Source organism: Flavisolibacter tropicus (assembly GCF_001644645.1).
Classification (GTDB): domain Bacteria; phylum Bacteroidota; class Bacteroidia; order Chitinophagales; family Chitinophagaceae; genus Flavisolibacter; species Flavisolibacter tropicus.
Genome location: NZ_CP011390.1, coordinates 5762746 through 5820416 on the forward strand (window position 1 = coordinate 5762746; position 57671 = coordinate 5820416).

Sequence of the window (57671 nt, forward strand, 5' to 3'; positions counted from 1 at the left end):
TCATACCCGGCATTCCAAATGCGTCCCTTAGCTCATATACAGCATCGTCTATATCACCCAGGTCTTCGGCTATAAAAGGTAGATTATCCAAGGCTTTGTCCATGGCATGAAAGAAATCATGACTGGGGCCAGGTTTCCATTCTCCGTTTCTGGCAGTGGTTTCTCCAGCAGGTACTTCCCAATAAGCTGAAAAGGCACGGAAATGATCCAGGCGTATCAGGTCAAACAGCTCTATGTTTTTCTGCAAACGTTCTATCCACCAGGCGTATCCGCTTTCGCTTAGTGCATCCCAGTTAAATACTGGCATGCCCCATAGTTGGCCATCATCGCTAAAAGCATCAGGTGGTACGCCGGCCATACCTTTAAGGCGACCTTCTTCATCCAACGCAAAGAATTGGCGATTGGCCCATACATCTGCGGAATCGTAACTAACATAAAAAGGCAGGTCGCCTACCATGTGAATATTACGATGGTTGCAATATTCCTTTAACTCATGCCATTGTTTGGAAAAAATAAATTGCAGCCATTTAGCTTTTGTGATCTCTTGTGCTTTGGCTTTAGCCCATTTATCCAAGACAGTTTTATTATATAGTTTATATTCTTCCGGCCATTCATACCAAGGCATGCCGCCATGTTCTTCTTTTAAAATTACATAGAGGGCAAAGTCATTCAACCAACTGTCTTCTTCCTGGCAAAATGTTTTAAAAGCCTCCTGTAGGGAAGTTGTTTTCGTCTGTTGAAAGTTGATGAACGCTTTATCAAACAACTCCTTTTTTATTTCTTCTGCCTTAGCAAAATCTACTGTGGACTGAACAGGTTGATGATATTGCGTTACTTCCTCAGGGTTTAGTAGTCCCACATTAGCGAGCCAATCGGGACTTATTAATAGTGGGTTGCCTGCTTTGCTGGAGATGGCACTATAAGGTGAATATCCTTGGCCTGCTTCTGTAGGATTAAGCGGTAATAGTTGCCAATATTTCTGTTGGCTACGGTGCAGGAAGTTGGCAAATGATTTCGCTTCGGGTCCCATATCGCCAATACCGTATGGGGAAGGAAGGGAAGTTATGTGCATGAGTATACCTGCCCCTCTGACACTGATTTCCTCACGCACACGAATAATTGCAAATGGGATTGATTGGAAAAGCTTTTTAACCCGGAATTCTTTTACATCTGTTAGCCTAGTACCAGTTAAGAGCGACTGACCTTCCTGGCCAAATGGAAAAGGAATAGCCACACGCGTATCCTTCCAATCGATTTCTGTTAAGGTTACTTGCTGTTGTTTACAAAGGAGGGCTGTATGTAATGGAACGACAATAACTAAAGCATTGTGTTCATCTTTGCGTGCAAAAGCCAGGATGTGATCTTTATACATACCATTTACTTCCAATGGAATATATTCTCCGTTGCTGAATAAGTCGACATATTGCTTTCGCAATTGTAGAAGCTGATATGTCAACCAAAGCTTAATTCGTCCACTATACCGATCATCCCAGAGCTCTTGCCATGAGCTTGTTTCTTCATCAACTTTTGTAAACTGTTCCAGCCATTCCTGCCGCTTATTAAAATCAACCGGGCGACGGTTGTCTGGATCTACAAAGCTTAGCTCCCAAAGCTCACTGCCCTGATAAACGTCTGGTACACCAGGGCAGCTAAACTTCAATACCAACTGGGCTAATGAATTGATAATACCATGGTCGGCTACTTTTGTAAGGAAAGGCTGGAAGCTAGTCCAAAATGGTTGATCCTTAGCCAGGAGTTGTATGGCAAATGCTTTTGTTGCTCTTTCATAGGCTTCGTTGGGCGTAGTCCAATTAGAATGAAGCTTTGCCTCACGTATGGCCTTCTCTAAATGTTGTTGAATGCGGTTGGGGAAATCATCTTCATCTTGCTCTGGCATTGGGAAGCTGCCTAGCAGCGATTGATAGATAAAGTATTCATCATTAGCATCAGGGATTTTGTCTGTTTTTAAGATTGAATTCAGGCCTTGCCAGTCTTTGACAAGTGTCAGCCATTCTTCATGAAGATCCGTCAGCACATTCAATCGTGCGCGTGCATCTTCACCACGCTTGGTGTCGTGGGTGGAAGTAGCATTTAAAGATAAAGGCCATTTAGCTTGCCGTTCTATCATCATTTGGTGAAAGGTAGCTGGTGTATGACCAAAAGCCTCTGGTGTGTCGCCCACTTCATTATGACCAATAAATCGGTGATAGGTATACATCAATGTATCCTCAACACCCTTTGCCATTAAGGGCCCGGTGAATTGCATACAACGTTTGTAAAAGTGTGCAGCGCGTTGGTTGTACTCTTCGTTACCTTCATGCGGTTTATGTAGCCAGACTCTTTCTAAGATGTCAATGGAGGTTCTGTGTACGGCTCCGCTTTTGCGCATCTGATTCAAAATATCTTGAATAGCTGTTGCTTCTTCATCATGGAGTGGTAGCTTATTGGCGTAATAGCGGTATACGGGGCATTGAATTAAGAATTCTGCAATGGCCGTTTTCATATCATCGGGATGCACATTTGATAGGTAACGGTTATCGGCAATCTTTAATTGCAGGAATAGGCGATATAGGTTATCTAATTCACCAGCCATATGGTTATAAAGGATATAAGACTTCTTCTCATGCACTTCCTGTTGAATGGACTTCCAATTGCGAATTATATGTTGGTAAAAGCTCGTTAAGGGTTTCTCTGCCTCTTTGTTTGTAAAGAGGTTGTTGACCATGGCAAGAAAGTCATAACCGGTATTACCCTGAATTGACCAATGGAGAGGCAGTTCTTCCTTTGGCCCCAGTATTTTTTCTACAACGATGTACGAGTCTTCAACCGCCAGATGTTGTAAGCGCTCGAGGTATTGAGTAGGGTCATATAAGCCATCTATGTGGTCAATTCGGAGGCCCTGGAATACACCAGCTTTTAAAAGCGTCCGCACCACTTGGTGGTATTGACCAAACACCTGTTGGTTTTGTATGTTCAGGCAGATCAATCCATTTATTGTAAAGAAGCGCCGGTAGTTGATCTGGTAGTCAGCCTCCTGCCAATGACACAATGCATAGGCTTGCTCATTAACTATTTTTAATAACAATTTTTTGTCGCTATTGATCTTTTTTAAGGCCTGTTCAATGTCACTTCTTACAATGGGATCTCTATGTAGCGTGGCCCACTGGTTTTTAGTATCTAACCACCGATCAGAGAACAGCGTTGTATCAACTGCTTCCAGTAAGGCATTAAGTTGTAGTTGCCAGCGGCTAAGACGAGCATTGCTCTCAACTGTTTGTGTTACGGCATTATAGGAGCGTGGGTGTACTGGGTAAAGGCTATCATAGTATTGAAGGAAAAGGCCCGTGTCTTTTGATATCAGTTGCAGATCTCCCTTTTGAATTACATCTTCTAACTCGCTTCCAAGAAAAGGGGCCATTACGCGTCCGTCATGCAGTTTACTATTCCAGTCAATATCAAAGAAAGAGGCAAAATGTGAAAGCTGTCCTTTTTCCAATACGTCCATCAGCCACTCATTATTGGAATGGTAGGCCATGTGGTTAGGTACTATATCCTGAAGCCACCCCATGCCTTCCTGTTTAAGATTGTTGCTTATGGTGCGAAGTTGTTTTTCTGTTCCGATCTCTGGGTTGATCTGTATTGGGTTCGTTCCATCATAGCCATGCACACTATCTGGTACTGCTTTAAAAATAGGAGACGCGTAAACCGTTGTAACGCCCAGTTCTTTCAAATAAGGGATAACCTTCTCCAAATCGGTGAAGGAAAAGTCCTTATGAAATTGAATGCGATAGGTAGCAACAGGATTATACATATTCAAAGTCAGAAGTCAATAGTTAAGAGTTAAACGTCAATTTCAGTTTCATTTAGGCACCTCATCAAACCAGTGGATTTTTCATTTCAGATTTCTTATTTCGTCTTTCACGATTCACACTATTGCTGGTGGTTATCATTATTGGTATAGATCAGTATTGCTTCCGGTTGTACAGAGACTGTGGCATTCGCTTCCAAAATATTTGGTGCTGCTCTTAAACCTTTCCATTTTGGCTCTGCCGAATCAAAAACCTTTTGCCAACGTTCTTCACTGTTGGGTAGTGTAATGGTTTGCACTTCTTTAGAGAAGTTCATCAGGCATGAAGCCTGATTGTTTTCATGCCATCGATGCAGGAAAAGCGTTTGCATTTTACTGTTAGGTATGGCTTTTACATGTTTGCGGTTGAGTTCATAAAGTGCTGGTAATTGTTTTCGCAGTTCTATTAGTTCTTTGTAATACATCCAAAGCGTAAAATGCGGCTCTGTATTCATTAACTCCCATTGCAACTTTGAGTGCAAAAATGTTTCCTCCGCCATAGGGTCGGGTGCTTCGCCCTGGGCATGAAAAGCGGCAAATTCTTCTTTTCTTCCTTTACGTACAGCGTCTATCAATTCTTGGTCTGAGTGGCTTACAAAGTAGAGAAAGGGATGCGTTTCTGCCCATTCTTCTCCCATGAATAGCATAGGTAAGTATGGGCTCACCAGCACAGCTCCAGCTAATAGCTTTTGCATTTCAAAGCTTACCAGGTGACTGATGCGTTCTCCCAACATACGATTTCCAACTTGATCATGGTTTTGAGCAAATACAACAAATTGCTGTCCTCTATTGCTTTCGACCTTCATACCAAAGTCCTTTTTTCGATGCAGAGAGTACTGGCCATCGTATACATAGGCATCTTGGTAGGCCTTAGCCAGATGCTCAATACCTGTAAAGTCGCTATAATAACCCGTTTTTTCTTGAGTAGCTGTTACGCGTAAAGCATGATGAAACTCGTCTATCCATTGCGCATCCATACCATAACCTTGTTCTTCCTGCGATTTGATATAGCGTGTATCGTTTAGGTCTAACTCCACAATCAGGTAATGCGTACGGCCCGTTTCTTTCATCAATCTGTCTACATGCATTTTGATCTCCTGTAAGATGTGAGTTGGGCTAGCATCTTTAATGGCATGTACTGCATCCAGCCGCAAGGCATCTACGTGAAAGTCGCGAAACCACATTAGCGCATTTTCAATAAAATAGCGGCGTACGCCCTCGCACGAGGCATCATCAAAATTGATGGCATTGCCCCAAGGGGTATGATACTTATTGGTAAAATAAGGGCCATAGGCTCCTAAATAATTGCCTTCTGGCCCAAGATGATTATACACTACATCCAAAACAACGGCTATACCTTTTTGGTGGCAAGTATTGATCAAATGCTGCAGGCCTTTAGCACCTCCATACGAATTCTGGACAGCAAAAGTAAAAACACCATCATAGCCCCAATTATGGTTTCCAGGGAATTGGGCCACAGGCATAACCTCAATTGCATTGACGCCTAATTCTTTTAAGTAATCCAGTTTTTGTTCAATGGCTGCGAATGTTCCCTCAGGCGTAAAGGTTCCGGTGTGTAGTTCATATAGAATGTAATCTCGTAAGGATAGATTTTTCCATGAATGATCGGTCCAAGCAAACTGAGTAATAGCTATTGTTTGTGAAGGACCGTGTACACCCTCTGGTTGAAATAAAGAAGCCGGGTCGGGCAGTTCTGTTTTGCCATCCAATACAAACTTATAGTTTGTGCCAGGATTAAGTTCCGTTGTTTGCAGTTGCCAATAACCCGACTTCTGTTTCTGAAGCTCCAGTTTCTTTCCTTCAAAAGTTATTTCAACTTGGTTAGCGGCTGGCGCCCATACCGTAGTGGTAGCATCTCCCGATTGGTTAAAGTTGACACCAATGGTTCTGTGGTGGATAGGAATATCTTGAATCATAAGTTGTTTACTATAATGGTTCTCTTAGTAAAACAATGGAATGTCCATTTACCTGTACATTTTCACCGGGTGCGTATGTTTTGTTGTCTGCAATAAATCCTTCGCTGGTATCTAGTATTATTTGCCAGCTGAGCCCAAAGCGTTCCGAAGGAAGGGTGTAGGACAGTGCTAAATGTGATGCATTAAAGATGATATAAAAGCTGTCATCAACAATATGTTCTCCTTTGGGCCCTACCGTGCGTAACGCGCGGCCATTTAGAAATACTGCCAATGATTTAGCAAAGTCTTGCTGCCAGTTCTCCTCCGACATTTCAGAGCCATCTGGTAAGAACCAGGCTATATCTTCCAGTCCCACGCCTTTTATAGGCTGGCCTTTGAACCAGCGGCGGCGACAAAACACCGGGTGGTTTTTACGTAATTCAATCAGCTTTTGTGTAAATGCCAATTGGTCCTTGTCTGCTTCCTTCCAATTAAACCAGGAAATTTCATTATCCTGGCAATAAGCATTGTTATTACCTTGTTGGGTACGGCTGATCTCATCTCCGGCTAATAGCATAGGAACACCTTGTGATATAAACAAGGTGGTTAGCAGATTGCGTTTTTGCCGCGCGCGCAGCGTCAATACCTCTTGATCCTTGGTTGGTCCCTCAGCGCCACAATTCCACGAGCGGTTGTGATTCTCCCCGTCATTATTGTTTTCCCCGTTCGCCATGTTGTGCTTCTCGTTGTACGATACCAGGTCATTGAGGGTAAACCCGTCATGGGCCGTAATAAAATTGATGCTGGCTGTAGGGCGACGGTAATCATCTTTATAGAGGTCCGGACTACCGGTAAAACGTTCAGCAAATTCACCCAACATGCTTTCAGCCCCACGCCAGTAATCACGTATACAATCTCGATACTTGCCGTTCCATTCTGCCCATCCCGGAGGAAAGTTGCCTACCTGGTAACCACCTTCGCCCACATCCCAGGGTTCTGCAATGAGCTTTACTTGTGAAATGACAGGGTCTTGATGAATGATATCAAAAAAGGCGCTCAACCGATCCACATCATGAAGCTCACGGGCAAGGGCAGGTGCTAAATCAAAGCGGAAACCATCTACATGCATTTCCAGAATCCAATAGCGCAAGCTATCCATGATCAGTCGCAGGGTATTGGGAGTTCGCACATTCAATGTATTGCCAGTACCTGTGTAATCCATATAATACCGCTTATCGTCTGTAAGGCGATAGTAATTAGGATTGTCTACGCCTCTAAAAGATAGGGTTGGCCCTAGTTGGCTGCCTTCGCCGGTGTGGTTATAAACTACGTCAATGATGACTTCAATTCCAGCTTTATGTAGCGCCTTCACCATTTCTTTAAACTCTCGAACTTGTTCACCCAGTACACCACTGCTGGAATAACGTACATCGGGTGCAAAGAAGCCAATGGTATTATAGCCCCAGTAGTTAGAAAGGCCTTTATCCTGCAGGATGCGGTCGTTCACAAAATGGTGAACAGGCATTAGTTCGATAGCTGTTACGCCTAATGATTTCAAATAATCAATTGTAACCGGATGCTCGATAGCTGCATAACTGCCCCGGATATTTTTGGGAATGTCGGGGTGTAATTGGGTAAAACCTTTTACATGTGTTTCATAAATAATGCTTTGGTGATAGGGGACGTCGGGGTGCTTGTCGTCTTCCCAGTCAAAACTAGGGTCAATAACTACAGCCTTTGGAATAAAAGGAGCGCTATCGGTATCGCTAAAGCTCAGGTCTCCTTCAGGGTCGCCCACTTCATAGCCAAACAATGCATCGCTCCATTTAATAGTACCCGAGATAGCCTTGGCATAAGGATCAATCAATAGTTTATTAGGATTGAAGCGGTGGCCATTTGCAGGATCGTAGGGTCCGTAGACTCTGTATCCATACAATTGACCGGGTTTAACATCCGGTAAGTACACATGCCATACATGATTATCCATTTCCCTTACCCGTACACGACTTTCAATAGTTTTTGGATCATTGTCGTCAAACAAGCAGAGGTCTACAGCAGCAGCATATTCCGAGAATAGGGCAAAGTTCACACCTTCACCATCCCAAGTGGCACCAAGAGGGAAGGAGTGGCCTGGATAGGTTTTAAAACTCATCTATTGATTCTGTTACGTTTTAGGTTCTTTACTTCTTGTGGTAGTAGTTATTCAATATTCCTGCCATGGAGGACCGCGGATTGATCGGATTTAGAATGGATTAGTAGGATTGGGGAGAATGGCTGATGAGGGTTGACTGGTTTACAAGTTGAAAAGTTGACAAGGAAGGGAATAATGAACAAGGAACAAGGAATGATGAAGGAAGAAGGAATGTTCAATGCTCAACGCTCAATGTTCAATGATTAGTAATGAATAGTTATTGATTATTGAAGAAAACTCGTACTGGCGGATTCCCCTTTCACGTTTGACGTTTGACGTTTCACGAAAAGAACCCCAACAGTGGTCTTTTTTTGAATGAGGCTAGTGAGGAAACTTTTAATAGTGTATTTTCAAAGAGAAGGATAGTAACGTTGAGCCCTGTGTTAAACTAATCACGATAATACATAATCATGAACTGGTACAACACAGATGTAGATACTGTTTTTCAGCAGCTCTCTGCTTCTAGACAAGGGCTAACCACAGAGCAGGTAGACCATCGACTGGCTGAATATGGCAAGAATGTGCTGGCTGAAAAAAAGAAAAAGCCTGCCTGGGTACTGTTCCTTTTGCAGTTCAAGGATTTTATGATCGTTATCTTGATCGCAGCCGCTATCATTTCAGGTTTTCTTGGCGATACTACTGATACGATCGTTATCCTACTCATTGTATTTCTGAATGCCATTGTTGGTTTTGTACAAGAATACCGTGCAGAAAAAGCAATGGAGGCATTAAAGAAAATGGCTACTCCACATGCTTCTGTTTTGCGTAACAAAACTGTTACGGTAGTCCCATCTGAAGAGTTAGTTCCTGGAGACCTGGTATTGTTGGAAGCGGGTAACTTAGTACCGGCTGACATCCGGTTGGTAGAAACACATTCCTTACGAATAGTGGAATCATCATTAACAGGTGAATCGGTGCCGGTTGATAAATCCCAAGACGCACTTACTGAGACCGACCTGCCTTTAGGTGATCGATTTAACATGGCCTATAAGGGTACCCATATTACCAATGGTAGAGCTACTGGAATTGTAACAGATACCGGGATGAAAACCGAACTGGGTAAAATAGCGGCCATGCTCCAGCAAGAAGAATCCGTAACTCCCTTACAGAACCGGTTAACCGATTTTGGTAAAAAGCTTACTTACCTGATTATCGGTATTTGTATTGTTTTGTTTTTTGTAGGTTATCTGCGTGGGCAGGATCCCTTAACCATGTTACTCTTATCCATCTCCTTAGCGGTAGCTGCCATACCTGAAGCGTTGCCCGCACTTATCACCATTGCATTGGCGCAAGGAGCCAAACGATTGGTGCGGAAAAATGTACTGATACGAAAGTTGCCTGCTGTCGAAACTCTAGGATCGGTAACCTACATCTGCTCCGATAAAACAGGAACACTCACGCAAAATAAAATGACAGTAGTGGAAGTGTTTCCCTTATCTACAAGCAGGCAATTGGGGGAGTCTGATTCATTCCTGAACAATGCTATGGTTTTAAATCAGGATGTGAAGAGAGATAAAGAGGGGAACTGGATGGGCGACCCTACAGAAATAGCTATGGTAGCTTATGTTAATGATCAAAATGGCCAGTCGGTAGGCACTATTCAAGGTCAATATCCACGAGTGGGAGAGCTGCCTTTTGATTCTGACCGTAAGCGTATGACCACGATCCATGCATATGGTGATCAGTTTATAGCGATATCCAAAGGTGCCTTGGAATCAATCATTGCCATTATAAATGATCACAGTGATGAACAAATGTTGGTTGAAAAGGCAAGTGAAATGGCAAGTAATGGCATACGTGTATTAGCTTTTTGTTATCGCCTGTTTGATAAGAAGCCGGCTGTTCTTTCTGTAGAAGATATAGAAAAGGAAATGACATTGGCGGGCTTGGTCGGAATGATTGATCCGCCACGCGAAGAAATACCTGCCTCCATTCGAGAATGTAAAACGGCCGGTATTCAGCCTGTAATGATCACGGGCGATCACAAAGAAACTGCAGCTGCCATTGCCCGTCAGATCGGTATATTGGATGAAGATGGTTTAGTAGTGACAGGTGCTGAACTGCAAAAACTTTCCAATGAAGATTTTCATAGAAGAGTAGAACGGATAAGGGTATACGCACGCGTATCGCCACAACAGAAGTTGGATATTGTAAGAGCGCTACAAGATAAAAAGCATTTTGTGGCCATGACAGGTGATGGTGTTAATGACGCACCATCATTAAAGATGGCCAACATCGGTATAGCCATGGGTATTACGGGTACAGATGTTAGTAAGGAAGCCTCGCATATGATTTTGCTAGACGACAATTTTGCTACTATCGTACGGGCCATTCGGGAAGGGCGGCGTATCTATGATAACATCCGCAAGTTTGTTAAGTATATCATGACCTGCAACAGTGCGGAGATCTGGACCATATTTATGGCGCCGCTAGTAGGCCTACCTATTCCACTTTTGCCCATTCATATTCTTTGGATCAATCTGGTAACAGATGGCTTGCCGGGATTAACGCTGTCTGCAGAAAAGGCTGAAGCGAATATCATGCGGCGCCCGCCGCGCCGCACTACTGAGAGTTTGTTTTCCGAGGGCATAAGCTACCATATTGTTTGGGTAGGTATTTTAATGGCAGCTGTTACATTAGGTGTGCAAGCGTGGGCCTTGCATACCGGTAATGCTCATTGGCAAACAGAAGTATTTACAGTATTATCGCTATCTCAGCTGGGGCATGTTATGGCTATTAGAAGTGATTATGAATATATCTATCGAAAAGGATTCTTAACTAATATGCCTTTATTAGGTGCCATAGTGCTTACATTCCTGTTGCAAATGAGTATTATCTATTTGCCAATAGCCAATGAAATATTCAAAACGCAGCCATTAACATTTGAAGAACTCCTTTTTTGTTTAGGAGCGTCTTCTATTGTATTCTTTGCCGTAGAGATTGAAAAGTGGGTGAAGCGACATTTTTAAATCAATAGTTTCTTACTTAAATAATTGAAAAATGAAAGTAGCGGTCTTTAGCACCCATTTATTTGAAAAGACAATCCTGCAACAAGCTTCAAACGGTAAGCACGAGCTAGTGCTTATTCCTGCGCCACTTTCTGTAGCATCGGTTATGTTAGCGCAAGGTTGTGAGGCTGTAAGCATATTTGTAAATGACGATGCTTCAGAAGCCGTTTTACAAAAACTTAATGAGCTGGGTATTCGATATATTGTATTGCGCTCTGCTGGTTATAATAACGTGGATATAGCAACTGCAGACAAGTTGGGTATAAAAGTAGCACGGGTGCCTGAGTATTCTCCTTATGCAGTAGCCGAGCATACTGTGGCATTAATGCTTGCACTAAATAGGAAATTGATCAAAGCGCATAACCGGGTTCATGATTCCAACTTTACCCTTGATGGTCTTACAGGTTTTGATATGCACGGTAAAACTGCTGGTATTATTGGGCTAGGAAAGATTGGAAGGGTAGTAGCAAAAATCCTTACTGGATTTGGCTGCCATTTGCTGGCAACAGATCCATATCCCAATCCTAACCTTGAAAAGGAGTTGAATCTTTCCTTTGTTGACATTGATACACTTTGTCTGCGGTCAGATATCATTACACTGCATACGCCGCTAACAGAAGAAACAAAGTATATCATCAATAAGAAAAGGATCGATCAAATGAAGAAAGGTGTCATGCTGATCAATACCAGCAGGGGTGCCTTGATCAACACCCGCGATGTAATTGAGGGTTTGAAGTCTTGTAAGATTGGCTACTTAGGACTGGATGTGTACGAAGAGGAAAAAGGATTATTCTTTGAGGACCACTCAACTGAAATTCTGCAAGATGATGTAATTGCCCGTTTGATGACATTCCCAAATGTATTAATCACCAGCCATCAGGCCTTTTTAACTGATACAGCACTTCAAAACATTGCCGATACTACGATTGATAATCTAAGCGTATTTGCAGCGGGAAAGTCTTCGCCCAATGAAGTAAAGATCCACTGATCTTAAGTCGCCACCATTTATAAAGTGTAACAGAAACGGACAGAAAACTGTTCGGAAACGAACATCTTCGTATGCTGGTCGTTCCTTAAGTTGTTGAAAGTCAATGAATTGCTTTCTGGCATATAGTTAGGTTTGTAAAGTACGATATTTTACGTACCGTGTACTTAATTACCGCTTGTATGATCAAAACCTACATAAGGCTGGCCATGAGAGGACTGATGAAGAACCGGATTTTTTCCTTCATCAACATTTTTGGGTTAGCTATCGGCTTAACCTGTTGTTTACTAATAACACTTTATATCTACCACGAGTTAAGTTATGACACCCATCAGAAGCAACGTAATCGTCTTTACCAAGTAGGAACGTTGGCCGTAATAGATGGAAAAGCAGAACGGTATGGTACCACGCCGGCTCCTTTGGCAAAAGCTATGCAGCAGGAGTACCCTGAGGTAGAAAAAGTAGCTCGATTAATGCCAGCCTTAGAGGATGATAAAACACTCTTTCAATATACAGAAGGCGGCACAATTAAATCTTTTTATGAGGATAAAGGCTACTTAGCTGATTCTAGTTTTTTTGAACTGTTTACTTACCAATTTAAAGAGGGTAATCCGACTATTGCGTTAAAGGATCCAAATTCAATAGTTATTTCTGATGATATCGCTTATAAGCTCTTTGGCAATACGCTTGCGTTAAATAAGATCATTCATATCAATAGTGCTACAAATGGTTCCTATGATTTTAAAGTAACTGGTGTGTTTGTGCCTGCTACAACGCCTTCACATATTGATGCCCGCTTTTTCATGTCTATGGAAGGAGGCGATGTGGCGCCGTGGGTTAGTTCTCTTAACGATATGGTAAACAACAACTTGTTCTACACTTATCTATTGCTGAAGCCGGGTACTGATGCCAATAAACTGCAAAGTAAGTTCGATGCATTTATCAATAAATATGCGCGAGCAGATTTAAAAGCATCCGGCCGCGACCGCAAGCAATACCTAACGGCTGTGCAAGACATTCATTTATTTGCCAATGATAAGCGTAATGTATCCGAAAGTGGTAACCTTACTTCTTTATACATATTGGCTTCAATTGCTCTTGTAACGTTGTTGATTGCCTGCGTCAACTTTATGAATCTATCCACTGCCCGTTCATCCAAAAGAGCCGTCGAAATCGGCGTGCGTAAAGTATTAGGAGCCGAAAAGACGGTATTGATAAAACAGTTTTTGTGGGAAGCTATTTTGTTGGCAGTGATCTCTTTTATTTTTTCTCTCGCCTTAACAGGAGCGTTATTGCCCTTATTTGAAAGAGTATCAGGTAAACAATTTGCCTTTTCTTCTTCTCAATACAGCTTGTTGGTGTTAGGTTTCTTAGTCGTTACTATTTTAACTGGTTTTATTGCAGGTGTATATCCGGCTTTTTACTTGTCAGCTTTTAAGCCTGTGAAAGTATTAAAGGGTAAGCTTTCCAACTCCCTGGCAGCTATTTCTTTGCGGAAAGCGCTTGTTGTATTTCAATTTGTTATTTCTGTTGCCCTGATCGTTGCATCTGTAACCATATCTAACCAAATGCATTACCTGCGTAATAAGGACCTGGGATTTGAAAAAGACCAACAGGTGGTAATTCCTTTACGCACTACAACTGCTAAAAGCGCTTATGCAGCGTTAAAAAATGAGGTTGTAGCTAGCCCTGCTATAGCAGGTGCAGGCGCTTCATTATATTATCCGGGTATTGCTAATGTAATGGACTGGTTGTTGTATAAACAAGGCACGCCACCAGATCAAACAAAAGATATCTATATCAATTATGTGGATGATAGTTACCTGCACAACTTGGCTATAAAACCAGTGGCTGGTCGCTTGTTCTCTAAAGACTTTCCGGCCGACACCAGCAACCGTATGATCATTAATGAGCAAGCCGTAAAATTGTTTGGCTTTGCATCAGCAGAAGATGCTATTGGTAAAAGCCTGGTGATGATGTGGAACGGTACTGAGAGCCTGTTTCCGATTGTTGGTGTAGTAAAAGACTTTCACTTCAAAGAACTGCGTTCTGAGATTCAAGCCTATGGTTTTTTATTAAGCCGAAGTCAAAACTACAACTACCTGATAGCGCATGCTAAGGGCGGTACTATCAAACCGGCTCTAGCAGCCATATCAAGTGCCTGGAAAAAGGTCAATCCTAACGAGCCATTTGAATACAGCTTTATGGATGATGACTTTCAAAAGAACTACTTTGCTGAAGAGCGCCTAGCGGCTATTATTCGCTACTTTACTATTGTTGCCATCTTTATTTCCTGCCTGGGTTTGTTTGGTTTGACAACCTTTAGCGTAGAACAACGCACAAAAGAAATTGGTATCCGTAAAGTATTAGGTGCTAGTATACCTGGCTTAGTTACACTGTTATCTAAAGACTTCCTGAAGTTGGTGGTGCTATCTTTCTTTATCGCATCGCCCATTGCCTGGTATTTCATGAATAGCTGGCTGCAAAACTTTGCCTACAAAACACCATTTACTATTTGGATGGTGGTTGTAAGTTGGGGTATTGCCTTGTTGATAGCTTTTCTTACCATTAGTATACAAGCTATAAAAGCAGCGTTGACCAATCCTGTCAAAAATCTACGTACCGAATAACCACACCAATGCCACTGTCAGGCTACTATGATCGTACCCTGACCTCTCAAAATATGTAAACGAATAAACCTAAACCAAAGATGAGAAAGAAGTGTCTGTTAATTTTTACCCTCATAACCATTTTCTTTACCCATATAGCCTCTGCGCAAAACGGTTCATTAATTGGTAAGCTAATAGATGAAAAAGGCGTAGCTATTGGTTATGCCAATATTGCACTTTTAAAAGCAACCGATACTACATTCGTTACCGGAGTGCTGAGTAGCAAAGAAGGGTCCTTTGTGTTAAAAACACCAGCTGCAGGTTCCTATATACTTCGTTTTAGTGCTATTGGTTTTTCTGAAACTAAAACCGCTGCATTTGATGTAGCAGCTGATTTCAATAAAGACTTTGGTACTGTTATATTAAAGCAAGAAACAAAAACCTTGCAGGAGGTAAGTGTAACAGCATTACGCCCTACTATCACTCAATTAGCTGATCGTATGGTGGTGAACGTAGAAGGTACCGCTATGGCTGCTAGCAGTAATGCATTTACTGCATTGTCTAAGTCGCCGGGTGTATTTATAGATCAGGATGGTAATATACAACTCAACGGTCGCGCTGGTGTAACGGTAATGCTTAATGGCAAGCTGACCTACCTTTCTGCCCGGGACCTGCGGACAATGCTGGAAGGCATGTCGGCTGAAAACATCAAGAATATTGAGATCATTACCAATCCCTCAGCTAAATACGATGCAGAAGGCTCGTCAGGTATTCTAAATATCAATCTGAAAAAGTACGATCGTAGTGGCATGAACGGTAGTTTGTATTCTGGCTACACTTATAATGGCAAACAACATGGCTATACTGCTGGAGGTAATATCAACTATAATAACGGCGCATGGAATACATTTTTGAACTTGGACTTTGCTCACCGGGTAGGTGGTCGTGAAGCTACCTTTACCCGCGTATTCTACGGTACCAACCAAACTACCTACTTTGATCAGATTGCCACTGGCAATTTTATGGCCGAAGGTCCTCCAACTATCCGATTAGGAGTAGATTATAATCTGAATTCAAACCATAGTATTGGTGTTATGGGGTATTTTAATACAAACACCCTGGAGGCAGACTTCTTAACTAATACATTTATTGGAAACACTCCTAAGCAACCTTTTCAGTATATTGATGCTGATAACTATACGCACAATACATATACGAACGGCACTGCTAACTTGCATTATCAAGGCAAACTGGATACTTTTGGCACAACCCTTTCTTCCGACCTGGACTTTGTAAAGATCACAAATAGAGGATACTCCAATTACTATAACTACTTTACTGATCTAAATAACAATCAGAATACCACAGACTTTTTGTACACCAACTTACCCAATGGCTTTGATATTTATTCTGGTAAGATTGATTTTGTTCACCCCATTACCAAGTCCCATAAAATGGAAGCAGGTGTAAAAGCAAGCCATGTGGTATCGGACAACGACTCCCGCTTTTATTTCAATAACAACGGGCTTGTATTAGATCCATTACGTACTAACCATTTCAACTATAAAGAAAATATCTATGCAGCTTATGTGAACTATAATGGCACACTGAGTAAACGTTTTACACTGCAGGCAGGGCTTCGGGCTGAACAAACAAAGTCAACCGGCATTTCATATACCACTGGCCGTGTAGATGAGCGTGACTACCTGGATTTCTTTCCCAGTCTTTTCTTACAACAAAAGGTAAATGATAACTATGGTATCAATTACAGTTATAGCCGCCGACTCTCGCGTCCCAATTACGGAAATCTAAATCCTTTTAAAGCGTATCGTGATCCGTATACCTGGTATGAAGGGAATCCTTACTTACGTCCACAATACACTAACGTATTTAGTCTTGCTCAAACGTTTAAAAAGGTATACAGCCTTACACTCAGTTACCAACGCACTAAAGATGTAATGGCTGAAATTCCCATACTGGACGTGGATAACTCTACTACCATTTACACCACTGGAAATGTGAATGATGGGCATAGTGCCAGCCTTTCAGGTGTTGGTCCTCTTAAGATCTCGAAGAAGTGGGATTCACAAAACACCATTCTGTTAGCCTACAATAAATTCAGCATGCAATCCAACAATGGACAATTGGAAAATGATCAATTGTTTTATATGTTTCAATCCAATCACACGATTCAATTGCCAAAAGATATCCGCATGGAACTGAATTTACTATACAGGGGACCTGCTGCTTCTGGTCTTTATCATATGGCTGCCATGCATCGGGTAGATATTGCTTTCAAGAAAAGCTTCTTAAATAAAAAGATAGACCTCAGCATTAACGCCAACGATCTGTTCAAAGGCTTCCGATTCTATTGGACAACGGATATCAATGGTAATATCAACGAGTTTGATCAATATTTCCGCTTCCGCAGTATTGGTGCTACCATTCGCTATAATTTTAGTAAGGGTAAAAAGATCAATGTAAAACAGCGCAATTCTAGTGTCGATGAGGTAAATCGTACATAAACAACCGTTCATATAATCTTTCAAGCAGACATTCATTATTCTTTTTAAATTGTTTAAAACACAACCAAACATGAAACAACGTTTCTTATTGGCAGCAGGATTTTTATTACTAAATGGCTTTGCTTTTGCACAAACCCAGGTAAAAGCAGAAGATGTAGTGGCAAAGATCAACAGGGGAGAGGCCGTTAGTTATCAGAACGCTCGCATTTCCGGAGACCTGGATCTAACACACCTGGCAAAGCAAACCATTGAATTTCAAGACAAGGCTAGAAAGTCAGACACCATATTCGTAAATACGGTTAATGTGCCAGTTCGTTTTACCAATTGTACTTTCAGTGGCAAGGTCATTGGTTATTTTAATCCCGACAATGGCAAAGAACAGGAAAACTATAAAGTCTCAAAAATTTATAACACCAACTTTGACAAGGATGTAACATTTACTAATTGCACTTTTGAAAAGGAAACCAATTTTAAGTATAGCGAGTTTAAAGGAAAGACCAGTTTCTCTGGCAGCCAATTTAAGGATATGGCCTTCTTTAAGTATACAGAGTTTACTACTGCTCCTGACTTCAGTAAGGCAAAATTTGATGATCTGTCGTTCAAATATGTAAAGTTTCCATCTGGAGTAAGCTTTGCTGGCGCCCGGTTCACTGGAGATACTGACTTTAAATATGCAGAGTTTGCAAAAGGTGCTGATTTTCAAAAGGCCCAATTTGATAGTTATGCCAACTTCAAATATGCTAAACTAAATAACCCCTATCTAAAAGGAGCTATGTTTAACCGTTCTGGCGATTTCAAATACACCACGGTGAATAACAAGAATGTAGTCTTAACCACACTTGCCGACAATAGCCGATTACAATAGTAGTTTACAAGTTGACAAGTTTATAAGTTCACAAGTTTGTAATAGAAACTTGTGAACTCTTTTGAACGTTGAGTTTACTTCTTGAAAATAGCTGTTAGATTCTGCGCATAAGCTTCACTAACTGGTATCTTGGTATTTTGTATGGTTACCTGATGTCGTTCGGCTTTGTCTATTTTGTTTGCGGCTACCAAAAAAGACCGGTGTATACGTACAAACTTATCGGCAGGCAACAGGTTAATGGCTTCGGCAAACGTACTGCGTGAAAGAATGTTCTTGTCTTTTAAAACAAAGGTTACATAATTACCCGATGCTTCCAGGTAAAGGATCTCATCGTAGTATACTTTTAGTTGCTCATACCCTGTCTTCACATACAAGTGATCGGAGGTATCAACCACATTATTACGGAAGTTATAAAGCTCATAGGCTTTGTTACAACTTTTAATAAACCGGGCTAACGAAAAGGGCTTCAACAGGTAATCCACAGCATCCAGCTCAAAGCTTGTTACAGCATGTTCAGAGTAAGCGGTAGTAAAAATAACCAAGGGTTTTTTGCTAAGACTATTAAAGAAATCAAGACCAGAGATGTCTGGCATTTTAATATCCAGAAAAAGCAGATCAATACTCTCCTTTTGCAGATAGTCCAATGCTTTAAACGCATCAGTAAATGCTGCCCTCAGATCAAGGAAAGGTACCTTGGAGGCATGCGACCGGATTATATCCAAGGCTATAGGTTCATCATCAATGGCAATGGCTTTCATGTGTTGTGGTGTGATTCAGGAGTTGGCTAAGTTAACTGAATTGTCAGATGAACAAAAAAGTCTTTGGCCGTCTCACGGATAATCAGTTCATGCTTTCCGGGATAGGTCATTAGCAAGCGCTGTCTTACGTTATTCATACCAATACCGCTTTTGTTCTTTTCGGGATCATTATCAGACCTTATATGCTTGGTATTGAATACATCAAAGTACAGCGTCTTGTTTTTCATTTCCAGTGTCACCTTTATTTGTGAGGGTTCGCGGAAACTGATGCCATGCTTAAAGGCATTTTCTACAAACGGGATTAGTAGCATAGGTGCTATCTGGGTGGGAATAACCTGGGGCTCTATAAACGTTTCAATTTGTATAGTAGGGTTAGGGTCTGTCCGTAATTTCTGTAAGCTGATATAGTTGTTCAGGTAATCAATTTCGCGGGTTAATGAAATCTTGTCTTGCAAGTTTTCTTGTAGCATAAAACGCATCATGTCGCCTAGTTTTTCAATGCCTTCGCTGGTACGCTCTGCTTTTTCTTGTAAGGCTGTTCCGTAAATGGTATTTAGGGCATTGAATAAAAAGTGCGGGTTGATCTGTGAGCGTAAGAAGTCAAAACTGGCGTGTGTTTGTCCTAATTCTCTTCTAAGAACATACAATTCTTCATTACCCTTCATTTGCCGCTTGAAATAGATCCAGCAAAGTGGTGCTGTTATAAGCAGTTGAAAGAAGAAGTTGAACATGCCGACAGCTGCGCCTATATCTTCATTATGATTTTCGTTGTTAGCTATAATCATTGCTATTAAACCCAAGAAGAAGGAGGCAACACCGACCGCTATCAGTACGCGTATGGCATATGCTCTAATGGGTTTTTTCTTTTGTAATGACAGCGGTATTAGGGAATAAAAGGTATACCAGTATAAAAACAGGGTTGCTGGTGGTAGAATCGCTGCTGCTGCAACAACGCCACGATCTGCATCACTCACACTAATTACAAATAAACCAATCATCCAGGCTACAAAGGCAATCAACCCACCTGGCGTTACAAACTTAAAGCGGGCCTGTATGGCTTCTGACTTGGATAAAATGAAAAGGCCTAAATATTTTATTACAGAATAGAAGCCAAACATGCATAAAAGCCATAAAGTATACAAGAATGCGTTCTGTAATAAAATATTATGGGTATAAGCATCCGTTCTAAAGTCATTGATCATGTTGTACTTTAAGTAGGTGGTGGTCATGCCAAACACAATACCGGTTACCAGAAAGGCCAATACAACAAAAAGGATATTCAATAGAACGTTTTCCTTTTTTACCAACTTAGGTACAACAATAAAGTTCAGGAACAAAAACACCACATAAAGCACCGTGTTTTGGATCAGTGGGGCTACAAAGTAATAATCAAAAGGACGACGTGTAATGCCCGATGCTGTTACTGAAGGAGCGGTGCTAAGTTGTAGGGCATAGGATATATGAAAGAATATAAAGAATACAAATAAGGTAGTTACGGCCCAAAACTCTAGCCGGTTAAAATTGATGTATTTGTCTATTAAGTTTTTCATTGCATGTTGTTGTGTTGGCAATGTTAGTTTATAGCTCATTCTCCTTAGAAGAAAAGTGACGAAAGGGTAGGTATTTGGGGCGAATTCCTGCTCCTTGCAGGTATTAGTTATAGGAATGAGTTGAAAGAGGGAAAATATAGCCATTACTAAGGTTTTCGCTCTTAATGGCTACCTGTAAAAAGGGTGGAATAACCAGAAAGGAGTGTTCTGTCACTTATTCCTGATGGCTCGTCACATCCGTTTTCGATCAAAATCTTCTCGCTCTAATCTTGCTCCTGAAAATCATTGAACCAAAATTTAAATTCAACACACATGCGCTTCTTTCCTCTTGTGGTCCTATTACTCCTATTGCCTTTTTATAAAGTTTTTGCTCAAACGGGTGGTAAAATAACAGGCCGAATAACAGTGACAAATGAAAATAGGGCTGATGTCCAGCAAGTAACAGTCGCCTTATTAAGCGCCAAAGATTCAGCTGTAATAAAAATGACAGCATCTTCAAAAGATGGCGCTTATAAATTAGAACTTATTTCTAATGGTAAATATTTGATTGCTGCATCTGCAGTGGGGTATAAGAAGGCCTTTTCCAATGCATTCGAAATTTCGGCTGCTACGCAAGAAGTTCGTTTGCCAGTGCTTTCCTTGATGCCTGTAACTAAATCTATGACAGCAGTTACTGTTACTGGTAAACGGCCTCCGGTAGAACAAAAGATCGATCGAACTGTTGTCAATGTTGAAGCTGCAGTTACAAATGCAGGAGCATCTGCACTGGAGGTGCTGGAAAAATCACCAGGCATAATGGTAGATAAAGATGGAAACATAAGCCTAAAGGGAAAAGAGGGTGTGCTGGTAATGATCGATGGCAGGCCTACTCAATTAGGTGGTGCCGATTTAGCTAACCTATTGAGAAATATGCATGCCAGCCAAATGGACCAGGTAGAGATCATGACCAATCCGCCGGCCAGATATGATGCGGCTGGTAATGCAGGTATTATCAATATTAAAACAAAGAAGAATAAGGCGTTTGGTTATAATGGCTCTGCCGCTATCAATTATGTACAAGGAAAATATCCTAAAGTCAATGAAAGTTTTAATTTCAATTATAGAGAAGGGAGGGTTAACATTTTTACCAATCTTAGCCATAGCTATAGAAAGAATTACGAGCGGCTTACTATTCAACGAAATATTTTCAATTCCAATAATGGCGAAGTAGAAAATCACTTTTCACAGCGAGGTGATAAGGTAGCAGAAGGAAATGCCTACAATGCCAAGGTTGGACTGGATTTCTTCGCCAGTAAAAGAACAACGTACGGCTTTGTCTTCAATGGCTACTCCAGTCCATCAAAAAACTTTAGTGTCAATCAAACCGATATTGCTTCTGCGGCTAAGGAATTGCAAAGTATTACAAGGGCTACTGTTAACAATAAAATGCATTGGAATAATGCCAGCTTGAACCTGAACTACCGTACCGTTTTAGATACTACCGGAAAAGAATTAACAGCAGATCTTGATTACATGGCCTATAACGCTCCGTATTTGCAGACAATGACCAATGCCTATTATGATGCCACAGGTGTCCCTTTTGCAAAAGCAGATACTTTGTTGGCTAACCTGCCACAGGAAATAAATGTGTATGGTGGTAGGGTTGATTACCTGCATCCATTAAAGAAGGGCGCTAAATTAGAAGCCGGACTTAAAACCAGTATTGTAAGAACAGACAATAATGCTGGGTTTGATAGTGTTCAGTATGGAAATACGGTTCATGACGATAAGCGAAGTAATCATTTTTTGTATGAAGAAAATATCAATGCGGCGTATTTGAACCTTAGTGGCTCAATTGCTAAAAGGTTAAGTGCTCAATTGGGATTACGTTTGGAGAATACTAACGCTACTGGTCGCCAGTTAACAACGGGAATAACATTCAACAGGCATTACACCCAGTTATTTCCAACAGTGTATTTACAGTATGCCGTAAATAAAAAGAATAATATCGGACTAAACTTTGGCCGTCGCATCCGTCGTCCTAATTATGAAAGCTTAAACCCTTTTATCAAGTTTATTGATCGCTACACGTATAGCCAGGGTAATCCTAACTTAAAGCAGCAGTTTAGTAATAATATTGAGGTAAGTCATACGTACAAATCCTTTCTGACTACTACGTTGAACTATACGCTCACTAAGGATATTTTACAAAGTGTTATTGAACAAAAGGGAAGAGAAGCGTATTCAACACAAGCTAACCTCGCTACCCTTCGTCAATTTGGTTTGGCCATCAGTATAAACAATTCACTTACAAAATGGTGGACTAATAGCCTGTATATTAATGTGTTTAACAACTACTTCAATGGCATTGTATCCAATACCCCCATTACATTTTCTGCCACCCGATTGGCTATAAATGGTTCGCAGCAGTGGAAAGTGTCAAAAGCTTTAACGGCAGAGCTTAGTGGATTTTATCGTTCTGCTGGATTTGATGGCGTTATCCGTATGAAATCAATGGGATCTCTTTCTGCGGGGTTGAGTCAGAATCTATTAAAAGACAAGGGTACCGTTCGCCTTTCAGTTAGAGATATTTTCTTCACACAGAAGGCCAGAGCAATTGTTGATTATGGCAATGTAGATGCAAGGTTTCAAGAAGTTAGGGAGTCGCGTGTAGTTAATCTGGGTTTTACCTACCGGTTTAGCAAAGGAAAAATGGGTAACAATAAAAAACGTAATACAGGCAGTGCCAATGAGGAGCAAAACCGTATTAATGTTCAATAGTGTAAAGAAGCTAATGCTTAGCTTAAACTAAAGAAATTCTATCTGTGCCGTTTGTTTTAATAGAAAAGCCCCGCTATTTTGCGGGGCCTTTTACATATCAAGTTTTCCACTTTTTTATAATCTAGCTGCTTGATTACTATGAATGTTGCAGCAGAGCTGAGTTATTCATCATCATTAACGGAGGCACGATCACCACTGAGCAGCTGATCTTCCTTGCTAGTACGATCATATTCAGTAGCCTCTTTCTCAATCACACGATCCAAATCATCTCGACCCGTGTTGCCGGGTGTACTAATGGGCTGATCGGGTGCATTGGAACCAGCACCGGTTCGCTCATTTTGATTCCATGTCTCCTTTATATTATTAAACTCAGATCCTTTATGAATTCCTTTGGCCATAGTTGTCGATTTAAAACTGAAAACTTGGACTTACCCAAAAAACTATGCCCATTGCATCTAAAAGGAAATGTATTAACAATGTCTAAACTGCAAACCTCTTACAATCAGCCTATTTCAGCTTCTGAAAGAACGGCTCTTGTAGAGCTATCTGCCTACTCATCACTCCTTATTCATTACTCATTACTCATCATTCACCACTCACTACTCACCACCTAATACCGCTGCACTACCCGGTACAAAAAGCGCTTGGGTTGACCAATTACGCCACTGCGCGCCATTCTTACTTTTAGTGAGTCGGAGCTCCAAAACATTCTGGCCTTGGCTGTATCAGCCACAGCTACCACTACCACTACTTTGCTGCTGTCGTCTGCCATATGGCCGTAGGCCCTGGTAGTTAAGCCATTTTGCATTCTATCCTGGTTGCCCATTTCAAAGTTTTGCTGCCAGGTAGACCAACTCTTTACACTAAACGTGGTCATAGATCGTATATCTGAACTAATGCGGGCTGTATCCTGGAAAGTCAGTGTGTAGACCTCAAAGGTGGGCACTGCAGTAATTCCCATTTTTTGCATGGATACTTTACGGCTGGGATCTTTAGCATAAGATTTTGCCTTTGCTGCATCATCGGCGCGCATGGCTACAAAAACCTGACTGGTATCCATTACACCACGGCCTATCACATAATTGTGAATACCGTTGGCCATACGATTAGAATCACGAGAGTCGTAAAACATTTTCCACTTGGCAAAATCGTTCGTCTTTTGGTGAGCTACTAACACGGTTTGTGGAGAAGTAATGGTTGTAGATGCCATAGGTGCTTCGGTGGTAGTGGTGGTAGTAGTTGTTTCGGTAGAAGTGTTGGTGTCACCACTGGTTGTTTCTGTGTTTGTTTTTTGCTCATTGCCACCACAGGCAGATAAGAAAAGAAGGGCAGCTACCCAAAATGGCTTAGAAAGAAATGGGGAAGGTTTCATGGTTGTTATTTTAAATTATAAGGAAATGAAAAGGGGCGGGGTGTAAACAAGAGGTAAAGCATGCTAAAGTTAATATATAAATAAGTGATTCGCTAGTGGGAGAGCTTAATTACTTGGGTAAACAAAACAGCCTGCATGGATAGACTGTAGAAGTCAATAACTGAATATCGCAGGAAGTTGTTTTCAAATGGTTTTGTATCAAACATGATTTTATAAAACTGCTGTAACTGAAACCATTATGTAAAAACGAAGTGTAGTTAGATACAAGAAAGTGATTCCGTCATTCACCATATGCAAATTCATAAAGAGCTCTATGCCTTACTAAATATTTCTTTCCGCTTAAACCAGCCACTTGTAATACTCGTGAAAAAGCAATACTTTCTATATAAGCAAAGTCATTGATACTCCTTGCCCAAATTGGACAAGATCTTTCTTCATAGGTATTTATTCAAATAATTGGGGTTATGGCTTTTAATAGCACTTTGTATTCGTTGTGGCTGTATTTATTGCCTTTGTTAGCTGTTCTCTTTCCCATTTGGCTAGGGATACGCTATGGTCGCTCCGCTAAAAAAATAGCTACGGAGATTCCCAGCGAACCCGTTGGTACTGCTGTAGCTGCTACGTTAGGATTGTTGGGCTTTATGTTAGCGTTTACCTTCGAAATTGTAAGCAATCGATTTGAGAAGCGGCGGGAGTTATTGTTGAATGAAGTTTCAGATATAAGATCTACCTATTTATATGCAGGGCTTATTCCTGAGCAGTTTCGCTCTAATGTGAGAAAGCAATTGTCTGAATATGTAGATATACGGGTAGAGTTGGCACACGACCCAGGCAAGCTCAACAATGTGCAATACCGCTCGCAACAAATACTGGATTCATTATGGAGTGTTGCTGAAGCACTGGCTGTACAAGACCGGAGCTCAGAAGCGTACTCTTTATTTACTGGGTCGGCTAATAATTTGGCTCGTTTATACAACGAGCGGGTTACTGTAGCGCTGCAATACCATATGCCACCGGTTGTTTTGTACCTGCTGGCATTTATTGCGTTCTTTTCTATGATAACCTTCGGCTATCAATTTGGTATTACAGGAAGGGTGAACTTTCCAATTATATTCATGTTGGCAATGAGTTTCGCAGCTGTTATGTGGCTGGTTTTTGCGCTTGACCAACCGGAGGCTGGAATAATAAAAGTAAATCAGGCTCCTCTATATACACTTCAAGAGCAGTTGCATCGGGCTTTGATTAAACAATAAAGAGTTGGCTTCTAATAGATTGATGATTGCTAGTGGCATGCGTCTTCTCAAATAATAAACTGTACATTATTTAATGCTGCAGCTGAATAACAATTCAGGTCCAATTTTAAGAATAGTATACTCAATAAAACATGTTGGAGTTGTAAACTGTCTTCTTCGTTTTCAATTGAAGAAAACAAGCAAACAATAATAAAAATCAGCGATAAGTATAGAAAATCTGTTCAAGCTTTCCTGTATTGTAAAATGAGTATCTTATTTGTAAAGCAAAGAATATTGGGATCAGAGATTGCCAAAAAAATAAATCGTGACAAATTTCCAGTCTGCAAATTTTGTACTTCAGTTGAAAAGTGCAAAACTTGCACAGTCTTCAATCAGCTTCTGCCATCTGCTCGCATTTGTCTGTATTTAGTTTTGTTACCTAATGGGGTAATAGATTGTTTAGTCTTGTTAAGTAAACCTTTGTCATTCCATCAGCCCACTGAAAGCAACAAGTGTATATAATACTTGGTTCCGTTGCCGGTTAATGAAATGTTGAACTAGTAAAGGTGGAGAGTTGCCCAATGCATGTCTTGAATTAAATGTTTGTGAAGAACCATTTCACGAACTATGTCAAGCCGTTGAATGGTTGCTTTTAGGAGCTATAGGCTCATATTAGCTATGCTTCTTCTTCAAGAGGAGTTAGTTGCTAAATCACGACCTCTTTATTACGAAAACAGAAATATAAATACTTGCTTTTTCAAAAGACGAATTACGAATAGATGCTGGTTGTTGTAATGATAACATCAACAACAGTCAGGTAAACCCACAAACGTTAATTTATGAAACGCCTTCATTTAACCAGATTTCTTACATGGATATTTGCTACGCTATTCCTGCTTTTCTCCAGTGTTAATACAATTGTCAGAGCTCAGGCAAAAACACAAGCACCCAAAGCAGCGACCACTGGTAGTTTATCGGATGCTGATATTGAAGCGGCCTTAACCGAAGCCTATAATAAGTTCAAAGACCTTAAAGAGGGAAAGAACGCCGATTATATTAAAGAGTTGGCCAATGTAGATCCAAACATTTTTGGTATTGTATTGATCACCACAGATGGAAGGGTGTTCACAAAAGGTGATATTACCTCCATGGTATCCATTCAAAGCGTATCAAAGGTATTTACTATGGCCAAGGTGCTTGAAGAGCAAGGCCACCAGGCTGTAATGGATAAGATAGGAGTAGATGCTACGGGGATGCGTTTCAATTCTATTGTGGCTGTGGAATTGCAAAGGGGAAAAGAAATTAATCCCTTAGTAAACCCTGGTGCAATTGCTGCCAGTAGTTTGATCGGTGGCGCCGATTCGGCAGCCAAATGGAAAAACATCATGGATATCCATAATCAGTTTGCTGGTAGGCAGTTATCTGTGAACTGGCCGGTATATGTAAGTGAGGCTGGTGATAATTTACGTAATCAGGCCATAGCACATTTACTGAAAGCTTACAACCGCATGTATTTTGATCCTGTACAGGCTACTGATATCTATACCAAACAATGTGCAATTAATGTAAATGCAAAAGATCTGGCAACAATGGCCGCTACACTGGCTAATGGTGGTGTCAACCCTGTAACTAAAAAGAAAGTGGTTAGCCCTGAAACAGTAATGTATACGCTACCGGTCATGGCCACAGCTGGATTGTATGATGATTCAGGCATCTGGTTATATAATTCTGGTCTTCCTGCAAAAAGTGGTGTCGGTGGCGGCTTACTGGCTGTTTGCCCAGGCAAGTTTGGAATAGCTGCAGTCTCTCCACCGCTAGATGCTGCGGGAAATAGTGTTAAGTCACAAAAAGCCATCAACTATGTTGTTGAGAAATTGAAGGCAGATCCTTATTTGGTGCAGCCCAAGTAATCTTGTAGCGGTAACGAGCAGTCGAAAGAGGTAGAATTTTTACTGAACAAATTAGGAATATGAAGACAGCTAAACGTGTGTCTATACACTTGTTTTTGCCATTGGTTTTTTGTTAATGTTTTGCAACCTTTCTGCGCAAAATATCATTCCCGATGATACGTTGCAAAAACCAATTCTTATAAAGAGAGGAGAGTATAAGGATACAACGTATCAAAACTATGCATCTGGCGAACTTACGCCAAGTAGAGGCTTTGATTTAGTACGTACAAAGTTTGGCACCTTAAATATTAGCATGTATGCCATAGCGCGATATCTAAACCAACTGCCAGGCCATCAAACATGGCAAGACCATTTGGGAAGGGATAGGGATTTTGTTGGTCGAAACGATTTTTTCTGGCATAGAGCAATGATCTGGTTCTCGGGGTGGTTAGGCACGCCAAAACTTACATATACGTCCACCGTTTGGACCGTTTTTACAACACAGCAGGCGCTAGTTTATGGTGCTATACAATATAAGTTTAATAAATATCTGCAAATAGGCATTGGTGTTGGTCCAAACCTTTCTGTACGATCCATGCAGGGCTCATTTCCTTTTTATTCTTCAACAGACCGAACTATGGGAGAGGAGTCACTTCGTGGGGGCTTTACGAATGGGATGTGGGCAACAGGGGAGATTCTGCCAAAGCTTCGATATAAACTCATGGTGGGTAATAACCTAAGTAGCCTAGGAATTCAAGCGGCTAAATTAACAAGAGATCTCTCTACAAGTGCCACGCTTTGGTGGATGCCCACTACCGGAGAATTTGGGCCTCGTGGTGGAATAGGTGATCTGGAGGAGCATCAGAAGTTAGCAACTCGTTTTGGTGCCTCGTTTAACCACAGCCGCGAAGACCGTTTCAATAATATTGGTCAACCATCTCCTGATAATACGCAAGTTAGAATGAGTGATGGGATATTGTTTTTTGAAACAGGTGCATTGGCTGACGGTGTTACGGTAGACAATGCCGATGTTGATAACCTTAATATTGATGCTGGCTTTAAATACAAGGGGTTTCATTTGCAGACAGAATTTCATGCACGAAAACTGTCTGATTTTGCAGCCGACGGTCCTGTTCCACTGAGCACCATCCGTGATTATGCGTATGATCTGCAAATTTCTTACATGGCTATTCCAAGAAAGCTGATGATTTACGGAGTCAATTCGTATTTGTGGGATGAATTTAAAAGACATCCCTGGGAAGCAGGAGGCGGCATTAATCTTTATCCAATCAAGAACAGAAGTTGGAGACTCAATCTGCAAGTAATGCATGTAAATAAGAGTTCTGCAGGAGGCACTTTTGGGTTATATACTGCAGGCCAGAAAGGAACTACCATTACGTTTGGAACTGATATCTTATTATAAAAGAATGGTTGATCGTTAGGATGGCTAAAAGCTATCGTCTATAAAATAAGATTCAAATGAAAAACAACATAGGCCTCTATAACTTACTGACAGTACTACTGGTAATAGGTGGTTACACAGGAAATGCACAGGGAAGTAATAAAAATACCACATCAACTACTTACGATTTTAACGACTCGCATTTTCACCTGACCAACTACATTCAAGAAGGCATCACTGTACAGGACTATCTAAAGATCATGGGCAACCGGGTAGGACGCTCCACGTTATTTGGTATTCCCTTGCAGCAAATGTGGTCTTACCAAAATTCGGGCGACTATGCTCCTTCTTATTACCTGCAAAGCGATGCACCACTGTATTATTACTCGTTTACCGATGCCTATATAGCTAGTGCCTATAATTCTCTTTCTGCAGCGGATAAACAACGTTTTGATCCTATGATCACAGGGTTTAACCCTGCCGATATGTATGCGAAGGCGCATATTAAGAGGGTACTATTAACGTTCCCAGGTGTATTCTCTGGTATTGGAGAATTCAGTATTCATAAAGAGTTCGTTTCTTCTAAAGTGGCTGGTGAAGTAGCTAGTTTAACGAACCCGGCAATTGATAGTGTTCTGGAATTTGCAGGGGAGGTGGGATTGGCTGTTATTTTTCACAATGATATGGATATGCCCTTTGCCAAGGCGGGTGCTGAGCCTGTTTACCTGGAACAGATGAAAGCGTTACTTAAACGGCATCCAAAAACGACGATCATATGGGCTCATGTGGGTTTAGGTAGAATTGTGCACCCTGTGCAGCAATCAGCCTCTGAACCAGTTAATGAGCATAATCCTAATCAGCTAAAGATCGTTGAAGACATGTTAACTGATCCAGCGTTGAAGCATGTGTATTTTGATATTTCATGGGACGAAGTGGCTAAATATGTTGTAGGATCTGCACAGGCATTGCAAAATACCATTACTATTATTAATCGCTATCCCGACCGCTTTTTGTTTGGCACTGATGTGGTGGCACCCAAAAACCCGGAAATGTATTATGCTGTATATAACATGTATGCGCCACTTTGGAAAGCTTTGACACCAGAAGCCAGTGAGAAGGTACGAAAGGGCAACTATGAAAGGATCTTCAATGAAGCAAGACAGAAAGTGCGGAGTTGGGAGAAGAAGAATCGCATGTAAATCGGTTGTCTAGCCGGATAGTGTATGCTAAGGTTTGAAATGAACTGCTAGTGATAAGTTGGGTTATGTAAAGTCAATGAATGAAAACAAAGCGAACATTTCCGAAGCTTGCTGAAATTAAAACCCGCAACCACGGCATAGGAACTTTCTTTGGCTCTATACCACCCGCCGCTTTGTTTATAGTAATGGCTATATGTTATCTGATCATAGAGTGGGGTGGATTCTGGTTGGGGTATCACCGTTTTTTAAAAGGAGTCGAAGAGCCTAGCTCACCTTTAGAAACAGCTGTTACTTCTATTTTGGGGCTATTGGCCTTTATGCTTGCATTTACGTTTTCACTTACCTGGTCGCGTTATGCCAATCAAAATGGACTAGTCATAGCGCAAGCCAAAGCACTGTTGGTTTGTTACCAGCGGACAAGCATGTTGCCAGAAAAACAGAAGACAGAAACCCGCAGGCTTTTTTATGAATACATCAATATCCTACTACAGTTGCAAACAACTCCGGCATTAGAAAGATCACTGGCACGTATAAGTGAATTACATCTTTTGATTTGGGAACAAACAGCATCCCTGGCATCGGAGGAAATAGACTCTGAATTGCGTTCCCTTTTTATCAGTTCTGTAAATGAGTTGAACAGTCTTGCCTTAGAAAGAAAAACTATTGCTTTTATATTTCGAATCCCTGATGCTATCTGGAGTGCTTTGCTACTGCTCGCGGTTATGGGCATGATTGCTTTTGGCTACCAGATGGGGATTAATGGTTTGGGCAGAATGTTTCAAATGACTTTACTGCCCGTGGCATTTGGTTTGGTGATCGCTTTAATCTCCGACTTAAATGCTGTTGGGTCACAGCGTAAGTTTAAGGTTACACAGCGGCCCCTGAGGGATGTGTTAGAATTAATGGAAAGAGATCTGTCATAGCAGATCGTTATCTTCTTTATTAAAGTAAATGTTTCTTTCATCAACTTGTAAAGAAATAGTACAAGCAGGAAAAGATGGATGTAGCAACCTATATAACAACCTTGCCGTCCTTGGTTCTATTCTTGTTGACGGTGGCTATTGGTGAACTGGCTGCGGAGGCGGGCCATTGGGTAGCCAAACGAAAAACGAAGGATGCTACAAATGAAGGCGCCCCCTCACTTGGCTCGCTAGTTGGGGCTATGCTTGGGCTATTAGCCTTTATGTTAGGTTTTACTTTTTCTATCACCTCTTCCCGTTTTGCGAATAGAAAAGAGTTGATGGTAGCCCAATCAAATGCGCTGGGTACTTGTTATTTGCGTACAAGCTTTCTTCCTGAAAAGCAGAAGGAGGAAACCCGAAAGTTATTAAGAGAGTACGTAGACATTCTGGTTAAAATGAAAAATCACAAAGATGTAATGCAGGGTGTTGTTAGGTTGGATGAACTTCATTTATTGATATGGAATCAAGCCGCTTCCCTGGCCAGGGAAGATATGGATTCTGAGTTGAGAATGCTTTATGTGACTTCTTTAAACGAAGTCATAGACATTTTTGGCGAAAGGAAAACAGTTGTATTGGTATTTCGGATTCCGAGTGTTTTATGGACGTCATTGTTTCTTCTATACAGTATAAGCATGTTTGTGGTGGGTTATGAAACAGGGTCGTTCAGGATACGTAGAGTGATGGCTACACCTCTAATGGTGTCGGCTTTCGCTTTAATTGTGACGCTGATTGCAAACATGGACTCTACAAAGAGTGAACAACGTTTTAGGGTAAGCCAGCAACCGCTTATAGAGTTGCAGCAAATGATGCAACAAAACATACCCTGATTTGGTTTTCTTACCCTGTGTGGCTATAGGTCGATTTAATACATGTATTCATTATGGGAAATCGAAGATGGATAAAGCCTTCAAAACTGGAGTTAAGATTAACAAGTCTCTTCATCGTTGTCTTATTGGTTGTACAGACCAGCGCCCAGCAATTCAACTCCGATAGCTGGCTTTCTAAGAAACACGGCACTATAACCATCATTCCCACTTTCGGTGAAAGGAATACCATGCTCATGAACACCTATTCTCTTTTTACCAGATGGGAGCTTACCATGGCTGCTTTCTTGTATAATAACGATGGCGATCCTGCTACCAATGACGGTTATTCTACAACGCTATATGCCAAGTACATGTTTTACGAGAACAAAGCACAAACAGGAGGGGCAGCCGTAAAGTTTGGAACAGGAATGTTTCCTGGTACACTGGATGCAGAGCTAAGAGTAAAAGATGCTTTCAAAACCTTTTGGATGAATGCTCCGGTTACCATTCCTTTATTCAACAATAAACTTTCGTGGGACCTTATGCCAGGAACCAGTATGACTGTTGATTATGGGCAGAATAATACTACGGCCTGGGCGTTTACGTATTCTACCCGTTTGGCCTGGTACCCTTTCAATCCACAGCTTTCTTTTGTAGGAGAGGTGTTTGGCTCAGCTGGGCAATCAGGGCCATTCCAGAATATAAAGCAGGGGTGCGTTGGGAACCTAGTCAATATGCGGTGGTGGCATTAACCTATGGACATGAATTCAATGGCAGCCTGGGAGCAGGTTTTGAATTTGGTATTATGTTGTTTACACCACCATTTGCTTGTTTGGGTGGTTGTAATCCAAAAGGAAATAAGAAATAGTAAATTAAGATGATGATAATGGATGTACAGTTGTGTGTTAAAAGTGCTAGGACAAAAACTAACCGTTATATAGGCACGAGTGTATTCCTGACAATAATGTATAACGGACGTTTGTTGCAAAGAAAAACCAAATATCAATGGTAGCTATGTACTGTACATTGGTTATTCTATGATTTAAAACTAACTTTATTAGATTAAGTTGCTCTTTATAGAAGCCTGAATGGATCGGGAAATAATAGTTGTTAAAACAGCTTTTTAAGTTTGAATAATGTCATATTAAAATACTATTGACCTTGGTGAACCTACCATCTGAGCAATACCAGTTACCCAAAGAAAGGTACAAAAGCCAGTAGCTGATTACTACTGCAAAGAAATCCATCCCTTTTCATCTGCCATACGTCTACCATCTGCACAGCAACCAGCTCCTGCAATTCAAACTGCTTTGTGAATAGCCCAATTTAAAGAACAGCCAACGTGTTCATTCGTTTCAATATTCAATTCCTACCACTGAAATAAAATGAGGCAGATTATCTGTAAATGCAAAAAATTTTAAACATGACCACCCAATTTAAAGTGACCCGACAACTCTTAGCTCTGGCTTTGTTGGGCGGACACTTATTGTATGCACAAACTCGAACTGAAAAAGACTTGCTCGGCGAAAAGCAAATACCTAATGATGCTTACTATGGGGTGCAAACTGCGCGGGCATTAGAGAACTTCCAGGTAAGTGGTGTGCCTACCAAGTTTTACCCGGATTATGTAAAGGCTTATGCCATAGTAAAACTGGCTGCCGCCCGTGCCAATACAGACATTGGCCGTATGAGTAAAGAGAAGCTGGCCATGATTGAAAAAGCTTGCCAGGCTGTTATGGATGGTAAATACCACGATCAGTTTTTGGTAGACCTCTATAATGGCGGAGCAGGAACTTCTGCCAACATGAATGCCAATGAAGTATTAGCTAATATAGCCTTGGAACTTGGCGGAAAAAAGAAAGGAGACTATCACACCATTGAGCCACATGATGATTTGAATATGGGCCAGTCTACTAATGATGTGTATCCCACAGCCATACATGTAGCCTTATTACTTCACAACGATAAAGTGGTAAAAGAAGCAAAAGACCTGGCTGCTGCTTTTCATAAAAAAGGCGACGAGTTCAGTAAACTATTGAAAATGGGACGTACCGAAGGTCAGGATGCGGTGCCTATGACCTTAGGACAGGAGTTCCATGCGTTTGGTAGCCAGATCGACGCAGCCATTGAAGCGCTGGTGAAATCAGAAGCGTACTTGTATGAAGAGAATATGGGCGCAACGGCAATTGGTACGGGTATTACCGCTTCACCCGGATATGCAGAGAAGTGTGCACAACACCTGGCAAAGATCACAGGTAAGCCTATGACGTTGAGTAAAGATCTGATTGCTGCTACATCCAGCATGCAGGCATTTGTCATGTATTCAGCAGCACTCAAAAACTTTGCAGTAACGCTATCTAAAATATCAAGCGACCTGATCTTTTTAGCTACAGGCCCACGCACAGGCATATTCGAAATTAATCTACCTGCCCTCCAGCCTGGTTCATCTATCATGCCGGGTAAAGTAAACCCGGTGATGCCCGAGTTAATGAACCAGATTTGCTACAAGGCAATAGGTAACGATATGACTGTTGCCGTGGCTTCACGAGATGGCCTTCTTCAATTGAATGCCTACGAGCCAGTTGTAGCTGTTGCAATTATGGAAACACAAGGCCTGTTTTATAAATCACTACCCTTATTCCGTAAACAATGTATTGAAGGCATTACGGCCAATGAGAAAGTGCTGCAAACCTACATGGAACGCAGTGTAGGTATAGTTACAGCATTAAACCCCGTACTGGGTTATGATAAAACAACCGAGCTGGCAAAAGAAGCCTTAGAGAAAAATAAAGGCATCCTGGAATTAATACGTGAGAAAAAGCTGCTGACAGAACAGCAAATTAAAGACCTCTTAGACCCCAAGAAACTGACATCTCCAACAGGTCCCACTACTATAGAAAAGAAACAAAACCTTAATTAATCTATAAAGCAAACGCCATGAAAAAGCTACGTTTTTATTTCAGTTTCATCTTATCAGGTGTTCTGCTTGTTTTGAACACCGTTGCACAAACACCAACCACTACACAAGTAGCAGGAGCTTCAAAAGACAATACCATAACTACAAAAAATAATGCCTTGCCCAATGTACTGATCCTGGCTACTGGAGGCACCATTGCTGGTGCGGCTAAAAGTGGCGCTCAGTCCGCTTACACTTCTGGCCAGGTAACTATCGATGCTATGGTAAATGCCATACCCGAGGTCACTAAGATCGCTAATATCAAAGGCGAACAGATATCCAATGTGGGTTCACAGGATATGTCCTTCGATATCATGATGAAGCTGGCCAACCGGATCAATGCATTAAAAGACAATACAAGCGTCGATGGTATTGTCATTACACATGGTACCGACACCATGGAGGAAACTGCTTATTTCTTAAACCTGGTTTGTAAAACCGATAAGCCGGTAGTATTGGTAGGTTCTATGCGGCCTTCTACGGCCATCAGCGCAGATGGTCCCTTGAACTTATACGATGCTATTGCCGTAGCTGCAGACGCTAATGCAAAGAACAGGGGAGTATTGCTAGTGATGAACGACTGGATACACTCTGCTCAAACATTAACGAAAGTGAGCACTACAGCCGTACAAACATTTATGTCGCCCATTAAAGGTTTAATAGGTACTACAGCCTACGGTACCAACGAATTCTATCGCTATCCTTCACAGAAATATGGTGAGAAAAGCGAATTCTCTATTGAAGGTGCCACCAAATTGCCAAGAGTTGATATTATTTATGCCGATGCCGATATGAACCCCGATCTGATTGATGCAGCTGTTAAGTTAGGTGCAAAAGGTATTGTTATAGCCGGTGTGGGTAATGGAAACATGAATAAAGTGGCGCTAGATGCTTGTGCACGTGCCAGCAAGCAAGGTGTGGTAGTGGTAAGAAGCACACGTGTGGCAACAGGTAATGTAGCCCGCAATGTAGAAGTAAATGATGACCAACTAGGATTAATTGCCTCCTATGGCCTAAATCCTCAAAAATCACGCATACTGCTTTCCGTGGCACTCTTGAAACCCCGGAAGTTAGATGAGTTGCAAAAAATCTTTATGGAATACTAATACTTATAGTTATGAAGCAAGTTTACCTGAAATCGCTGCTGGCAGCGATTGCCCTGATCTTATTAGCCAACACCCTCAAGGCACAGGTGCAGACACAGAAGGAGGAGTCAAGAAGGGTAATGGATCTTTATGGCTTTGCCATGATGGATGCCGGCTATAATTTCGACCAGATCCATCCGGATTGGTTCGATGTTATACGTACTACCAAGCTGCCTTCATTTAAAAACGAGTTTGGCACAAATGGTAATACTTATTTCTCAGTTCGTCAAACCCGCTTTGGCGTGAAGAATTATTTTCAGACAGGAGTGGGTGAATTGTTTACCCAATTTGAGTTTGAAATGTTTGGTACAGGGGTGGATGCCGGACAAACCACCATTCGTTTGCGACATGCCTATGGCGAATTGGGAAAATGGGGCGCCGGTCAATATTGGAGCCCATTCATGGATATTGATGTATTTCCAAATACCGTTGAATATTGGGGCCCTCCTGGTATGGCCTTCTTCCGTAATGTGCAATTGCGTTATATGCCAATAAAGGGTGATACCCGGTTAACCATTGCGCTTGAAAGACCAGGTGCCAGTGCAGACCAGGGGGTTTATGCCGGTCGCATTGAGCTGGGTAATGTTAAGCCTCGATTTAAGCTACCTGACCTTTCAGCCGAATACCGTAGAGCCTTTGGATTTGGTTACATTGAGTTGGCCGGTATTGTGCGCCGTATGGAGTGGGAAGACCTGGATCCTACCGGTCCCGACTTGTCGGGTAAGGAAACCGGATGGGGATTTAACCTCAGTACGAATGTGAAGTTTGGAGGCAAAGCTGTTTTTAGGGGTTCGGTGCTTTATGGAGAAGGTGTTGAGAACTACATGAACGACGCACCGGTAGACGTAGGTATTAAGAATAATCCTGGTAATACGGCAAGACCCGTAGAAGGTGTGGCTTTGCCGGTAACAGGCGTGAGCGCTTTCGTTGATGTTCAATGGAATGAAAATTTCAGCTCTTCATTCGGTTATTCCTTGGTTAATATTGACAATTCGGATGCCCAGGCACCTAATGCATTTAAGAAAGGGCAATACGCTATTGGCAACCTGATGTACTACCCGGTAAAAAATGTAATGATGGGTGTTGAGTACCAGTTTGGTGACCGGCAAAACTTCACTGATGGCTTTAGTAGCTCTATCAGCAAAATACAGGCTTCGTTCAAGTTCAGTTTTTCCGAATCAATGTATAAGAGAGATTGATACTAGTTTAAATTGAATAGCTTGGAATTTGGAAATCCGAAAAGTTAAATATCGAAATCCGAAGGGTGAAAATCCAAAATCCAAATAGACTAATACCAATTTAAGTTAAGCAGTATGTATATCCGATGAGGGTTGGAAGTTGATAGTTGACAGTCGGCGGTAAGGAGCTGCCCACTGCCATCTGTCATCTTTCCTCTTACCTCTGTAAACTAAATTCATCCTCCTTTATTGAAAGCCGTATAAGACTTGTTAAATAAGAGCATAACCTGTGCATGACCGTGAGATCGATTTTTATAACCATGTTAGTTGAAGGCTTGCTCTTTAGCAATTTGGCTGTATGCCAGGAACCTAAAAAGCATGATACCACAAAGATCGTCCCTGATGGTACGGAAGGATTACTTTATAAAATAGACTCATCTACTAAGAAGTTAGAGAACCCTAAGGCGAATGATTTTGATGGCACTGTTACTACGTTCAGAGTAGGGCTCGGATTTATTTATGATGCTACTACCTATATACAAAGTAATACGTTTAAAGAACAGGTAGACTCGGCAAAATTAGAAGTAGAGCCAAAAGGTAAGCTCCGGGATTTCAGAATGCTTGCCAGCGGCGTGTTTAAAACAAAAAGAAGCCTGGCCTGGAAGTTTGCTTACATGTGGGATGGCGATAATGATAAATGGTTGCTAAGGGAAACAGGTCTTACCATAGGTGTTCCTGAATTGTTCGGGCATATCTTTATTGGCCGTACAAAGGAAGGATTCTCGCTGATAAAAGTTATGAATGGCCACTCGCCCTGGACCAATGAAAGATTAATGGCCATTGATGTGATCCCCATTTTGGCAGATGGGATCAAATGGTTTGGCTATCTTCCCAAATCCCGACTTTTCTGGAACCTGGGTTATTTCAACGATCTGATATCCAGGGGCCAGAGTTTTTCTACTTATGAATGGCAAACGGTGGCACGGGTTGGATGGTTGCCAATTTATGATACTAAGAATAATGTAGTGCTGCACACCGGTATCAATCTACGTTACGGAAGACCGTTAGATGGTAAGATCACGTTAAAGAGTCGTCCCGAATCGAATCCTACACCACAGCTTATTAATACCGGCGCATTTGAGGCAGAACATTCCAGTCATATTGGACCTGAGATCTACTACCGGAACAAACGTCTGATGTTAGGGTCGGAGATGTACCTCCATAATTTTTATTCCGACAAAACGGAAGACCATCATTTTTTTGGTGGCAACATAGTGGCCAGCTACTTCTTTACAAAAACATTTCGTCCTTATAATACGATTGGAAGTATTTTCGGATTTATACCCGTTAGAAAATCAGTATTTAAAGGAGGCTGGGGTGAGTGGGAAGGTGTGCTAAACTTTTCCATGCTGGATTTGAATGATGGCGCTATACAGGGTGGTAAATTCTGGCGTATAACACCTATGGTTAACTGGTATATGACTAAACATTTGCGTTGGGAATTTATATATGGTATTGGCCAATTGGAGCGGTTTAATAAAAAAGGAAATGTACAGTTCTTTGAAACCCGCTTTCAAATAACATTGATGTAGTTCATTTACATTCTTCTGCTCCCTCTATTTCCAAACCCGCTATGAGATCGATGTATCTGTATGTCTCGCTTAAACGGGCGCAACTAAACGGACACTCCAGAAACCAAAAAGGTAATATCTACTACTAATTTCAAATAGGTAGTAGGGTTTTAAGTCTGGAATTTGGACTTTGGAATCTGAAACCTGAAATTTCCCTACCGGCCTGCTTAATTGAAAACGGTATTATATGTTATTAAAACCTGCACTTATCATTTGCTCGATATTGATTGTATCTGCAACACAGGCGCAACAAAATTGGCCGCGTACCATTGAAGCCCAAGGAGGTGGCCAAATCACACTTTATCAGCCTCAACCGGAAAGTCTGGATGGTAATATTGTGAAAGGAAGAACGGCTTTTTCGGCACGCAAAAAGCCTTCCGATGACCCGGTATTTGGAGCACTCTGGTTTACGGCCACTATGGAAACCAACCGCGATACCCGCACAGCGGTCTTGCAAAGTTTGAAGATTGACAATATCAAGGTTTCTGGTGTCGATGATACCGCCAAAACCAATATTCTAAAAACCTTCCTTGAAACAGAAGTGCCCAAGCTGAATTTGCAGACTACGTTGGATGAAATTCTTTCTTCTATAGAAGAAGAGCAAAAAGGTTCTTCCGATAACTTAAAAAACGATCCGCCGGAAATCATCTATACCGATAAACCATCTACCCTGGTTTTAATTGATGGCGAGCCCCGGCTGAAGGATGATGAAAAGCTTAAAATGAAACGGGTTATTAATACCGCTTTCCTGATCCTTCAGCATCCTAAACAAAAAAAATACTATCTCTATGGTGGTGCCCATTGGTATGTGTCACCGTCAATCACCACTGGTTGGGCACCGGCAAAAAAGCTACCCAAAGACATTCGCAAAATTGATAAGCAGATCAAAGAATTGGAAAAGAAGAACAACCAGGGCAACTCCTCTGCTAAAAAAGAAAAGCCACCCGAATTAATTGTAGCTACAAAGCCTTCCGAGCTCATCCAGTCGGAAGGACAGGCCAATTTCAAAAGTATCAGTGGCACGCAACTGTTATATATGTTCAACAGCGATAACAATGTATTTATGGAACTCAATTCCAATACCTATTTTGTTTTGCTGTCGGGGCGTTGGTACAAGGCTGCTTCGTTAAAAGGTCCCTGGACGTACGTGCCTTCCGATCAATTGCCGGAAGACTTTAAAAAGATCCCGGAAGGATCACCGGTTGATGGTGTGCTGGCCAGTGTGGCTGGTACCAATGCGGCCAAAGAAGCCACTTTAGATGCGCAGATTCCACAAACAGCTAAAGTGGACCGGAAAACAGCAACAGTTACCGTTAACTATGATGGGGAACCAAAGTTTGAAAAAATTGAAGGTACTAACCTTGAGCTGGCTATGAATACTAGCAGTAAGGTTTTTAAAGCAGACAACGGGTATTACTGCGTTGATAACGGCGTCTGGTACAGGTCTGCGTCACCCAAAGGGCCCTGGCAGGTGTCTGATGAACGACCCAAAGGGGTAGAAGATATTCCACCCAGCAGCTCGGCCTACAACACCAAGTATGTGTATGTATATGACTCCACTCCGGAGTATGTATATGTTGGATATACGCCCGGGTATATGGGGGCTTATGTATATGGGCCAACGGTAGTATATGGCACTGGTTATTATTATTATCCCTGGTATGGGCCTTATTATTATCCGCACCCTTACACGTTTGGTTTTAGTATGCATTACAATCCCTGGTGTGGTTGGAGTATGGGCTTTGGTTTCAGTATGGGCTTTTTCAGTATGGGTATATATGGCGGCTATGGAGGTTATTGGGGGCCGCCCATGTATCGTCCGCCCTACTATCCAGGAGGGGGGTACAATGGCCACCATGTGAGTCACTACAATAGAAATACGGTTATCAATAACCGTGATAACAATATCAACAGGGGCAATTCAAACAATATTTACCGTGATCGTAATGGTGTGTCCACCAATGATCAGCTGAGGCGTTCACAGGGCAACCGTGCTTCTCAGCAACCCGCCAACCGGAATAATGTGGTGGCGGACCGGCAAGGAAATGTATATCAGAGGGGTGGGGATAATAACTGGTCGCAGCGCAATGCGAACGGCTGGCAACCCGCCAATAATGCCAATACGCGAGATCTGGATCGGCAAATGCAGAACAGGGATCGCGGCCAATCGCGCAATGCCGGATACAACAACATGAACCGCGGTGGCAACATGGGCGGTGGTTATCGTGGTGGCGGTGGGGGAGGAAGGAGAAGGTGAGGGAAACGCTGCAAGCTGTAAGCTACACGCAGGAGGCGCACACCGTCTACGGACTGCAGTCCACAGAGAGATACCTCAAGCTGTAAGTAGCCTGTTTGTATGTTAGAGGAAACTTGTATTTGGTGTCTACTCTTTAAGCTGTCGAACATGGCCTGGAATGGCAGGCCGGACGGATGGTAATGGGGTGGCTGCATAGGGTATGTGTAAGCGCCCGTTGCGTTTGACTTTCCAGTTGGATAAGTAGCGCGCCAGCTTTGGTTTTTGATTGGCAGGTGCTGTCGGCTGTTGCACCGGCTTTGTGGTTGGGGGTACTGCCGCTACAGGTGTTGCTGTAGGAGTAGCCTTGCTGGTGGTTTTCTGCACTAATTTCTGGCAATGCGCCATCAGCAGTTCCTGTGCTTCTTCCTTGGTCTTGCCCTGGTACAACCACTTATTGACCATGCCGGTTAGCCTGGCAAACAACCCGGGTTTGCGCACAGTCCCTGGCAGCTGGCGGTAGTACACGCGCTTCACCATCCTGGCGGCCACGCCAAACCGGTTGGCATTGGCCATCGTGCGCTGGAGGTTAGGATCTTTTCGCATCTTCTTAGCGCTTTTATAATCGCCTTTGCTACGCAGGTAATATGTATCTCCTAACTTATAAAAGATGATGCCATCGATGGTGCCGGTAATGAAGACGGGGCCTACTTGTTTTGCCATAGGTTGGGTGATTATTAATGATAAATTATTAATTATTACTGTATGCTAAATATTTTAGCAAATCTACCCAACTAAAGGCCCCTTTCAAAACCTTTTACTCTCTTTAGTTATACACATGTAGGCCACTGCTAATATCATTAATCCCTCCGTGGTCAATCGGCGCCAGCTGCGGGAGTCTTCTTGTGCGCGGGTGCTCCCCTTTAGGGGCTGGGGGTGTGCCTAGCCTGTACCTCTCCTGTACCTCTCCTGTACCTAGTCTGTACCTCTCCTGTACCTCTTCTGTAGGTAAGTCCGTACCAACTGCACAGATAAAGCCCTCTACCTGCCTTCCACATTCACTACGGCTCCCACCATCCTCCTATACTCCTCCTCTCTTCATTGTACATTGAGTATTGAAAGTTGAACATTGAACATTTCCTCCCTTCTATATTCATCCTTCCTTGTTCATTATTCTTCCCCTATATACATCCATCAACCCTAAAATAAAATCGTAATAATCAGAGCTGAAAAATGCTCTCAAAGCGAAGAGGTTGAAAGGTACTTATTCTTCCTTTTAGGCAACCGCAGATGCTGAAACAAGTTCAGCATGACAGCAAGAGGCTTTACCTATTTCAAACCTATCTTAGATGCCAGTCTCTGCGATCCTTCGCTATCGCTCTGGATGACAAACGCCAGAGTCATTATGGCTGGCAGGCAGGTTGTAAGGGGGGAGGGAATGACGCCAAACGTGTAAGAGTTTCCAAAAGCACTATTGCTATAAACGAAAAAGCACTCCACAAACGGAGTGCTTTGCTATTTTATAGATCTATTTATTCTTTACTGTTCTCTGTGCCCCTTTGTGCTCGCTGTGTCGCCGTGGTTCCTTGCAGCGTGGCTGCTCCCCTTTAGGGGCTGAGGTGTGCCGGGCCGCTACCTCTATCACTTCGTTTTACGGCTATCCAGGAGCTTAGAGAAGTGTTCCTGATAAGTAATACCAATAGGTATTACGCGGTCTTTAACGTGCACTTCCTGCCGTTCTATGGCATTGATCTTATCAATGGCTACAATGAAGGATTTGTGTAGGCGTACAAAACGGTTAGGCGGCAGTATCTCTTCCAGCTGTTTCATAACCTGTAGCGTGATGATGCGCTGATTTTTGGTGAAGATCGATACATAGTTCTTCAAGCCTTCTATGTACAGAATATCATCCAGTTCTACACGGATCATTTTGGTCTCTACTTTCACAAAGATGTATCCGCCGGTTTCGGAATAAAACTTCTGCGGTTTTTCTTGTTGTGCGTTTGGGTTTTTAAGATTGTAGGCTTTTTCTACCGCCCGGTAAAAGCGTTCAAAGGAAATGGGTTTTAGCAGGTAGTCTACTACATTATGTTCAAAGCCATCAATGGCATATTCCTGGTAGGCCGATGTTATGATTACCTGTGCACGGTTTTGCAGCAGTTTTAAAAACTGTATGCCAGTGATCTGTGGCATTTGGATATCTAAGAAGATAAGATCAACAGGGTTGGTGTTGATACTCAGCAGTGCGTCTAAAGGGTTATTGAAGGTATAGGCCAGTTCCAAAAAGGAGACCTTGCTGATGTGGTTTTGCAGCAATTGAATCGCTAGTGGCTCATCGTCTATCACCATGCATTTCAACATGGATTCATGTGTTGGTTCACTCATAAAGGTAGTTGTAATTTCACAAAAAACTGGTCGTCGGTTTCCTTTACATCCAGGGTGTATTGATTGGGATAAAGCAGGTTCAGGCGCTTGCGAACGTTTTGAATGCCAATGCCTCCTACTTTATCTTTCATATATTCGTTCTTGTAGTTCTGTATATAAAACTCCAGGTGTTTACCGGTGATCTTCAGCTCAATGTTTATAGGTTTTTCCGCCACACCTCTTATACCGTGCTTAAAAGCATTTTCAATGAGCGGAAACAGCAAAAGGGGAGCTATGCGGCAGGTACTTGGCTCGCCTTCAATAGAAAAATTGACATATAATTCTCCCTCGTGGCGCAGCCTTTCCAGGTCTATATAGCTATTGATATGGCGTATTTCATTATCCAGTCTTACTTTATGTTCTTCATCTTCTTTTTCGTACAGTACATACCGCATCAGGTCGGAGAGCTTCATAATACTATCGCCGGTGCGCTTGCTATTTTCTATCACGGCCAGCGAGTAAATATTGTTCAAGGCATTGAATAGGAAATGTGGATTGACCTGCATTTTTAAATAAGAGAGCTCGGCACGTAGTCGTTGGTTCTCCAGCTCCTTCCGGATCTTTTCCTGTTGGTACCAGTTCACCGAAAGGCGATAGGCAAAAGCAACAATTACGATAGAGACATTGGTAAGAATATTCGTTTGGAAATAGGTTCTGAATAAGTAGCTGAAAAACCCCTGTGGTTCGGCTGGTATCTTATTTTTGAACATGCGCTGATAACCGGGATTGTGCTGCAATAAATAATCTGTATGATACCACTGCAAGCGAAACTTGAAGTAGGTAAAAAGAATGGCTAGCAGCAAGGATGCAATTACCACCCACGCCCATTTTTTTTTCTGTAACCCCATTCGTGGCATAATGTAAAAGGCCACTATATAGAATAATAGAAAATTGATAAAAACGAGTATGATATGGTTGAAGAGGAAAAACTGGGTAAAAATTTTTGAGTTGACCAGCGTGGGCAAAAACACGATCAAATGCAGGAGCTGCCAGGTTCCCCAATGTGTAAAAAAGGTGAGTACAGGTCTTTTAGCAAAAATTACCTGTGATAACGTATTGGGTTTTTGTAGGTCTGTCACGTCTAGATAAGCTTTAGTGAGGTATTAATTGTCTTTCAAATTCTTAAATATCATTGTTTTATTCTCCTATTACTTGACCAAATAGGTTTTTCAGCGGACAAGCTCAATAAAAGCAAGGATCAGTTTTCGTCCTTTAAAATTAGTAACTGGTCAACTAGTCTTCTGCATACGTGTGATTGTTTCTTAAACAGTGGAGCTTACCAATAATTTAAAGGCGTAGATTTTTTGAAACCAGCAGAAAGTCCACTTTAAAGAAACCCAGTAACGCTCTGTTATTTACTTATCTGTAACTCAAAACCTGTAGCTAGTACCTAAAACAAAGGACTGTCGGCAATTAGAGTAAAATGGCGAAGTAGGAGACCGGGCGGCAGTTAACACCTAAAGCTTAGAGAAAATGTTTGTGAAACATGATTTAACCCACCTAAACGGCTACACCCATTACCTGGGTAGAGATGTGCCGCTGATCGATAGCAGGCAACAAGCGGTGTTCCGGTAGCTAGCCGGGCGACACTTCAAAAAAAAGTTAAAAATAATTTAATAACGATCCCCCCCTTTCTAATCGCTCATTGTATTTAAATGAGTGACATGCCCTTGGTGTGCGTAGGATCCTGGGTTCAGATTGAGGGTAGACTTTTCTAAAAGGCTGTATTGAGTTCGAAAAATGGCTCTTACACAGGCCGGATGTCTTTGGGAAGTACCACATGAAATTAAAGCTAATGAGCAGGCCGGATCCTAGTTTGGTTGAACTACTTCATAAGGATGATATAGGTGCTTTTGATACTTTATTTAAGAAGTATCACCTGGCCGTGTATCGTAATATTCTAAAGATCACAAAAGACGAGTCTACGTCTGAAGATCTTTTGCAGGAAGCTTTTATACGGCTTTGGGAAAAAAGAATGCAGCTGGATCCCGAGCAGTCCGTTGCCGGCTGGTTATTTGTTATCAGCTTTAATCTTTCCGTTAATTATACACGCAAAAAACTACGAGAACAGGTTATCCATAAAGAGTTGTTCTGTAACCATTTTCAACAGATAGGGCAGGATAGTACCGCTATCTTAAATGAAGAACAATATTATTTGCTGCAAAAAGGCATAGAGCAGCTTTCTCCACAAAAAAGAAAGATCATCAATCTCTGTAAGCTGGAAGGTAAAACCTACGAAGAAGCAGCAGCTGAATTAAAAATATCACGTCATACGGTAAAAGAATACTTATCAGCGGCCATGGCCTCGCTAAATGATTATGTGAGAAAGAATGCGAGTCATGTGGCAGTGCCGTTCTTGTTGTTGGTGGTGAATAATTATAATTAGAACTAGGATTGTTAGGATGGGAAGGATTTGGAGGAAAGGGTTGACAGGTTAAAAAAGAGGAGAGGTTGATAAGGAAGGGAATAATGAACAAGGAACAAGGAAGGAAGAAGGGAGGGAATGTTCAATGCTCAACGCTCAATGATCAAGGTACAAGGAAGAATAAAGAAGGGATTTGGAATTTGTGATTTAGAGCAGCAGCGGCCAGATATCCCATATCTCAATAGGTGTCATCAAGTACAGAAGCTTCTTATGGATATGGAATATCAATCCTTAGAAAGGCCAGCCATCTTTCCAGCCCCTCTAATTGCTGTTTATTAATCGTAATAGTTGAAAGGAACTCCCAATTTCAAATCCCAAATCCTAAATCTCAAATTCCAATATTTAAGCGGAAAAAATAAAAATTCAAAAGCCTATCCCCCCTTTTTTTCATCTCCATTGTATTTAGTATAAATAAACATTCTTGGTGAATCGTAGACAGGAATATCTCAAATATTTATTAGAAAAGGAACGGTGGACAATTGATGACGAGGAATGGATGTTAAGTTATTTGGAAAGAGGTGAGCTGGGAGCGTTTGAAAATGTAGCGAGGGAAGCGTTCAATGAGGATGTTGCTTCTTACAAAAACGTACGAGACATACGATTGTCGGAATCAGCCTTAAAAAGCATCCATCAGCGTATAGATATGCCAAAGCCTTCCTTGATGCAGTCCATTCAATTGCACTGGGTGAAATATGCGGCGGCGGCTTGTATAGTTCTTTTATTAGGATGGGGCTATCTGTATATGACTGTTTTTTACAGTGGCTCACAAAGTATACCGGTTCAGCATGTTACAACTGCTGCTACGGAACGTAAAACCATTGAATTGCCAGATGGCTCTTTTGTAAGCCTGGAGCCGGGTACATCACTCGATTACCCAGCAACGTTTACAGGCGAGACCAGGAAGGTAAGCTTAAAAGGTGAGGCCTTCTTTGAAGTAGCAAAAGATGCGAAGCATCCATTTGTTATTCAAACAAAGCATTTAAAAACAACCGTACTGGGTACTTCTTTTAATGTAGAAGCCTACGATACCAAACTGTCGAAAGTAGTAGTGGTGACCGGAAAAGTAAAAGTGCAGACCGATGAAGACAAACAGACCATTATACTAACACCTAACCAAAGCGTGGTGTATAACAATACAACCGGTGAGCTGGTAAAGAAAGAGGTAGCGACAGAAGCGCAGTTTTACCAGCACCGCAGAATCGGAAAGTTCAATTATAGAGGCGTAGGGTTGGATAAAGTAGTAGAAGATCTCCAGCGTTATTATAATACAACCATTACGATTGAAGGTGATACAAAAGAGTGCATGTTCTATGGTGATTTGTTTGCCGGCGATCAATTGGAAAAATCATTGGGCCTGATTGCCACATCGCTCAATGCTACTATTAAAAAGGATACTAAAAATAGCTATACGATTGTAGGTGGCCACTGCCGCTAAACAGTCAAAACAACCAATACGCTAAACCAAAAAACTAAACCTATACATTAAGATTACTGTATGCGACAAATGGGAAACCGTGCTTATGTAAGAAAGTTCAAATCGATCATTAAGTTATCCATACTTATCGTTTCGATTTTTGGAGCTACCGCAGCATCTGCAACCGATGGAAAACTACAAGATGTACTTGAAAAGACCATTTCTATTGAGTTTAAGGATGTATTACTAAAAGATGCGTTAGATAAGATCAGTGCACAAACTAAGATTTCGTTCGTTTATGTTAGCAATCCTGCTTTGAATAATAAAGTGAGCGTTCAGGCACACGATCAGAAAGTAGGAGAGTTATTGAAAAAATTATTACTGCCTTATGCGCTTCAGTATGTGGTAGTAGATGATCATATTGTAATCCGTGCCGGCACTGAAAAGCCTGGCAAGGTAGCCCTTGAGCAGTCTAACCCACTGCATGGACTTCCTCCAACAGATATCAAAGGAATTGTGATCTCCGACAATGATGCGCCTTTAGCGGGCGTATCTGTCGTTGTAAAAGGTACGCAACGTGGGGTGGTTACAAATGCCAAAGGTGAGTTTGAATTGAAAGGTGTAAATGCTGATGCCGTATTGGTGATCAGCATGACGGGTTATAAATCACAAGAAGTAAAAGCAGAAAGCTTTAAGAGCACCGCTTTCCGTGTTCAGATGAAACCAGAAGCTGCCAGCTTACAAGAGGTGGTAGTAACCGGTTTCCAGAGCATTGATAAAAAGAAATTTACTGGTGCCTCTACGCGTTTGAAAATTGAAGACGTGAAGATGGATGGTGTAACCGATGTAAGCCGCATGCTGGAAGGCCGTGCTGCCGGTGTATCTATCCAAAACGTATCTGGTACCTTCGGTTCAGCTCCCAAAGTGCGTGTACGCGGTGCTACCTCTATCACAGGTGAAAACAAACCACTGTGGGTAGTAGATGGTGTGGTATTAGAAGATATCATTAACATCTCTAATGACCAGTTATCTTCTGGTGATCCTAACACCATGTTAGGTTCTTCCGTAGCGGGTTTAAACCCTAACGATATTGAGACATTCGATATCCTGAAAGATGCTTCTGCTACCGCCCTATATGGTGCTCGTGCCATGAACGGTGTTATTGTAATCACTACCAAGAAAGGTAAAGCGGGTAAGCCTGTTGTGAATTACACAGGTAACTATACCATGCAGCTGAAGCCTTCTTATAATAACTATGATATCATCAACTCGGCCGACCAACTGGCCTTGTATGCAGAGATGGAGCGGAAAGGTCAAATCAGCATTACTGATATGGCTGTTGCCGCTAACTCTGGTATTTATGGAAAGCTGGCCGAAAAAATTGAAGATGGTTCTGTATATAACACAGCTGCAGGCAGATCTGCGTTCCTGGCTAAATACGGAAGCTTAAACACCAACTGGTTTGATGTATTGTTCCGTAACTCCGTTGCCCAGGAACATTCTTTAAGCATTTCTGCGGGTACGGATAAAGCACAATCCTATTTCTCTTCTAGTTTTTATAATGATAATGGATGGTCTATTGCTGATAAAGTAAAACGCTTTACAGCTAACCTGCGTAATAACTATACGCTGTCCAATAAGTTATCTGCGGGCTTTACCATGACTGGTTCCATCAGACAGCAACAGGCGCCCGGTACTATCGGCCGCGCCAACAACCCGGTAGAAGGTACTTTCAGCCGCAATTTTGATATTAACCCATTCAGCTATGCGCTGAATACCAGCCGCCTGCTTCCTGCCTATGAGGAAGATGGCAGCCTGGCTTACTTCCGCAGAAACTTTGCGCCATTCAACATCCTGTCTGAACTGGAGAACAACCGCATTAAACTGAACGTACTTGACTTGAAACTTCAAGGCCAGGCTACGTATAAGTTCAATAAATATTTAAGCTATGATTTCAATGGTGCGTTGCGTTTTGTAAAAACAGCCAACGAGCATGAGATCACGGAGCACTCTAACCAGGCCGAGGCTTACCGTGCTGCCAGCACATCTACCATTAAACAGCGTAACCGTTATTTGTATACAGATCCTAACGATCCATCAGCAGAGCCTGTAGTGGTATTGCCTTACGGTGGTTTCTATAATCTCCAGGAAAACCAGTTGATCAACTATACGTTCCGCAACAACCTGACCTTTAATAGAACCTTCAACAACCGTCACCAGGTAGTAGCGTTGGTAGGCCAGGAGGTTAAATACACGGACCGTCAAAATACCAATAACACGGGTTTTGGTTACCAGTATGACAATGGTGGTATTCCTTTCGTTGATTATCGTATTGTTAAGCAAATGCTGGAGAACAACTTCCAGTACTATGGCATGAGCAATGAGCGTGATCGCTTTGTAGGCTTCTTTGGTAATGCTAGTTATACCTACGATAATAAATATAACATCTCTGCTACTATGCGTGACGATGGCTCTAACCGCTTAGGTAATTCTCCTTCCGCGCGTTGGCTGCCTACGTGGACCGTTGCCGGTCGCTGGAACGTAGATAAAGAGAAGTTCATGGAGAATGTAGACGCCATTAGTTATTTAGCCCTTCGTGGTAGCTATGGTTTGAATGCCTCTTATGGTAACGCTATGAACTCTACGGCAGTATTGTTGACCGAGTTGACAAAAAGAGCCAACAGTGCCGATGGACAGGTAGCGATCAATATTGCCAGCTTAGAAAACTCCGATCTGACATGGGAAAAGAAATACGAAGCTAACGTGGGTATGGACCTGGGTTTATTAAAAGGACGCATGAACGTAACCGTAGATGCGTATAAAAGGAACAGCTTCGATCTGATCAGCTTTGTGAAGACTGGCGGTATTGGTGGTGAGTTGTACAAGCAAGCCAACTACGCTGATCTAAGCTCTCATGGTATTGAAGTGAGTGTAGGAGGGAAGCCTGTAACTGGTAAAAACTGGAGCTGGAATACGAACCTGACCTTCGGATACAATACGAATAAGATCACGAACTCTGAAAACAAGCCCCTGATATTTGATCTGATCCGTTCAGAAGGTGGTGCGCAGGTAGGCTATCCCGTTAGAGGCTTGTACTCTCTTGTATTTACCGGTTTGGATAAATATGGTTTGGGAAGCTATATTAATCAAAATGGTAACTCTAGTTATGCTGTAGATTTTCAGAGTGAAAACACCCAATACCTGAAATATGAAGGTTCTGCGGATCCAACCATTACAGGTGGTTTCACTAATACGTTTAATTATAAAGACCTGTCATTCAACTTCCTGATGACGTACCAGGCAGGCAATAAGATCCGCATGCAGCCAACATACAGAAGCGGTTACTCTGACCTGGATGCGGTACCTGGTGAATTTATTAATCGCTGGACATTACCTGGTGATGAAAAGATCACGAACATTCCTTCAACGGCTGATTTATATACTAACTATGGTTTGGGTGGTGCTTATACGTACAACAACTATAACTATTCTGATATACGTGTAGTAGACGGTTCTTTTGTACGTCTGAAAACCATATCGCTTGCGTATAAACTGCCCGCTTCTTTGTTAAAGGCAGCTCGTTTGAATGCAGCCTCTATCAGCTTGCAAGGAAACAACATGTGGTTGATCTATGCTGATCCAAAGCTGAAAGGCCAGGATCCTGAGTTCTTCAATACGGGTGGTGTGGCCATGCCAATCAATAAACAATTTGTTCTTTCATTAAAAGTGGGCATTTAATAATGGGTAGCAGAATTAATAAAATAGGAATTTGTATAGGCTTATCTGGTATGCTGGCTTTATCCAGCTGTAGTAAATTCCTGGAGACAGAACCGGATAACCGTACTACGGTAACTACTCCTCAACAGGTTTCTCAATTAGTGGCGAATGCCTATCCAAAAGCGAGTTATATCGCGTTTTGTGAGGCTATGTCAGATAATGCTGAAGATAAAGATGCTCCTTTCTCTTCTCAGTTGAACTCACAGTCTTACAACTTCCAGGATGTAGAGACGATTGATTACGATACGCCGGAGTCATATTGGACGGCTGCTTACAAAGCCATTTCTCAAGCCAACCAGGCCTTGCAGGTGATTGAAAAATCGGCTGATAAAGCAAACCTGAAAGCCCAAAAAGGGGAGGCATTGGTAGCAAGAGCCTATGCGCACTTTATGCTGGTGAACCTGTTTTCTAAAGTATATGATGCCAATGCAGGAAACAATCCTGGTATTCCTTATGTAACGGCTCCTGAGAATGTGGTGAATGGACAGTACGAGCGCAAGACCGTGAAGTATGTGTATGAAATGATCGAGAAGGACCTGACTGAAGGTATGCCTTTGATCAATGATGGCATGTATGCCAACGCGCCAAAGTTCCACTTTAATACGGCAGCTGTACATGCTTTTGCCGCCAGATTCTACCTGTTCAAAAAAGAATATGATAAAGTACTGGCACATTGTAAGGCAGCGGTGAGTGGTGACTTTGCACCTAGCCTGAGACCTTGGAATGGCAGCTATAGCAGTTTGCAGTACGCTGAATTGCAGGCCATTTATTCCAGCGCCAGCGAGAATGCCAACATCATGTTGCAAGAGGCAATGTCGGTTTGGGGACGCTCGTATCCTACCAACCGCTTTGGCATGGGTGAGACCATTGTAAGCACATTAATGTATACGCCTCAAAACCCAACGGGTGGACGTTTTGCCATTGGTAGAAATATCTATGGCACCTCTCCGCAAACGTATAATATCCCCAAATTCCGTGAGCATTTTGTTTATGCAAGTGCAACGGCCAATTATGGTGACCCCTACAACACGATTCCTTTATTTACCGTAGAAGAGGTGTTATTCAATAAAGTTGAAGCCAATTGCAATTTGGGTAATTATGAGGATGCCGTAAAAGACCTGAATGCCTGGGTAAGCAAGAATATTGAAAACTACGATGCGAATAAGCATAACCTGACGGTTCAACGAATCAAGAATTATTATCCTACGCTTAGTACGGCAGATGCCATTATTAAAACGGCATTGGAATTCAAGCGTGCCACCTTTATGCATGAGGGTATGCGTTGGTTTGATAACATCCGTTTAAAGATGACCATTAAGCACGCTTTGAAAAAAGAAGGTAAGGTGATCACTATCGGACCGGATGACAACCGCCGTGCCATCCAAATACCAACGACAGCAACACTTTCAGGTATTGCGTTAAATCCACGCTAAGAAGTATTGAAATCGATTGTAATAGAAGAACAAACAAATTATAAAAGTCATTTGATGAAAAATATAGTTAGACTATTCACTTTCTGCAGCTTGATGTTGGCCCTGGCATCCTGTTCTAAAAAGAATGAAGAGGTGAAGTATACCCCTTCGCCAGGTTTGGGGGGTGACACATGGGCAAGCGGACCCATTGATAAATGGATGGAAGACAGTTTGACCAAACCTTATAATATTAATGTGAAATACCGTTGGGATCCCTGGGAAGTAAACCTGGGTGCCAACCTGGTACCACCAGAGGAAAAACGTATTATCCCTGCTTTGGAAGCCATGAAGCGCATCTGGATCGATCCGTATAACGCGGAAACCGGTAGCGATGCCTTTATCCGCAAGTATGCTCCCAAACAGTTTATCATGGTGGGTAGTGCGGAATACTTATCTAATGGTAACATGCTGTTAGGACAAGCGGAAGGAGGTAAAAAGATCGCCATGTATGTGATCAACAACTTCTCTGTTACCGATATAGATGCCCTGCGCCAGATGCTGCATACTATTGAGCACGAGTTTGGTCACATTCTGCACCAGACCGTAATGTATCCAGAGACATTTAAACGAATAACACCTGACTATACAGGTACCTGGTTTAATATGTCGATGGCGGAAGCACGAAGCCGTGGCTTTGCTACCAATTATGCGCGCTCTGGCCCCGATGATGATTTTGTAGAAACACTTTCTACGATGCTGATTGAAGGAAAGAACCGTTGGGATGAATTGGTTACAGATCAGAATCCGACAGCACAAGCCGCATTACGTAGAAAAGAAGCGGTTGTAGTGGATTACTTCAAAAATACCTGGAAGATTGATTTCTATAGCTTACAAGCTAGAACACAAAAGGCTTTGAATTTGCTATCGCCTGATACATTTGAATTAACGTATGGCTTTGACAAGGTTTTTAAAGGGGCTGCTTATGTACCGGAGCATCCACGCCTTCCTAAATCTGGGCTTGATTTTAGTGCAGCGTTTGACTCTGCTGCCTATCGAATTGATACACTTACCAAGAGTTCACTTATTCAAACCAGGGTAGATGCTATTATTCGTTCTGCTAGTGTAATGGAGCTGGATGTGTGGGTATACAGCCCTGCCGACAAAGAACAATTTGTGGTTGCCAGCTATGACTTTAATTATTCAAAAGGAGCTGATGGTTTTTACAAATTTAATTTTCTCAAAGCGAATCAGCAAGACGGTGAATTTCTGATACCCTATCTGAAAGAAATGCTTGACTTCTTTAAGAACGAGCAATTTAAGTTGAGTTGGTACCAGGCATTCTCACCTAATAATTCACTTTATCCAAAGGTGCTCTTTACACCAAAGCAAAATTCCAATAAATACTTTATCGGCCTGGCAGCTCGATAAGGAAACCTACATGTGATTATTTGGTAAAAACGAAATATGAAAAAACTTACATTACTATATATAGCTAGTGCTGCATTGGCGATTACTGCTTGCAAAAAGAACGAAACCGATTACCTGTTTGAGAAGCCTATTGATGAACGTCTTAATGAGTCATTAAGCAGTTACCAGGATGTATTGGTAAAAGCACCAGGATGGAGACTGTTTGTTTATCCACAAGGCCTGAAATCATCGGGTATTGAAATGGGCGGGTTTTCTTATTACGTACAGTTTACCCAGGACAACCGGGTAAAAATGGTATCGGATTTTGCCGTAGAAATGGCCACCACTCCAAATGAAAGTGGCTACCGTTTGAAAGCCTTGCAAAGACCATCGTTATTCTTTGATACCTATAGTTACCTGCATGTGGCTGCTGATCCCAGTGCTGCTGTTTCCCAATCACCTACTGGTTCAAATGGAGCAGGGTGGGGAAGTGATTTCACCTTTTCCTTTACAGAAGCGAAGCCAACGGGCGATACCCTGGTATTGGAAGGCAATCAGAATTTCAGTGATGCCCTGTTAGTAAAAGTTTCGGCCGGTGAAATTGACTCCGCATTGAATAAAGGCGCATTAAAAAAGAACATTGATGCGATGATGAGCTATGTAGCCAAAAACCAGTTCCTGGGGCTACCGCTGCCGAATAACAATAAAGCAGCGTTGTCCTTTGACGTTAGTTATAAGCTGCTGAGCCTGATCTACAAAAACGAAAAGGATGAGCTTGTTACCCTGAAGCCTGGATTTGCCTTTACCACAAGAGGTCTGTGGTTAAAGGATCCTGTAACTATTGGTGGTTACACCTTCCAGGAAATCCTATGGGATCAACAAAATAAGAACCTCTTTATTGTATCAGGTGGTAACAAAGTGGTTTTGTCGAGCAATTCCAGCCCTGTAGTGGTCTATACGTTTACCAACCAACTAGGTAAGCCCTTTACGGCTGTTATCGTACCTACAACACCGTTATATGGACAGTCTACGGTGTTTGCTTCTGCTTATGCAACAGCAAAGAACAAACTAGCGATCCCGCATTATGGACCTAACGGAATGTACGGCCTGGACCTGGGAGATATGTATTTCAGTTTTGATGTTGTTTCAAACCGGATGGTACTGAACACGTATGTATCAATGGCTGGCACCCGGTTCCTGGCAAAAACCATATATAACTATACTATTAGTGGTGATGCGATCCGGTTTACCTGGGTGAGTGACGATGCGAATGCAAATGCCATTAAGTCTGATATGGCTCCCTTGTTAAACTACCTGACCAATGATAGCTATAAGCTGAGTGCTATTACAACCACATCGGGCTTCTATGGTCAGTTTACCAGTAAGGAAAACCCCAATTTTTATTTCTCGGGTTATTTACAATAGAAGTAGTAAGTAAATCAGGAAAATTAAAATGATTAATAAAGGAAGCTTATAACCATACGCTTCTGTGAAGAGTGAAGATATAAAACATGGAAAACCAAAACGGCATTGCGTAAAGCAATGCCGTAATCCACTTTTTGTAGAAAAACGAAACGTTTAATAGCAGAAACAAACCCTAAAACACGGAAAACAAAAGCTGTATGAGAAAATTCACTGTTCCCGGCTTATGTAAATGCACACTGTTAGTGATTGCTACATTGCTACTCTCGCTGACGCGACTTCAGGCCCAAATGGATATTGCTATTGGAACTGGTACTGCTGCTAATGCAGCCGGTAACAGCAGTTCCGGTTATCCTTGTCCTTTTCAGGATGTACAGGAAGCTAGTCGAATGCAATTCCTGTATAAGGCCACAGAATTACAAAACATGGGTATGAAGGCCGGTAAAATCCGTGCAATCAGGTTTACGGTGGTGAACGTGGGTTTTACAGGTGTAATGGAAAATGTGGTATTTAAAGTTGGTACCACTGCGTCTACAAGTTTAACCACTTCAAGTTCAAGTTGGGATGCCTTTACTGGAACTCCTGCGGCAACCGCTCCACAGAATTATCAGCCTGTTAATGGAATAAACACCATAACCTTTCCAACACCATTTGATTGGGATGGAACAAGTAATATTTTGATTGAAATTTGTAACGGTGATCCGGCTTCTGTTTCTCCTTCCGTTAATACTGCTTCAGCTAATCCGGCAGTAACCTGGACTACAGGGTTGTCCTTTAATGGTTCTCACACGTTTAGAGGTAATGATTTAAATACAAGTACTATTTGTACTACTACCAGTGCTACTAACGTTGGTACCCAGACTACACGTCCCAACATTATTTTTGACTGGGATCCAGCCGGAACCTGCGACGGTAGCTTTAGTGCCGGAACTGTATCAGGCGCGCCTGCATCTGCTGTTTGTAATCCGCAGACATTTACATTAAGCTGGATGGGAACTTTAACCAGTGGAATGACCTTACAGTGGCAAACGTCTGCAGACAATGCCACATGGACCAATATTTTTGGAGCCAATGGTTTTAATTATACAGCAACACAGGCTACAACCAGCTATTACAGAGTGCTGGTAAAATGCGCTTCTGACCCTACTCCAAAAGCTACACCTGGTGTACAAGTAAATTCTGTTCCATTGGTGATGCCTTTGCCATCTGGTCCTTATAAGATTGATAATAGATTGACTGCAAATGATATTCCCGCTGGGAAGTTCATGTCTTTCAATGAGGCATATAATTATCTTAAATGCGGAATAGGTGGGCCAATTGTTTTCGATGTAGAAAATACAGGGATCGTGTATAACGAGCAATTAAATATGACATGGATTCCTGGTACAAGTGCTACCAATACGATCACCTTTAATGGTAATGGTGCTATTATTTCCACCAAGCCTAACAGTACCAATCGTGGCGTTATTAAGTTAAATGATGTTGATTATGTAACATTTGATAACCTGATTATTGTAGCTACGTCAACGACTACCGGAGAATATGGATGGGGCGTTCATCTATTGAACAATGCCGATAACAATACGTTTAAAAACTGTACGATCCGTACGCTTGTTCCTACTAGCTTTATGTATTATCTCAATACAGGGGGCGGTACAGAGAACTATGCTGGTATCGTTATTAGCTCCGCGGATAATTCTTTTAACAATTCTTCTTTTAACACTTTGTGTGACAACAACGTGTTTGATCATAATACCATTGAAGGTGGATCAGTTGGTATCACCATTCAAGGAAGTCTGACTTCCGGTATTATGAATAACAAGATCATTAATAATACCATCAAAAATTTTGGCCGTGCGGGTATCATAGTTGGGGGCTCCACAAATACAGTAATTGATAATAACGATATCACAAGACCCGACGTTCTGAATAATGCAGATGCGTTTAATATACCTGCTATTCAAGGTGTTTTGGGTGTTACGTTTAATGCCAACTTATTGATTACAAGAAATAGCATCCACAACTTCTTTGCGGCAACTCCAGATGTTCTCAACGAATTTCAGGGCGTAGGTTTCAGGCTTGCCGGTGGCCTTGCTGGTCAAAATAATATTGTTGCGAACAATCTTATTTATGATATAAATGGACAAGGAAATTTATTTGGTGTTTATAACAATGGTTCAAGTAATGTTTCCTTTTATCACAATACCATTTCACTAGATAATCCTACTAGTTATTCACAGAAATTGACCTGTGGCTTTTATCATACATCTGCTTCACCCGAAGTGTATTTTAAAAACAACCAGGTAAGCATCTTGCGCGGTGGTACAGGCTCTAAATATGGAGCCTACATGGCAGAAACCACTATTACCGG

The 57671-nt window shown here is 41.9% G+C and carries 35 protein-coding genes (2 of these 35 only partly in view); 25 read left to right on the plus strand and 10 right to left on the minus strand.

Annotated features, from left to right (window positions below):
- The 3 genes from treY to glgX form a co-directional block, all read right to left on the minus strand.
- A protein-coding gene (gene treY / locus SY85_RS24515; protein ID WP_066408943.1) for a malto-oligosyltrehalose synthase crosses the window boundary here: on the minus strand, window positions 1–3811 show its 5' portion. 404 nt of this gene lie to the left of the window's left edge; 3811 of the gene's 4215 nt are visible here — the first part of the coding sequence; it begins with the start codon at window positions 3809–3811; its stop codon lies beyond the left edge, outside the window.
- 119 nt (window positions 3812–3930) lie between these two features.
- Window positions 3931–5784 (minus strand): malto-oligosyltrehalose trehalohydrolase, encoded by a 1854-nt coding sequence (gene treZ, locus SY85_RS24520; RefSeq protein WP_066408945.1) that lies wholly within the window; start codon window positions 5782–5784, stop codon window positions 3931–3933.
- 10 nt (window positions 5785–5794) lie between these two features.
- Complete coding sequence (glgX, locus tag SY85_RS24525) at window positions 5795–7915, minus strand: glycogen debranching protein GlgX (RefSeq protein ID WP_066408946.1); 2121 nt, start codon at window positions 7913–7915, stop codon at window positions 5795–5797.
- A gap of 449 nt (window positions 7916–8364) precedes the next feature.
- Here glgX and SY85_RS24530 point away from each other — a divergent pair, with 449 nt between their 5' ends.
- From SY85_RS24530 to SY85_RS24550, 5 genes are all read left to right on the plus strand, one after another.
- Window positions 8365–10923, plus strand: coding sequence for a cation-translocating P-type ATPase (locus SY85_RS24530; RefSeq protein WP_066408948.1), 2559 nt, complete (start codon window positions 8365–8367; stop codon window positions 10921–10923).
- Window positions 10924–10954: 31 nt separating this feature from the next.
- On the plus strand, window positions 10955–11950 hold the full coding sequence (locus tag SY85_RS24535) for a 2-hydroxyacid dehydrogenase (RefSeq protein WP_066408950.1): 996 nt from the start codon (window positions 10955–10957) through the stop codon (window positions 11948–11950).
- 179 nt (window positions 11951–12129) lie between these two features.
- Window positions 12130–14577, plus strand: a complete 2448-nt coding sequence (locus SY85_RS24540) for an ABC transporter permease (RefSeq protein WP_066408953.1) — start codon at window positions 12130–12132, stop codon at window positions 14575–14577.
- Window positions 14578–14657: 80 nt separating this feature from the next.
- The gene (locus SY85_RS24545; protein ID WP_066408956.1) at window positions 14658–17081 is read left to right on the plus strand and encodes a TonB-dependent receptor domain-containing protein; all 2424 of its coding nucleotides are present in this window, start codon (window positions 14658–14660) and stop codon (window positions 17079–17081) included.
- 70 nt (window positions 17082–17151) lie between these two features.
- On the plus strand, window positions 17152–17946 hold the full coding sequence (locus SY85_RS24550; protein ID WP_066408958.1) for a pentapeptide repeat-containing protein: 795 nt from the start codon (window positions 17152–17154) through the stop codon (window positions 17944–17946).
- 74 nt (window positions 17947–18020) lie between these two features.
- Here the strand turns inward: SY85_RS24550 and SY85_RS24555 are convergent, their stop codons facing one another.
- Both SY85_RS24555 and SY85_RS24560 read right to left on the minus strand, forming a co-directional pair.
- Entirely contained in the window at window positions 18021–18704 is a 684-nt protein-coding gene (locus SY85_RS24555) for a LytR/AlgR family response regulator transcription factor (protein WP_066408960.1), read from the minus strand.
- Between the two features lie 26 nt (window positions 18705–18730).
- Window positions 18731–20254, minus strand: a complete 1524-nt coding sequence (locus tag SY85_RS24560; protein WP_066410133.1) for a sensor histidine kinase — start codon at window positions 20252–20254, stop codon at window positions 18731–18733.
- A 312-nt stretch (window positions 20255–20566) separates the two neighbouring features.
- On the opposite strand from SY85_RS24560, the gene SY85_RS24565 reads away from it, so the two are divergent.
- The gene (locus SY85_RS24565) at window positions 20567–23014 is read left to right on the plus strand and encodes an outer membrane beta-barrel family protein (RefSeq protein WP_066408963.1); all 2448 of its coding nucleotides are present in this window, start codon (window positions 20567–20569) and stop codon (window positions 23012–23014) included.
- Between the two features lie 161 nt (window positions 23015–23175).
- Here SY85_RS24565 and SY85_RS24570 read toward each other — a convergent pair whose 3' ends face one another.
- On the minus strand, window positions 23176–23412 hold the full coding sequence (locus SY85_RS24570) for a hypothetical protein (protein WP_066408964.1): 237 nt from the start codon (window positions 23410–23412) through the stop codon (window positions 23176–23178).
- A gap of 212 nt (window positions 23413–23624) precedes the next feature.
- A complete protein-coding gene (locus tag SY85_RS24575) occupies window positions 23625–24386 on the minus strand; it encodes a hypothetical protein (RefSeq protein ID WP_066408968.1) in 762 nt (253 codons plus the stop codon).
- Between the two features lie 464 nt (window positions 24387–24850).
- On the opposite strand from SY85_RS24575, the gene SY85_RS24580 reads away from it, so the two are divergent.
- From SY85_RS24580 to SY85_RS24635, 12 genes are all read left to right on the plus strand, one after another.
- On the plus strand, window positions 24851–25639 hold the full coding sequence (locus SY85_RS24580) for a bestrophin-like domain (RefSeq protein ID WP_066408971.1): 789 nt from the start codon (window positions 24851–24853) through the stop codon (window positions 25637–25639).
- A gap of 818 nt (window positions 25640–26457) precedes the next feature.
- Window positions 26458–27528, plus strand: a complete 1071-nt coding sequence (gene glsA / locus SY85_RS24585) for a glutaminase A (RefSeq protein ID WP_082886683.1) — start codon at window positions 26458–26460, stop codon at window positions 27526–27528.
- Window positions 27529–27643: 115 nt separating this feature from the next.
- The gene (locus tag SY85_RS24590) at window positions 27644–28930 is read left to right on the plus strand and encodes a hypothetical protein (RefSeq protein ID WP_148661288.1); all 1287 of its coding nucleotides are present in this window, start codon (window positions 27644–27646) and stop codon (window positions 28928–28930) included.
- A gap of 56 nt (window positions 28931–28986) precedes the next feature.
- Complete coding sequence (locus SY85_RS24595; protein ID WP_066408976.1) at window positions 28987–30108, plus strand: amidohydrolase family protein; 1122 nt, start codon at window positions 28987–28989, stop codon at window positions 30106–30108.
- A gap of 80 nt (window positions 30109–30188) precedes the next feature.
- Complete coding sequence (locus SY85_RS24600) at window positions 30189–31031, plus strand: bestrophin-like domain (RefSeq protein ID WP_066408978.1); 843 nt, start codon at window positions 30189–30191, stop codon at window positions 31029–31031.
- A 74-nt stretch (window positions 31032–31105) separates the two neighbouring features.
- Window positions 31106–31897, plus strand: coding sequence for a bestrophin-like domain (locus SY85_RS24605; protein WP_066408981.1), 792 nt, complete (start codon window positions 31106–31108; stop codon window positions 31895–31897).
- Window positions 31898–31950: 53 nt separating this feature from the next.
- Complete coding sequence (locus SY85_RS24610) at window positions 31951–32628, plus strand: hypothetical protein (protein ID WP_226998949.1); 678 nt, start codon at window positions 31951–31953, stop codon at window positions 32626–32628.
- Window positions 32629–33299: 671 nt separating this feature from the next.
- A complete protein-coding gene (locus SY85_RS24615; RefSeq protein ID WP_099459408.1) occupies window positions 33300–34796 on the plus strand; it encodes an aspartate ammonia-lyase in 1497 nt (498 codons plus the stop codon).
- Window positions 34797–34813: 17 nt separating this feature from the next.
- Window positions 34814–35938 (plus strand): type II asparaginase, encoded by a 1125-nt coding sequence (locus SY85_RS24620; protein ID WP_082886685.1) that lies wholly within the window; start codon window positions 34814–34816, stop codon window positions 35936–35938.
- Window positions 35939–35949: 11 nt separating this feature from the next.
- Complete coding sequence (locus SY85_RS24625; protein ID WP_082886686.1) at window positions 35950–37176, plus strand: DcaP family trimeric outer membrane transporter; 1227 nt, start codon at window positions 35950–35952, stop codon at window positions 37174–37176.
- A 278-nt stretch (window positions 37177–37454) separates the two neighbouring features.
- Window positions 37455–38747, plus strand: a complete 1293-nt coding sequence (locus SY85_RS24630) for an OprO/OprP family phosphate-selective porin (protein ID WP_226998950.1) — start codon at window positions 37455–37457, stop codon at window positions 38745–38747.
- Window positions 38748–38973: 226 nt separating this feature from the next.
- Window positions 38974–41043, plus strand: coding sequence for a hypothetical protein (locus SY85_RS24635; RefSeq protein ID WP_066408988.1), 2070 nt, complete (start codon window positions 38974–38976; stop codon window positions 41041–41043).
- A 126-nt stretch (window positions 41044–41169) separates the two neighbouring features.
- On the opposite strand, the gene SY85_RS24640 is transcribed toward SY85_RS24635, so the two are convergent.
- From SY85_RS24640 to SY85_RS24650, 3 genes are all read right to left on the minus strand, one after another.
- Window positions 41170–41742 carry a hypothetical protein gene (locus SY85_RS24640; RefSeq protein ID WP_066408991.1) on the minus strand — a complete coding sequence of 191 codons (573 nt, stop codon included), beginning with the start codon at window positions 41740–41742 and terminating at the stop codon, window positions 41170–41172.
- 918 nt (window positions 41743–42660) lie between these two features.
- Window positions 42661–43404: a LytR/AlgR family response regulator transcription factor gene (locus SY85_RS24645; protein ID WP_082886687.1), complete on the minus strand. Its 744-nt coding sequence runs from the start codon at window positions 43402–43404 to the stop codon at window positions 42661–42663.
- Complete coding sequence (locus SY85_RS24650) at window positions 43401–44522, minus strand: sensor histidine kinase (RefSeq protein ID WP_066408993.1); 1122 nt, start codon at window positions 44520–44522, stop codon at window positions 43401–43403. Before SY85_RS24650 ends, SY85_RS24645 begins: the two co-directional genes overlap by 4 nt.
- Before the next feature lie 716 nt (window positions 44523–45238).
- Here SY85_RS24650 and SY85_RS24655 point away from each other — a divergent pair.
- From SY85_RS24655 to SY85_RS24690, 7 genes are all read left to right on the plus strand, one after another.
- Window positions 45239–45829: an RNA polymerase sigma factor gene (locus SY85_RS24655; RefSeq protein WP_066408994.1), complete on the plus strand. Its 591-nt coding sequence runs from the start codon at window positions 45239–45241 to the stop codon at window positions 45827–45829.
- Window positions 45830–46292: 463 nt separating this feature from the next.
- A complete protein-coding gene (locus SY85_RS24665) occupies window positions 46293–47303 on the plus strand; it encodes a FecR family protein (RefSeq protein ID WP_066408998.1) in 1011 nt (336 codons plus the stop codon).
- Window positions 47304–47363: 60 nt separating this feature from the next.
- A complete protein-coding gene (locus SY85_RS24670; protein ID WP_066409000.1) occupies window positions 47364–51020 on the plus strand; it encodes a SusC/RagA family TonB-linked outer membrane protein in 3657 nt (1218 codons plus the stop codon).
- Window positions 51021–51022: 2 nt separating this feature from the next.
- Window positions 51023–52492 (plus strand): RagB/SusD family nutrient uptake outer membrane protein, encoded by a 1470-nt coding sequence (locus SY85_RS24675; protein WP_066409003.1) that lies wholly within the window; start codon window positions 51023–51025, stop codon window positions 52490–52492.
- A gap of 54 nt (window positions 52493–52546) precedes the next feature.
- Window positions 52547–53899 (plus strand): zinc-binding metallopeptidase, encoded by a 1353-nt coding sequence (locus SY85_RS24680; RefSeq protein ID WP_082886689.1) that lies wholly within the window; start codon window positions 52547–52549, stop codon window positions 53897–53899.
- Window positions 53900–53935: 36 nt separating this feature from the next.
- Window positions 53936–55303, plus strand: coding sequence for a DUF4302 domain-containing protein (locus SY85_RS24685; protein WP_066409023.1), 1368 nt, complete (start codon window positions 53936–53938; stop codon window positions 55301–55303).
- A 197-nt stretch (window positions 55304–55500) separates the two neighbouring features.
- A protein-coding gene (locus SY85_RS24690) for a T9SS type B sorting domain-containing protein (protein ID WP_066409026.1) crosses the window boundary here: on the plus strand, window positions 55501–57671 show its beginning. The gene runs 5416 nt beyond the window's last position; 2171 of the gene's 7587 nt are visible here — the first part of the coding sequence; it begins with the start codon at window positions 55501–55503; its stop codon lies off the right edge, out of view.

What these genes read in the sequence shown, in the direction of transcription:
- treZ (WP_066408945.1), bottom strand. Translation starts at nt 5,784, where the DNA reads ATGATTCAAGATATTCCTATCCACCACAGAACCATTGGTGTCAACTTT.
- glgX (WP_066408946.1), bottom strand. Translation starts at nt 7,915, where the DNA reads ATGAGTTTTAAAACCTATCCAGGCCACTCCTTCCCTCTTGGTGCCACT.
- SY85_RS24530 (WP_066408948.1), top strand. Translation starts at nt 8,365, where the DNA reads ATGAACTGGTACAACACAGATGTAGATACTGTTTTTCAGCAGCTCTCT.
- SY85_RS24535 (WP_066408950.1), top strand. Translation starts at nt 10,955, where the DNA reads ATGAAAGTAGCGGTCTTTAGCACCCATTTATTTGAAAAGACAATCCTG.
- SY85_RS24540 (WP_066408953.1), top strand. Translation starts at nt 12,130, where the DNA reads ATGATCAAAACCTACATAAGGCTGGCCATGAGAGGACTGATGAAGAAC.
- SY85_RS24545 (WP_066408956.1), top strand. Translation starts at nt 14,658, where the DNA reads ATGAGAAAGAAGTGTCTGTTAATTTTTACCCTCATAACCATTTTCTTT.
- SY85_RS24550 (WP_066408958.1), top strand. Translation starts at nt 17,152, where the DNA reads ATGAAACAACGTTTCTTATTGGCAGCAGGATTTTTATTACTAAATGGC.
- SY85_RS24555 (WP_066408960.1), bottom strand. Translation starts at nt 18,704, where the DNA reads ATGAAAGCCATTGCCATTGATGATGAACCTATAGCCTTGGATATAATC.
- SY85_RS24560 (WP_066410133.1), bottom strand. Translation starts at nt 20,254, where the DNA reads ATGAAAAACTTAATAGACAAATACATCAATTTTAACCGGCTAGAGTTT.
- SY85_RS24565 (WP_066408963.1), top strand. Translation starts at nt 20,567, where the DNA reads ATGCGCTTCTTTCCTCTTGTGGTCCTATTACTCCTATTGCCTTTTTAT.
- SY85_RS24570 (WP_066408964.1), bottom strand. Translation starts at nt 23,412, where the DNA reads ATGGCCAAAGGAATTCATAAAGGATCTGAGTTTAATAATATAAAGGAG.
- SY85_RS24575 (WP_066408968.1), bottom strand. Translation starts at nt 24,386, where the DNA reads ATGAAACCTTCCCCATTTCTTTCTAAGCCATTTTGGGTAGCTGCCCTT.
- SY85_RS24580 (WP_066408971.1), top strand. Translation starts at nt 24,851, where the DNA reads ATGGCTTTTAATAGCACTTTGTATTCGTTGTGGCTGTATTTATTGCCT.
- glsA (WP_082886683.1), top strand. Translation starts at nt 26,458, where the DNA reads ATGAAACGCCTTCATTTAACCAGATTTCTTACATGGATATTTGCTACG.
- SY85_RS24590 (WP_148661288.1), top strand. Translation starts at nt 27,644, where the DNA reads ATGTTTTGCAACCTTTCTGCGCAAAATATCATTCCCGATGATACGTTG.
- SY85_RS24595 (WP_066408976.1), top strand. Translation starts at nt 28,987, where the DNA reads ATGAAAAACAACATAGGCCTCTATAACTTACTGACAGTACTACTGGTA.
- SY85_RS24600 (WP_066408978.1), top strand. Translation starts at nt 30,189, where the DNA reads ATGAAAACAAAGCGAACATTTCCGAAGCTTGCTGAAATTAAAACCCGC.
- SY85_RS24605 (WP_066408981.1), top strand. Translation starts at nt 31,106, where the DNA reads ATGGATGTAGCAACCTATATAACAACCTTGCCGTCCTTGGTTCTATTC.
- SY85_RS24610 (WP_226998949.1), top strand. Translation starts at nt 31,951, where the DNA reads ATGGGAAATCGAAGATGGATAAAGCCTTCAAAACTGGAGTTAAGATTA.
- SY85_RS24615 (WP_099459408.1), top strand. Translation starts at nt 33,300, where the DNA reads ATGACCACCCAATTTAAAGTGACCCGACAACTCTTAGCTCTGGCTTTG.
- SY85_RS24620 (WP_082886685.1), top strand. Translation starts at nt 34,814, where the DNA reads ATGAAAAAGCTACGTTTTTATTTCAGTTTCATCTTATCAGGTGTTCTG.
- SY85_RS24625 (WP_082886686.1), top strand. Translation starts at nt 35,950, where the DNA reads ATGAAGCAAGTTTACCTGAAATCGCTGCTGGCAGCGATTGCCCTGATC.
- SY85_RS24635 (WP_066408988.1), top strand. Translation starts at nt 38,974, where the DNA reads ATGTTATTAAAACCTGCACTTATCATTTGCTCGATATTGATTGTATCT.
- SY85_RS24640 (WP_066408991.1), bottom strand. Translation starts at nt 41,742, where the DNA reads ATGGCAAAACAAGTAGGCCCCGTCTTCATTACCGGCACCATCGATGGC.
- SY85_RS24645 (WP_082886687.1), bottom strand. Translation starts at nt 43,404, where the DNA reads ATGAGTGAACCAACACATGAATCCATGTTGAAATGCATGGTGATAGAC.
- SY85_RS24655 (WP_066408994.1), top strand. Translation starts at nt 45,239, where the DNA reads ATGAGCAGGCCGGATCCTAGTTTGGTTGAACTACTTCATAAGGATGAT.
- SY85_RS24670 (WP_066409000.1), top strand. Translation starts at nt 47,364, where the DNA reads ATGCGACAAATGGGAAACCGTGCTTATGTAAGAAAGTTCAAATCGATC.
- SY85_RS24675 (WP_066409003.1), top strand. Translation starts at nt 51,023, where the DNA reads ATGGGTAGCAGAATTAATAAAATAGGAATTTGTATAGGCTTATCTGGT.
- SY85_RS24680 (WP_082886689.1), top strand. Translation starts at nt 52,547, where the DNA reads ATGAAAAATATAGTTAGACTATTCACTTTCTGCAGCTTGATGTTGGCC.
- SY85_RS24685 (WP_066409023.1), top strand. Translation starts at nt 53,936, where the DNA reads ATGAAAAAACTTACATTACTATATATAGCTAGTGCTGCATTGGCGATT.